The organism is Flavobacterium sp. UBA7680, assembly GCF_002482975.1.
Taxonomy (GTDB): Bacteria; Bacteroidota; Bacteroidia; order Flavobacteriales; family Flavobacteriaceae; genus Flavobacterium.
In genome coordinates this window covers 57,672-115,342 of the sequence record NZ_DLHA01000054.1, presented here as the reverse complement: position 1 = coordinate 115,342, position 57,671 = coordinate 57,672, and the positions used below count along the sequence as shown (strand labels likewise).

35 protein-coding genes and 1 pseudogene (2 of these 36 cut by a window edge) are annotated in these 57,671 nt (G+C 34.2%); 12 read left to right on the top strand and 24 right to left on the bottom strand.

Annotated features, from left to right (window positions below):
• From B3C18_RS22440 to B3C18_RS22400, 9 genes are all read left to right on the top strand, one after another.
• Positions 1–1,206: the 3' portion of a hypothetical protein gene (locus B3C18_RS22440; protein WP_291152123.1), read on the top strand. Its footprint begins 3 nt before the window's first position; the window shows 1,206 of its 1,209 coding nt (coding positions 4–1,209); its start codon lies beyond the left edge, outside the window; it ends in the stop codon at positions 1,204–1,206.
• A 7-nt stretch (positions 1,207–1,213) separates the two neighbouring features.
• Complete coding sequence (locus tag B3C18_RS22435; RefSeq protein ID WP_291152120.1) at positions 1,214–1,699, top strand: hypothetical protein; 486 nt, start codon at positions 1,214–1,216, stop codon at positions 1,697–1,699.
• A complete protein-coding gene (locus B3C18_RS22430; protein ID WP_291152117.1) occupies positions 1,696–2,979 on the top strand; it encodes a hypothetical protein in 1,284 nt (427 codons plus the stop codon). Before B3C18_RS22435 ends, B3C18_RS22430 begins: the two co-directional genes overlap by 4 nt.
• The gene (locus B3C18_RS22425) at positions 2,967–3,311 is read left to right on the top strand and encodes a hypothetical protein (protein ID WP_291152113.1); all 345 of its coding nucleotides are present in this window, start codon (positions 2,967–2,969) and stop codon (positions 3,309–3,311) included. The genes B3C18_RS22430 and B3C18_RS22425 overlap by 13 nt, the downstream gene beginning before the upstream one ends.
• Positions 3,293–3,769 carry a PulJ/GspJ family protein gene (locus B3C18_RS22420; RefSeq protein WP_291152111.1) on the top strand — a complete coding sequence of 159 codons (477 nt, stop codon included), beginning with the start codon at positions 3,293–3,295 and terminating at the stop codon, positions 3,767–3,769. Before B3C18_RS22425 ends, B3C18_RS22420 begins: the two co-directional genes overlap by 19 nt.
• Positions 3,759–4,895, top strand: a complete 1,137-nt coding sequence (locus B3C18_RS22415) for a type II secretion system F family protein (RefSeq protein WP_291152108.1) — start codon at positions 3,759–3,761, stop codon at positions 4,893–4,895. The genes B3C18_RS22420 and B3C18_RS22415 overlap by 11 nt, the downstream gene beginning before the upstream one ends.
• A 201-nt stretch (positions 4,896–5,096) precedes the next feature.
• Positions 5,097–8,516 (top strand): RHS repeat domain-containing protein, encoded by a 3,420-nt coding sequence (locus tag B3C18_RS22410; RefSeq protein WP_291152105.1) that lies wholly within the window; start codon positions 5,097–5,099, stop codon positions 8,514–8,516.
• A 4-nt stretch (positions 8,517–8,520) separates the two neighbouring features.
• Positions 8,521–12,798: a DUF6443 domain-containing protein gene (locus B3C18_RS22405; protein WP_291152102.1), complete on the top strand. Its 4,278-nt coding sequence runs from the start codon at positions 8,521–8,523 to the stop codon at positions 12,796–12,798.
• Positions 12,799–12,802: 4 nt separating this feature from the next.
• A complete protein-coding gene (locus B3C18_RS22400; protein WP_291152099.1) occupies positions 12,803–13,207 on the top strand; it encodes a hypothetical protein in 405 nt (134 codons plus the stop codon).
• A 65-nt stretch (positions 13,208–13,272) separates the two neighbouring features.
• Here B3C18_RS22400 and B3C18_RS22395 read toward each other — a convergent pair.
• The 17 genes and pseudogenes from B3C18_RS22395 to B3C18_RS22315 all read right to left on the bottom strand — a co-directional run bounded on the left by B3C18_RS22395 (position 13,273) and on the right by B3C18_RS22315 (position 42,565).
• A pseudogene (locus B3C18_RS22395) lies at positions 13,273–13,681 on the bottom strand (helix-turn-helix domain-containing protein).
• Between the two features lie 173 nt (positions 13,682–13,854).
• On the bottom strand, positions 13,855–14,826 hold the full coding sequence (locus B3C18_RS22390) for a M20/M25/M40 family metallo-hydrolase (RefSeq protein WP_291152096.1): 972 nt from the start codon (positions 14,824–14,826) through the stop codon (positions 13,855–13,857).
• Between the two features lie 157 nt (positions 14,827–14,983).
• The gene (locus B3C18_RS22385; RefSeq protein ID WP_291152093.1) at positions 14,984–15,316 is read right to left on the bottom strand and encodes an L-rhamnose mutarotase; all 333 of its coding nucleotides are present in this window, start codon (positions 15,314–15,316) and stop codon (positions 14,984–14,986) included.
• Between the two features lie 17 nt (positions 15,317–15,333).
• Positions 15,334–16,383 (bottom strand): sialidase family protein, encoded by a 1,050-nt coding sequence (locus tag B3C18_RS22380; protein ID WP_291152090.1) that lies wholly within the window; start codon positions 16,381–16,383, stop codon positions 15,334–15,336.
• 90 nt (positions 16,384–16,473) lie between these two features.
• A complete protein-coding gene (locus B3C18_RS22375) occupies positions 16,474–18,060 on the bottom strand; it encodes a SusD/RagB family nutrient-binding outer membrane lipoprotein (protein ID WP_291152087.1) in 1,587 nt (528 codons plus the stop codon).
• Between the two features lie 19 nt (positions 18,061–18,079).
• The gene (locus B3C18_RS22370; protein WP_291152084.1) at positions 18,080–21,166 is read right to left on the bottom strand and encodes a SusC/RagA family TonB-linked outer membrane protein; all 3,087 of its coding nucleotides are present in this window, start codon (positions 21,164–21,166) and stop codon (positions 18,080–18,082) included.
• A gap of 262 nt (positions 21,167–21,428) precedes the next feature.
• The gene (locus B3C18_RS22365; protein WP_291152081.1) at positions 21,429–24,089 is read right to left on the bottom strand and encodes a glycoside hydrolase family 3 N-terminal domain-containing protein; all 2,661 of its coding nucleotides are present in this window, start codon (positions 24,087–24,089) and stop codon (positions 21,429–21,431) included.
• 12 nt (positions 24,090–24,101) lie between these two features.
• Positions 24,102–26,351, bottom strand: coding sequence for a GH92 family glycosyl hydrolase (locus tag B3C18_RS22360; RefSeq protein ID WP_256637214.1), 2,250 nt, complete (start codon positions 26,349–26,351; stop codon positions 24,102–24,104).
• 4 nt (positions 26,352–26,355) lie between these two features.
• Positions 26,356–27,840: an alpha-L-fucosidase gene (locus tag B3C18_RS22355; RefSeq protein ID WP_291152076.1), complete on the bottom strand. Its 1,485-nt coding sequence runs from the start codon at positions 27,838–27,840 to the stop codon at positions 26,356–26,358.
• A 297-nt stretch (positions 27,841–28,137) separates the two neighbouring features.
• A complete protein-coding gene (locus tag B3C18_RS22350) occupies positions 28,138–30,459 on the bottom strand; it encodes a family 20 glycosylhydrolase (RefSeq protein WP_291152073.1) in 2,322 nt (773 codons plus the stop codon).
• 5 nt (positions 30,460–30,464) lie between these two features.
• On the bottom strand, positions 30,465–33,602 hold the full coding sequence (locus B3C18_RS22345; protein ID WP_291152070.1) for a glycoside hydrolase family 2 TIM barrel-domain containing protein: 3,138 nt from the start codon (positions 33,600–33,602) through the stop codon (positions 30,465–30,467).
• Between the two features lie 145 nt (positions 33,603–33,747).
• Positions 33,748–34,773, bottom strand: a complete 1,026-nt coding sequence (locus B3C18_RS22340; protein ID WP_088636425.1) for an isoaspartyl peptidase/L-asparaginase family protein — start codon at positions 34,771–34,773, stop codon at positions 33,748–33,750.
• A gap of 170 nt (positions 34,774–34,943) precedes the next feature.
• Positions 34,944–36,023: a putative glycoside hydrolase gene (locus tag B3C18_RS22335; protein WP_291152064.1), complete on the bottom strand. Its 1,080-nt coding sequence runs from the start codon at positions 36,021–36,023 to the stop codon at positions 34,944–34,946.
• 14 nt (positions 36,024–36,037) lie between these two features.
• A complete protein-coding gene (locus B3C18_RS22330; protein WP_291152061.1) occupies positions 36,038–37,108 on the bottom strand; it encodes a carbohydrate-binding family 9-like protein in 1,071 nt (356 codons plus the stop codon).
• A 7-nt stretch (positions 37,109–37,115) separates the two neighbouring features.
• On the bottom strand, positions 37,116–38,081 hold the full coding sequence (locus tag B3C18_RS22325) for a glycoside hydrolase family 130 protein (RefSeq protein WP_291152057.1): 966 nt from the start codon (positions 38,079–38,081) through the stop codon (positions 37,116–37,118).
• A 325-nt stretch (positions 38,082–38,406) separates the two neighbouring features.
• Complete coding sequence (locus tag B3C18_RS22320; protein WP_291152055.1) at positions 38,407–40,284, bottom strand: sodium:solute symporter family protein; 1,878 nt, start codon at positions 40,282–40,284, stop codon at positions 38,407–38,409.
• A 37-nt stretch (positions 40,285–40,321) separates the two neighbouring features.
• Positions 40,322–42,565: a GH92 family glycosyl hydrolase gene (locus B3C18_RS22315; protein WP_291152052.1), complete on the bottom strand. Its 2,244-nt coding sequence runs from the start codon at positions 42,563–42,565 to the stop codon at positions 40,322–40,324.
• A gap of 121 nt (positions 42,566–42,686) precedes the next feature.
• On the opposite strand from B3C18_RS22315, the gene B3C18_RS22310 reads away from it, so the two are divergent.
• Entirely contained in the window at positions 42,687–43,745 is a 1,059-nt protein-coding gene (locus tag B3C18_RS22310; protein WP_291152049.1) for a sensor histidine kinase, read from the top strand.
• Between the two features lie 69 nt (positions 43,746–43,814).
• Positions 43,815–44,528 (top strand): LytR/AlgR family response regulator transcription factor, encoded by a 714-nt coding sequence (locus tag B3C18_RS22305; RefSeq protein WP_073486976.1) that lies wholly within the window; start codon positions 43,815–43,817, stop codon positions 44,526–44,528.
• A 539-nt stretch (positions 44,529–45,067) separates the two neighbouring features.
• Here B3C18_RS22305 and nagB read toward each other — a convergent pair.
• Both nagB and B3C18_RS22295 read right to left on the bottom strand, forming a co-directional pair.
• Positions 45,068–46,981, bottom strand: coding sequence for a glucosamine-6-phosphate deaminase (nagB, locus tag B3C18_RS22300; RefSeq protein WP_291152044.1), 1,914 nt, complete (start codon positions 46,979–46,981; stop codon positions 45,068–45,070).
• Between the two features lie 140 nt (positions 46,982–47,121).
• Positions 47,122–49,221 carry an alpha-L-fucosidase gene (locus B3C18_RS22295; protein ID WP_291152041.1) on the bottom strand — a complete coding sequence of 700 codons (2,100 nt, stop codon included), beginning with the start codon at positions 49,219–49,221 and terminating at the stop codon, positions 47,122–47,124.
• Between the two features lie 840 nt (positions 49,222–50,061).
• Here B3C18_RS22295 and hmpA point away from each other — a divergent pair.
• Positions 50,062–51,273 carry an NO-inducible flavohemoprotein gene (gene hmpA, locus B3C18_RS22290; RefSeq protein WP_291152038.1) on the top strand — a complete coding sequence of 404 codons (1,212 nt, stop codon included), beginning with the start codon at positions 50,062–50,064 and terminating at the stop codon, positions 51,271–51,273.
• Between the two features lie 359 nt (positions 51,274–51,632).
• Here hmpA and B3C18_RS22285 read toward each other — a convergent pair whose 3' ends face one another.
• From B3C18_RS22285 to B3C18_RS22265, 5 genes are all read right to left on the bottom strand, one after another.
• Positions 51,633–52,622 (bottom strand): glycoside hydrolase family 43 protein, encoded by a 990-nt coding sequence (locus tag B3C18_RS22285; RefSeq protein WP_291152035.1) that lies wholly within the window; start codon positions 52,620–52,622, stop codon positions 51,633–51,635.
• A gap of 265 nt (positions 52,623–52,887) precedes the next feature.
• Positions 52,888–54,063, bottom strand: a complete 1,176-nt coding sequence (locus B3C18_RS22280) for an aldose epimerase family protein (protein WP_291152032.1) — start codon at positions 54,061–54,063, stop codon at positions 52,888–52,890.
• 55 nt (positions 54,064–54,118) lie between these two features.
• Entirely contained in the window at positions 54,119–55,141 is a 1,023-nt protein-coding gene (locus tag B3C18_RS22275) for a glycoside hydrolase family 43 protein (protein ID WP_291152029.1), read from the bottom strand.
• 250 nt (positions 55,142–55,391) lie between these two features.
• Positions 55,392–57,203, bottom strand: a complete 1,812-nt coding sequence (locus B3C18_RS22270; protein WP_291152027.1) for a glycoside hydrolase family 2 protein — start codon at positions 57,201–57,203, stop codon at positions 55,392–55,394.
• Between the two features lie 271 nt (positions 57,204–57,474).
• On the bottom strand, positions 57,475–57,671 hold the 3' end of the coding sequence (locus B3C18_RS22265) for a glycoside hydrolase family 43 protein (RefSeq protein WP_291152024.1). The gene runs 844 nt beyond the window's last position; the window shows 197 of its 1,041 coding nt (coding positions 845–1,041); its start codon lies beyond the right edge, outside the window; its stop codon occupies positions 57,475–57,477.

Here is a 57,671-nt window from a genome sequence, read left to right as displayed (position 1 = left end):
AAGAACTATAAACTAATTGCTTTATTATTTATTTCACATATAATCTTTTCGCAAAATACAATGCCCGTTTCTGGTGGTGAAGTATATTTCGATACTAATTTAAAAATTGGCAGTCAAGTTGCTCCATCTTCTACACCAGGTGAAATTATACGTCTTTCACTTCGTCCGTATGGTCATACGGGTGGACCTTGGAATTTTAAAGCAAGAGATAATTCATCATTTGCTTTTTTAGACATCGATTATGGAACTACAGGTTCTGCTATAACTTTCTCAAGTGATAAAAAAGTTGGTATTAATTCACTAACTCCATTAAATACATTTGAGGTAAAAGTTCCAACAAGCTCTGGTATATCTAGTTCAGATGGTATTTCTATACATGATGGAGCCGCTTATAGATTAGGTCTTAATATTGGGGTGAATACAGCAGATGAATATTCTTACTTACAAGCTGTAAAGGGTGGTGTTGGCCAGAAAAACATTGCCATTAATCCTATTGGTGGAAATGTAGGCATAGGAATTGTTGTTCCTGTAAGCAAATTGTCAGTAGGAGGGTCTTTTACTCTAAATGGAGGTCTAAGTAATACCATGCAAAGACCATCAATAAATGCCGGAACATTAATATATGGTGAAATTCGAGGTTTTAGTAATTCAACAAATTTAGCATTAGGAGATGATGGTTTCTTAAGGATTTCTGCTGGTGGCGGTACAAACTCTAATACAAAATCTTTTATTGATTTATCAGGATATTCAACAATTCCAGATATGAATAGAAATATTGTAATTGGCACTTTAGGATTAGAACGTATGCGAATTGATATCAATGGGAATGTAGGCATTGGTACAACAAATCCATTAAATAAACTAGATGTTAACGGTACAATTCATTCAAAAGAAGTAAAGGTTGATTTACTAGGCTGGTCAGATTTTGTATTTAAAAAAGAATACAATTTACCAGCATTAGAACAGGTTGAAAAACACATAAATGAAAAAGGCCATTTAGAAAATATCCCAAGTGAAGAAGAGGTCTTAAAAAACGGAATTAATCTAGGAGAAATGAATTCTAAGTTACTTCAAAAAATTGAAGAATTAACTCTTTATTCTATTCAGCAAAATAAAAAAATTGAAGAACAGGCAAAAGAAATTGAAGCATTAAAAACTTTAGCTTTGAGAATAGAAAAAATCGAAAAAGAGTTAAGTCAAAAATAAATCATTAATGAAAAACAAAAAAAACATATACGTTCTTTTACCACTCGTTTTATTTGTTTGGGGTGCTGTTTTGTTTCAGGTATTTTCATTTACAAATTCAAATGAAATAATCCCTGAGAACAATTCTGAATTTAATTTTAAACCTTTAAAAGTTAATAAAAGAGAATCATTTTCTATTAATGTAAACTATAGAGATCCTTTTTTAGGAAAAATTTACAATCCTGAAACCGTTTCCTCTATAAAAACAAATAAAACTAAAACTACAAAAGTTATTAAACAACCCGAACCTTTGGTTTGGCCAAATATTGTTTACAAAGGTTTAATTACTGATACAAAGGGGAAAAGTAAAATTTTCATGCTTATTATTGATGGTAAAAATTACTTTATGAAAATTGGTGATACAGAAAATGAAATTTTTCTAAAAGACGGAAGCAAAGAATCTGTATATGTAAAATACAAAGGAAATCTTAATCTTATAATGCTTCAGGATTGAAATTAAAAATTAAATCTGGTGCTTTACAGTTTACGGTTTTTATTGCTGTATTAATTGCTTTGCTTCTGGCTGGCCTTGTTTTATATGCGTATACATTTATATATATGAAAGAGCAGTCAAAAGGAGCAATTGAGAATATCCAGATTGCTGATATAGGAATGCAGTCACTTTTAGAGCAAAAGGAATTAAATACTGATACAATCACAATTGATTTCATAAAAAAAGAAAATCAAACTATAAAAACCCATTTATCACAATGGGGTGTATTTCAAAAAGGAATTACAATAACACAATTCCGAAAGAAGAAATTTACTAAAACTGCCATAATAGGGTCGCTTATTATAGCAGATAAATCCCCTACTCTGTTTTTACAAGAGATACATAATGCGCTAACTGTAGTGGGAAGTACTAAAATTACTGGTATCGCTTATTTACCAAAACAAGGTGTCAATTCAGGTTATATTGCGGGAAACAGTTACTATGGAACTCAATTAATTTACGGACGTATTGAAAAAAGTACTTCTGAACTGCCAAAACCTGAAAAAGCTTTTCTTGATGCTCTAAATTTTTATCTAAAAGAATATAAAATAGACCATCAGGAAGATTATATCAATCTAAATTCGGCTTTGAAAATTACAAATTCTTTTAAAGAAAAAACAAAAGGATTTTATTCTCAGAATGCCATAACACTAGAAAACAAAATTATATCTGGAAATATTATAATTAAATCAGAAACGGTTATTAAAGTTAGAAAAACTGCTTTACTAAATGACTTAATTTTAATTGCACCAATTATTGAAATTGAAGATGAAACGATTGGGAATTTTCAGGCTATTGCTTCTAAAAAAATTACATTGGGTAAAAAATGTAATTTAAGCTATCCATCAGTATTGCTTCTATTTCAGGACAATAAAAATAGTGTCACTGATAACTCTAACTATAATACTTTATCAGAAAATCAAATTTTTATAGGAGAAGGAAGTGTTTTAAAAGGATGTGTAACTTATATCCAAACAAAAGAAACATCCGATTTTCAGACCCAAGTCGTTTTAGAAAAAGGTTCAAAAATAAAAGGACAAGTATACTGCAATGGCAATTTTGAAATAAAAGGAACAGTTTCCGGATCGATTTATACAAAGCAATTTGTAGCAAATCAGGCTGGGTCTATTTTTATGAATCATGTTTATAATGCCACTATTGAAAACGAAACTGTACCGGCAATTTATGGAGGCATAATTTTAGAGCAACAACCTAAAACTGTTTTAAAATGGTTATACTAAAAAAAATAAAATCGGCTACATTGGTCGAAGCTATTGTAGCTACAGTTTTAGTAGTCATTATTTTCATTGTGGCAAGTTTAATATTAAACAATCTAGTCTTTAATACCTTCTCTAAAAACACGCATGGTATTGAAACCCGAATTAATGAACTTGAATATGAAATTCAAAATAATAGCATCAAATTACCCTATCAAGAAGAATATAAAAATTGGAATATCAACATTGAATTAGAAGCTGTATCTACAAAAAAGATGATTTCGATTTCAGCAGTAAATAACATTTCTAAAAAAGAAATTACAAAACAACAAGTAATATGGCTGCAGGAAAATTAAAATCGTTTACATTGTCAGAAATGATAGTAGTTATGATTATTACAGCTATCGTAGTTGGTATGGCATTTAGTGTTTTGCGGATTGTTCAAAAACAAATTCATACTATTCAAAACAATTTTGAAAAAACGAGTACCCTGGCACTTTTTGAACAAAAACTTTGGCAGGATTTTAATGAACCGCATAATATAATGTATGATAGCGATAAACAGTTATTAATAATGATTTCAGAAATTGATACAGTAACTTATTCCTTTCAGGACAAATTTAGTATGCGAAATCGGGATACAATTAAATTGAAAATTGCACCAAAGAAAGCTTTTTTTAAAGGAAAAGAAATAAGCAATGGACAAATAGATGCATTATCAATATTTGCTGAAACAGAACTACCCGATTATCAAATTTTTGTTTCGAAAAAAAATGATTTAACCTTTTTTATGAATCAGGAAGATGGCCTTTAAAATAGAAAATGCACCCAATAGAAAAGCTGTTCAATCTAAAAATGAGAATAGTATCGAAAGTCTGTTAAAAAAAGAGATCACTCTTTTTGGTGACAGTTTCAATAATAAAAAGAAACAGGCCTTTTATCTTGAACTTGCTGTTTTACTAAAAGCTGGAGTTAGTTTTAAAGAAGGATTGTCCCTAATTATCGAATCATTAAAGAAAAAAGCGGATAAGGATTTAATCCAGACAATTCTAAATGATGTAGTAAACGGAAAACCTTTTTCAGATGCTTTAATGACTTCAAAATCATTTACAGAATACGAATATTATTCTATTCAAATTGGAGAAGAAACAGGAACTACAGCTCAGGTTTGTGAAGAACTTGGTCGTTTTTTTGAACGCAAAAATGAACAAAAAAGAATTATCATAGCCGCACTCACCTACCCTTCTATTGTATTAAGTACAGCAGTTCTGGTTGTTATTTTTATGTTGAGTTATGTGGTTCCAATGTTTCAGGATATCTTCAAACAAAACAATATGGAACTTCCTTTTTTGACACAGATGATTGTAAAATTATCGATCTGGACAAAAACATATGGACTTTACTTTTTCTTAGCAATAATTATTTTTATTTTTTCAACTCAGTTTTTTAAAGACAATCATAAGTACAAAAAAGCATTGCATTACTTTCTTATAAAAATTCCAGTTTTAGGACCTTTTATGACAAAAGTGTATCTCGCTCAATTTACCCAGGCAGTAACGCTACTTACAACTGCTAAAGTTCCTTTATTGAACAGTATTCAAATGGTCAAGAAAATGATTCGTTTTGTACCGCTTCAGGAAGCATTGGAACAAGTAGAAAATAGCATTTTAAAAGGAAATAGTTTAAGCGCCAGCTTAAAAAACACTCCTCTTTTCGACAATCGAATTATATCTCTGGTAAAAGTAGCCGAAGAAACTAATCAGACTGAATATGTTTTCAAGCAGTTAAGCGAACAGTACAATCAGGAAGTGGTGCAGCAATCTAAAGTTATGACTACTGTTCTTGAACCTTTTATTATTCTTTTTGTTGGTGTTTTAGTCGCTGTTTTATTGGTTGCTATGTATTTACCAATGTTTCAACTGAGTAGTGCGATTGAGTAAATATTTAGCATAGATTAGTACTAAAAATAATAAAGAAAAACAATAACATTTTAAATTTTAGTTTATGTATTTTTCAAGACAATTATAAAAATTTGTTAACAAAATCATAAAATAAATACCTTATATAGCATCTTATCTTGTTAATTTCACAAACAAATTAATTTCATAAATACACTCCAATCAAATATAAAAAATTATTAAATGAAAAAGTACTTATTGCTTCTGCCCTTACTAGTTTATAATCTATGTATTGCACAAAGTCCTGGGTTATCTAAGATTATTGCCCCATCACCAAATGCCTCTGCATTAGCTCAATACGCAGACATTCCTGTAAGCAATTATACAGGTATTCCCAATATTTCAGTACCCTTAATTAATATTAAATCAGGAAAAATAGAGTTACCTATAACCGCAAGTTATCATGCTTCTGGTGTAAAAGTAGCTGAAGAAGCAAGCTGGATTGGATTAGGCTGGGCTCTAAATGCCGGCGGAATGATTACCCGCCAAACTAGAGGCCTTGATGATTTTGCTTCTCAAGGCGGATATATCCGAAATCAATTACCTCCTGCTACATCACAAAATCTACCTGATTGGACAGATCCTACAAAACCTTTACCTAATAGCGCAAACTTCGATAAATATTATAATGATTACTATAGTCCTATAGGAAACGATTTTTTGGATCCAGAACCAGATATTTTTTTCTACAATTTTCTCCAATATTCAGGAAAACTTATCTTTGAAAAACAGACAGGAGACGTTTTTAAAGCTATCTCTATAGATCAAAATAATTTAATTTTTTCATATGATACAATATCTAAAGTATGGACAGTAATTGATGGAAATGGATGGAAATACTATTTTGGTTCTTCTAGTTTAAATGCTATTGAAACCACAGCAAATCATAGCACATCCAGTTTAAACCCTATAGAACCAACTAATGATAGAATTTCTGAATATGATCCAGATATTCTTGACAGTGCTTGGTACTTAACAAAAGTTATTACTCCTGAAGGCGATAATATAAGTTTCCAATATGAAAGTACCGGCAAAACAATAAGTCAAATAAGCAGATTTGAACAATTAAAGGATTATCTAAGAACCGTCTCTGAGTCAGGTGGACAATATGCATATCGTTTTGAATCTGAAAATGCAAAAACTAAGTTGTATTCTGCGAGTATGCAGGTAATAAACCCTGTTTATCTTAAAAAGATATCATTCCCAAATGGATATGTAGATTTTTTAACAGAAGACAGGAATGATATAAGAACATTCACTGCAACAGATCCTAAACCTAAAAGACTAAAAACCACAAAATTATTTAATATAGATGGAAAATTAATTAAACAGTTTGACTTTAATTACAGTTATTTTGGAAGCTCAAGTTTTGGAAGTGACATAACAATTGTGGATAATGAAGAAAGAAAATCCAGATTAAAATTGGAATCTATTCAGGAATCTACAACAAATACCAGTAATCAAATTATAAAAAACCCACCTTATGTTTTTTCATACAATCCAACATCTTTACCCGAAAAAACTTCATATTCAATTGATTATTGGGGATATTATAATGGTCAAATTAATAATTCAATGGTTGATTATCAGTTTTTAAATCTTAATATGCAGGATCGTATTCTATTAACAGAGCGTGGATCAACGATATCTACAAAAGCTTTGGCTCCTTTTTATGAAAGTACTACAGGAGGTAATATTTTCTTATCTGGGGCTAATAGAGAAGTAAAAAGTGGGCCTTTAAAAGCGGCAATCCTACAAAGTATTAAATATCCAACTGGAGGAATAGTAAACTTTGAATATGAGCCAAATGATTATTACGATGAAAATCAAACCTTGTTTGAAGATAATTATGTTACAGAATCGTCATTAGTTAATGGACATACCAGTAATAATACTGAAAAGTCTTTTACGCTTGAGAAACTTACAAAAGTTCAATTATACTTTAACATATATAATTTAATGTCACAAAACATAACAGATCAAATGACTGTGGCTTTAGAAGATGTAAATGGTAATAAATTAATATCTCTTGCTCCTTGGTTAAAACCCAACTCAACTCCTGGTTCATTCTTCTCCTATATTACTGTTTTTTTACCTGCTGGAACTTATAAGTTAAGAACCAGAAATAACACTACTGAAACAGTAATAATGGAGGCAAGAGCTACATACATAAAAAAAACTCCAACCAACAAAAAACTAGGAGCTGGACTTAGAATTAAATCTATGGTGACTTATGACCAAAGTAAGTTTTTGAAGCAAAAAAATTTCAACTACTCTAACAATAATATTTCAACTGGTCGTATGATAAGTCCTTATCAATACTTTTATACAGCCAGATTGTTAACTCTAGGTTTTGCCGCATCATACCTTGATATAAAACTCATTTTTCAACAAACAAATGATTATTTGGTTAGAACTTCAGATAGTTCAATTCCATTAGGAAATTCTGCTCAGGGAAGTGTTATAGGTTATAATGAGGTTAATGTTTCCGATGTTGACTTATCAAATAATAACATAGGAACTTCAAAGTATTTTTATAGAAATATTAAAGAGATTCCTTCCGAACTTTTTATGCCGGGAGTTCCAAATGTTGTTAATTTAAGTAATGGACAACTATTAAAAGAGGAGCACTATAATAGAAACAATATAAAAGTAAAAGAAATTGCTACAGAATATTTCAAAGAAAATACCACAAAAAATCTAAAAGGAGTTAAAATATATAGTATGCCACAAAGCATGAGTTCAAGTGTTGAGATACGTTTTTATGATATATTATCAGAATGGTGGCATCCAAAAAGTACTACTGAAACAATTTATGACCTAAATGGTCAAAACCCAGTTACTACTACATCATTGTTTAAATACGATAATCCTCTGCACAAAAATTTAACAGAGACCCAGATAATAAATAGCGTTGGACAAACTTTGAAAACAATCAACAAATATCCTTCAGATTTAACTTCCGGAGTAGATGAAACAAATACTGCTACAATTTCAAGTATGATAAATAACAATGTACTAAATCCTATAGTTAAATCTGAGACTAAGATTAATGACATTACTGTACAATCACGTATTAACAATTACATGATTAAAACTCATAGTGATACAAACTCATCAAATAATATGTACCTCCCAAAAAACATAAAAATGTTAAAAAAAGGTACAACTGCAGATTACGATGAACTAATACAATATAACACCTACGATAATAATGGTAATATCCTGCAAGAACAAAAAACTAACGGAATGCCTATTTCTTATATATGGGGATATAAAAATGAATATCCTATCGCAAAAATAGAAAATGCAGCTTACAACTCTATTCCGGCAAATTTAATTAGTGCTGTTCAAACAGCATCTAATTCTGGAAACGAAGCTTCATTAAAAAATGCACTAAACGCTATTAGAAATGCACCTGAACTTGTAAATGCAATGGTAAGTACTTACACTTATGTTCCTATTATAGGTATTAGTAGTATAACTGATCCTAAAGGACAGATTACTACTTATAGTTATGATTCCTTTGGAAGATTAGAATTTGTAAAAGATTCAAATGGAAACATCCTTTCTCAAAATCAATACCATTATAAAACCAATTAATAAAATGAAGAATAAATTACACCTTATTTTACTATTGCAATTCTTCTTTTTTTTAGGATTTGCCCAAAATAAAACCATATCAAATACAGGTACGGCTGTATCTACTCAAAAAATTGAACCTACCGACCCATGTGAGGATTGTCCTCAAGGATATCAATGGAATTTAGATTCTGATGGTGATGGATACGGTGATCCAAATGTTTATGTTTATGCTGCAACAAAACCTAATCATTATGTAGCCAATCAGTCAGATTGTGATGATAGTAATCCCAATATAACAACTGCTAATAATATCATTTGGTATCGTGATGTTGACGGTGATGGACATGGGGCAATAAATGGGGCAACAACAACAAGCTGTCTTCAACCAACAGGCTATGCAGGAAATAATGATGATATTAATGATGGAAATTTTAATATTACTAACATAATCCCACAAACATTTTATTATGATAATGATGGTGATGGGTTTGGAAATCCAAACATTAGCATTTATTATAGCGTTAAACCTACTAATTATGTAACAAATAATTCTGATTATGATGATGATAAAGCTCTTATTACAAACATACCTCCACAAATGTACTATTATGATTTTGATGGAGATGGTTTCGGAGATCCGAATGTTAGTGTCTATCAAAGTAATCCACCTATTAAGTATGTAAATAACAATACTGATTGTAATATTACTAATCCATCAGTCAACCCTAATACAAAATGGTATGCAGATTTTGATCAAGATGGATTAGGAGATCCTTCTGTCTTTATCCAGCAATGTATTAATACGGGATCAAATTATGTTTTGGATAGTTCTGATAATTGCCCCACAGTATATGGTACAAATGCAGATTGTTCTGCTGTACCGGCATATGACCTTAATTATATTATCATTAGTAAATATAAAAAGCCTACTACTACCACTTTTGTAAACCCGGCAGCTGATAAGGCACAAACTAATATTACTTATTTCGATGGTATAGGAAGGCCTGTACAGCAAATCGCCAATCAATACTCAGCAACTGGAAAAGATATTATTACACATATAGCTTATGACGATTTTGGCAGACAGGTTAAAGAATATCTACCTTATGCATCAAGCCAAACCAATCTAAATTATATGGTACCATATTTTTTGGAATCTGAATTAACTAACCAGTATAAAACAAATTACGGTGTTACCAATAGTAATCCTTTTAGTGAAAAACAGCTGGAATCTTCTCCTTTAAATAGAGTTTTAAAGCAAGCTTCACCCGGTAATGACTGGAAATTAGGTTCGGGGCATGAAATCAAAATGGATTACCAGACTAATAGTGCCGATGAAGTTATTTACTATTACGCTGTTACTACTTGGGATTCTAGCCTTGGAGTAGCCAATATTGATTTAAATACCGGTACTTATACCGCTAACCAGCTTTTTAAAATAGTTACATATGATGAAAACACATCAGCTTCACCTACTGAAACAGCTGGGTCAGTTGTTGAATTTAAAAATAAAGAAGGGCAAGTAGTTTTAAAAAGAACATATGGAACTGTAGGTACAGGAACTTCAAATGAAAAATATGATACTTACTATGTATATGATGTTTATGGAAATCTGACCTATGTAATTCCTCCCAAAGCTGCAGACCTTATTGCGGGATCAGCATCGCTTCAAGCTAATTTAACTTCAACTTCAGAAGTTACTTCTGGGAATTCCTTGAACTTAAAAGCAACAAATTCAATTACATTATTACCCGGTTTTCGTGCTTATAGCGGAAGTACTTTTAGCGCTTCTATAGCAAGTTCTAGTGATAAACAAACAGTATTAAACAATTTATCTTATCAATACAAATATGATCAGCGCAATAGACTAGTAGAGAAAAAGCTGCCAGGGAAGCAATGGGAATTTATTGTTTATGATAAACTAGATAGAATAGTAGCAACTGGGCCTGTAAATTCTCCATTTGTAGATGTAACTGCTACTGGGTGGTTAATCACAAAATATGATACTTTTGATCGCCCTGTATATACTGGATGGATGAACTCAACCCCTGCTACTTCTGCTGGAAGGGCAACATTACAAAACAATCAAAATAGTGCTGCTTTAATACAGTTAAATGAAAGTAAACAAACAACCGGTAATATTGATGGTTTTGATGTTTACTATACTAATCTTATATCTCCAACTACTTTTAAACTTCTAACAGTAAATTACTACGACAATTACACATTTCCAAGTAATCCTGTAATTACAATACCTACATCCGTTGAAACGCAGACGACTTTAACTACTGCTCAGGTAAAAGGTTTAGCAACTGCTTCCTGGACAAGGGTATTAAGTGATTACAATATTAATTTAGGAGAAACAAAAGCTACATTTTATGATATCAAAGGTAGACCGGTTCGCACTTATGCACAAAACTTTTTAGGCGGTTACACTTGTACTGACAGCAAATTAGATGAATTTTCAGGGCAATTAAAATACAGCATTACAAAACATAAAAGAGATGCAAACAGTACTGAACTAGTTACGAAAGATATTTTTGATTATTCTGCACAAGATAGATTGCTTACACAAACTCACCAGATAAATGGTGCAGAACCTGCAGAAGTTATTCTTACTAATACCTATAATGAATTAGGACAATTAATATCTAAAAAAATAGGTGGAAATACTCAAAATATAAATTATAGTTATAATATTCGTGGATGGCTAACAGACATTAATGACATCACATCATTAACTAAAGTAAATGATCCAAAAGATTTATTTGCTTTTAAGATTAACTATAACAACCCTGCAACAGGAATTGCAAATGTAAAACCATTATATAATGGTAATATTTCTGAAACCCAGTGGGCTACCAATTCAGATAATGGTGTTTTAAGATCTTATGGCTACAAATACGACAACTTAAACCGATTAAAAGAAGGGGTTTATAAAAAAGGATCTCAATTAGATGCCTATAATGAAACTTTATGGTATGATAAAAATGGAAATATTACCGGTTTAACCAGAAACGGAAATAATGATACCACTGTACAACAAATTGATAATTTAGCCTATACTTATAATAACAGTAATAATAGCAACCAGCTCGTAAAAGTTGTTGATAGTGCCCCCATAAATTACAAAGCAAATGGGTTTATTGATAGTGCGGCTAACACTGTCGATGATTACAGTTATGATGCCTATGGTAACATGACCAAAGACAACAACAAAAATATTACTGATATAAAATATAACCATTTAAACCTTCCTGTTAAAATAACGTTTGCTACGACGGGGAATATTGTTTATATTTACGATGCAGACGGAAAGAAAGTGCAGAAAATTGTAAATGAGGTTTCAAAACCAAAAGTAACAACAGAATATATTGATGCTTATCAATATGAGAATGGTCTATTGAAGTTTTTTGTTACTACTGAAGGCTATGTAGAAAACATATCAGGAACTTATAAGTATATGTACGTGTACAAAGATCACTTAAATAATACTAGGTTGAGTTATGACAAAAATTTAGCTATAAAAGAAGAAAATAATTATTATCCATTTGGATTAAAACAAGAAGGATATAATTATATTAAAAGCGGTATTGATAAATATAAATACAATGGGAAAGAATTTCAAGATGAATTACAATTTAATGTGTATGATTATGGTGCAAGAAATTATGATCCTGCAATTGCACGTTGGATGAGTATGGACACATTAAGCGAAAAATATATACATATAAGTCCATATGCTTATGTAGCAAACAATCCAACGATTTTTATTGATCCTGATGGGAAACAAATTATTTTCGCAAAAAATGCAACTGAAAAATTTAAAAAGAATTTTGCTCAGGCTATAGCATATTTAAAGGCTAATAAAATGGATGGCTTATTTGCAAAATTACAAGCATCTGATGTTGTTTATACAATTGAACAAGGAAGTAATTTAAGTTTTTTTGATCCATCAAATAATACTATAACTTGGGATGATGAAAATGGAATTATAACATCTGAAAACGAAATTTTATCTCCCACTACACTTCTAAATCACGAAGCCGATCATGCCTTAGAAGAGGAGAAACATCCAATTAAAAAAATGTTTGCAAGATATTTTCCTTCAAGATATGAAAATAGAGAAGAAAAAAGAGTTATTACTGGAACTGAATTAAGAACTGCAAGAGCTTTAGGTGAAATCAAGAAGAAAAATGGAATTACTAGAACAGATCATAAAGGTTTTAGATTACGAACCAAAAGTTCTACATCAAATATTCCTGTAAAAGCACCAACGCATATGCCTGCAAAAACATAAAGAAATGAATAAGTTATTTACATTAATAATATTAGTTTTCAGCGCTTTTGCTTGTAACAAAACGAAAGAAACAAAAGAAACAAGCATAAATAAAATAGTGATACACTCAGTAAATCTAGATATTGATACGGGTTCTGACGTTAGTTGTCAAGATTTCAACTTAACTTTTGGCAGTCATGTAAAAGATAAATCAATAGAAGATAAATCAATTTTGACAGAGCTTGAAAATCTCTTAAAAGAGACAAAAAAAATTAAAAAAAATAAGTCTGTAGATGTAAGAAGAAAAATCGTTATCTATTATAAAGATAAAACAGTAGACACCTTATGTGCTGGCAGATTTAATATTTTAGTTAATAATCAATTATTAGAAGAGAATACAGATCTATTAAATTTTGTACTTGATTTGTAGAACATATTTTATATTGACAAAAAAAGAGACCAAAGGTCTCTTTTTTTACTTATATTTTTTAGAAATTATTTCCCATTCAATAACTTCTCTAAATAAGCATTTTTCTCTTTCTCAGCTTCTAAAACGCTCATAAAGTTTTTTATTTTCCTCAAAAGCTTCTACCAATTTATCAAGAGGATTAAAAGTACAATGGTTTCCAAAATTTACCTGACTATTCTTTGTATCACTAAAACTATTAAAATAGTTAATAGCAGCTTCGTCCGAAAAATTTTTAATTGCTTCCACAGTTACGCCAAGAGCTTTTGCCACTTCTGCAAGTTTATCATCGTCGATAGTTTCACTATTTTCCATCGCAGAAACTGCTTGTTGGTTTGTTCCTAAAGCCTGTGCCAAAGCCTCCTGCTTCATGTCTCTTAATTCACGAATACGGCTTATTTTTCGCCCTATATGATTTGATTTCGTTAATGTGCTCATAATTCAAAGGTAATAATTAGGAATAAAAAATAATGCAATCTGTAAAAAACATATTTATTTCAGTGCGATACAAATTAAAATGAATTCTTGATACTGCATTTACATTTCGAACAAAAATACAATTTTTCGGACAAGTTGAAACTAAAATAAAATTATCAAACGCTATAATTTTCCTAATCCTGCCTTATAAAAACCAATTCCTCATCATAATTCGCAATACTTACCAAAGCATTATAAATATACTTACTCACCAAAGCACCACCTTCAAAATTAATTAAATCAAAATCATCTTCGGGAGTGTGATATTGCGGATGTCCGCCTGTGTGGAAACCTACCGCAGAAATCGAAGCTTTGTAAAAAGAAACATGATCAGATCCGCCCACATCACCAGCGAAAACAACCGGATTTAGTCCGCTGTTTTGTCCTAGTTTTTTCATTAGGTCGACTCCGTTTGGAAAAGTTCCTGCTCCGCCCATATAGATTTGTTTTTCGGCATTTAATCTTCCTACCATATCCATATTCAACATTACTTTTACAGTTTCTTTTTTGATTGGTAAATGATTTATGAAATATTTCGAACCTAATAATCCTTCTTCTTCTCCGCTGAAAGAAATAAAAATAATACTCCTTTTAGGTTTGATTTTCAATTTAGAAACTTCTTGTAAAATACACAACAAAGCCGAAACTCCAGAAGCGTTATCATCTGCTCCGTTATGAATCGCAACTGTATCTTTCTTTTTGCTTCCGGAACCGCTTCCGCCCCAGCCCCAATGATCGTAATGTGCGCCAATAACTATAAAATCATTTTTGAGTTTTTCGTCAGATCCTTCAATATATCCTAAAACATTTTGGGTTGAAACACTGTCGGATTTTGCTTTGTTGATTCCTTCTTTTACAAATACTTTAAAAGGCTGATAATAGTTGTTATTAAATTCCTTTAATCCATACTTTTTAAAATATTTTTTGATGTAAGATGCTGCGTCGTTATTACCTTTTGTTCCAACGAAACGACCTTCTAATTTATCTGAAGAAAGATATTTATCGTGTTTGTAAAATGTCTGCGCTAATTTGCTTTTTTGAGCATTTACAATAAGGCTTAAAAGCAGCAAACCACAAGCAAAGTTTATCTTTTGCAAAAATTTCATAATTAATTTAGTTGTATAAAATGGTACGCGGATGACACAGATTCGCTTCGCGAAAACGCGGATGGACACAGATTTATTTTTAAAATCTATAAATTAAAAATCCGTTTTAATCAGCGTTTTCGCGAAGCGAATCCGTGTCATCCGTGTGCCAATAAATTTATTTAAGCTCAAAAATTTTATTCATTAAAATCCATTTTTCTCCTGATTTGGCTTGTGGTAATGCTTTTTGGAATTTCCACATTAGCCTTTCCCATTCCTGCACTTTTGGATTTTCGGCATCTTGTTTTGCTTTTTCTGTAAATGAGAAATCGTCATTGGCTTCAATAATCATAAACAAGCGATCGCCGACATTGTAAATCTCTAAATTGATAATTCCAGAATCTTTGATGCTTTTCTGAATTTCAGGCCAAACGTTTTTATGGTAATCAATATATTCTGCAATTAAATCTGGGTGGTTATTTAAGTCTAAGGCAAGACAGTGTTTTTGCATAATTCTGTTTTTAAAATTTATTTCAAATCGAATGTTGTGTGTTTGATAAACTTTCGATTATAAGTATACAAAATATGAATCTTTTTATCTGAAGTCTGAATAATCGCTGGATAACTAAATTCGCCTTCAGGCTGGTTTTCTAAATCAAATATTTTTTTCCAATTTACACCATCTTTAGAATATTCTACATCCAAAACATTTCTTCCGTTAAACCAATCTTTCCCCATCTTAAGCGGATTATTCACCAATAAAAAAGATTTATTGGATAAAGTTACGGCATCAACTCCAGAATTTGAATTTACAACATTAATGCTGTCTGTTTTCTGCCATGTTTTTCCATTATCTTCAGACCAAGATGAAATCAGTTTATTATGTCGGCTTCGGGATAAAATCTGGATTTCTTTATCAGAATGAACTAAAAACGTTGGCTGAATAATATCAAAATTCTTCTTGTCGTTAATATCTGTAATTGTCCAAGTGTCTGTCGCTTCTGTGTAGGTTTCTATAAAAACTCTCCATTTATTATCGTCGACACTTTCTGTGCTGCTTCCGCATAAAATAATTCCAGAAGTAGTTTCGATGGGTTTATTCCGAATTGGTCCTAAAATTCCTTTCGGAAGATATTTTGGATTACTCCAACTCTTCCCATCATCTTTTGAAACAATCATAGCACCAAACCATTCTCTAGGATTTTTTCCAACTTTATAAAACAAATACAAATTTTGGCTTTTGCTTTTAAACAAAACCGGATTCCAGCACGGCAGTGTATCGCCGTCTTTAATTAAAGGTTCAATAAGTTTTTTTGGTGCCGACCATTTTTGTTCTTTATAAGATGAAATATAAATACTGACATCTTTTGCTCCTTCGTATTTTCCGCCAAACCAAGCTGCCAGAAGTGTATTATTTTCTAACTCCACCAATGTTGAAGCATGACTGACCGCCGTAACCGGATTTTCTGCAATATAATTTTGAGTAATGTTAACTGCTTTAGGTTCGGTTTTAATTGATTTACAAGCAAGAAAAACAGAAACTAATAAAACAATTGACACATATTTTTTTAAATTCATAATCTAACTTTTATATAAAACAAAAGGAGAGTTTCCTCTCCTTTTGTCATTTTAAGTAAAGATTGTGTGGATCTTTACTCAACCAAATAATTATTTTGTATCCCACCAAAGTTTAGTTCCTCCAGAATCAGGACCTCCAAGTTTAGAGATTCCATCTGTAACAGCATCTTTGTTTGAAGAATATTCGTTTGTAACATAAATGATACGTTTCATTAAGCTTTTTCCAACTCCCGGATCATTATTGTCTGTATTCAACGGCGGATAAATAACTTTCGCATCACTTCTACGTAAATCTGACCAGGCTTCCCAAGATTCTGGGAAAATCGCTAAATACTTTTGAACTGCAATTTGTGTACGCTGATTTGCTTCTGTTGAAGACCAAGCCACAGGTAATTTTACCGGAATATCTTGTAAGTCTAAAGTTGGATAAACAGTAAGTACGTTTGGTAAAGTTGGCAAAGTTGATCCTGCAATGTAAGCATTAATTGCTGTATTATCAACAATTCCCCATTGCTGTAAAGACAATCTAATACCAGTTTCGTATAAACTTTGAGCAGTTCCACCCATGTTCCATCCATTTAAAGCTCCTTCTGCTCTGCTTAAATAATTTTCAGAAGCCATGAAGATTTCAATATTTTTAGATTCACTAAGATTTCCTGCAGCTCCGTTACCCATAACATCATTATTGAAAGCTGAGAATTTAGTCGTTCCAAATTGATCTTGTAAACCTCCAATAGGCTGCCCTCTGTAAACTCCTGTATCGATTGGAGCAAACCATTTTGCTAAACGCGGGTCATTATATCCAACCAAAATACTTTCCATAGAAGAAGTCATTACATAACCCCAACTGTTTACAATCATATTTAAATTGTTTGGAGTAATGTTGCTTGCTTTGAAATAAGCACTTTGATCGTTTGTCTGCATTACACCTGCAGCTACAGCAGCTTCTGCTTCTGTTTTTGCTTGTGCAGGTTCTTTATCAGAAATTCTTAACGCTAAACGAAGTCTTAAACTGTTTCCAAAAACTCTCCATTTTGCCACACTTCCTGCATACACTCTGTCATTTGGCTGAAATGAAGCCACAGTTGTTACAGAAGTAGCATTTAATGTCGCATTTGCTTCGTTTAATAATTTAAAAAAGTCTGTGTAGATAAATTCTACACTATCATAAGCAACTTTCTCTTTTCCGTTTCCTGCTTCAGTGTAAGGAATTGGTCCATAAGCATCAACCATTTGATTGTACATAAAAACTTTCCAGATTTTAAGAACTGCCAAAGCTTCAGCGTTTCCTTCAGATGCTTTAATAGCATTGTTTAAAGCCGGAACTGCAACGGTGTAAAATCTTGTCCATCCACGGCCTTCGTAGCCGTTTACGAATGCATTTCTCTCAGTACCATATCTACAATCTAAATATTGAACAAAAGTAGAAGATAAAATACCTGTAGCAATACCCCAAGTTCCCTGATCATCAACACCTGGCGATGAGTAAGACCCATTGTGAATACCCGCATAAAGTGCTGATGCAAATGATGGTCCTGCTAATGTAGCATCTAACTGATCTTCAGTCAATGAATTAGGATCTTTGTTTATTTCGTCAAAGTCACCAGTGCAGCTTGACAAAATAGAAACTGCCATTAATGCAACTCCTAACGTTTTTATTTTAAAACTATATTTCATGATATCTCTCTTTATTTAATTAAAATCCAAATTTCACATTAACTCCATAATCTCTCGTTGAAGGAATGTTGAAAGATTCTATACCTTGCAGGTTTCCTGTTCCTGCTCCTGCCTCTGGATCAAAATATTTAGCTTTGTTCACGAAGAAGAATAAGTTTCTTCCCACTAATGAAAAATCAATATTTGTAAATCCTGAATTACCTAATATACGTTTTGGTAAAGAATAACCAAAAACAAGCTCTCTTAATCTGATGTTTGTTGCATCATAGATAAAAGGTTCTGCAATAGGAGTTCTTTGTCCAATAGCTGTCCAATATTGCTCTGCCGTAATACTTGTAGTATTTGGAGAATAAGTACCGTTTCCGTTAGAAACAACACCATTAACAACAATTCCGCCTTCTCTTCCTGCTAAAGTAACATCACTAACTCCTAAACCAGCTTGTCTCGCCTGAGTATATGAAATAACTTCACCGCCAATTCTAAAATCAACTAAGAAACTTAAAGAGAAATCTTTGTATTTAAAGTTATTTTTAAAACCTCCAGTCCAGTCTGGGTTAAAGTTTCCGGCACGAACATCAAAACCATTTGTTGCTAATGGAATACCTGCACTGTTTACAATAACATTTCCGTTTGGATCTCTTTGGAAACCTTTAATATATAAATCTCCGTATTCTCCGCCTTGAACAACTTTACTTCTTACCAAACGTCCTTCTCCAAGAACTAATTCATCTCTACCATCATAAATCGATTTTACTTTTGATTTATAAGAAGCGTAGTTTGCTGTAATATCCCAGCTAAAATTTTCTGTTTGAATAGGAGTTGCTGTAAGCGTAAGCTCGATTCCTTTATTTTCAATATCACCACCATTTACAATCGCTCTTGAGAAAGATGAAGATTCTGGAGTATTGATATAGAAAATTTGGTTATCCGTTAAGGTATTAAAGTAGGTAAAATCTAATCCTAAACGATTATTAAAGAATCTCACATCGGCACCAAACTCTGTAGAAGATGAAATCTCTGGTTTCAAGTTTGGATTAGCTTTTGTACTTTGTCCGTATAACATACCACCGTTTCCACCAATATATGAAAATCTTTGTTGAGTTTGATAAGGATCAGTATCGTTACCAACTTGCGCATAAGAAGCTCTTAATTTTGCAAAACTGATTACTTCTGGCAATTTAACCATGTCTGAAATAACAGCTGAAAGACCTACAGAAGGATAGAAATAGTCTGTTGGTAAAGTCGAAGACCAGTCATTTCTTGCCGTTAAATCTAAGAATAAATAGTTTCTGAAACCAATTTGACCAAATCCGTAAACAGAATTAATTCTTTTTTCTGAAGCTGTAGAAGTTGATTGAATTGTTTGTACGTTAGACAATGCAAAATAGTTTCTTTTACTTAAAACTCCTCCTGAATTTAAAGCTGAATTACTTTGCTGTAATGAACTCGCACCAGCATTAAGTCCAACAGAAAAATCTCCAAATTTTTCATTGTAAGAAAGTAAAGCATCAATATTCAATTCACTTACGGTTTCATAAGATTCGCTGTATGAACCTAAGTTATTATTGAATGCTACAGTTGCATATCTGTTTCTTACGTTTTTGTTTGTCATTTGGTCTAAACCAGCTCTACCTTGTAAACTTAACGTTTTTGTAAATTCATATTTAAGGGAAGCTAAACCAATGAATCTGTTTCTTTTATCTGAACGGGCATCGTCTCTTAAAGCTGACCAGAATGGGTTTCCACCCGGAGATCCTGTTTCGTCGATAAAGTAGTTCATTTGTCTTTGTCCAGCAGCATCAAAATATTCGAAGTTTTTATAATCGTTATAAGCGATACTACGAGGTAATAAATAAGCTGATGTTCCAATAGATTCTTCACCAGTTCTTAATAAGTTATCAATGTCCTGAACGATGTAGTTTGTTTTTACATCTAATGATAATTTATCAGAGATTTTACTAGTCAATCTTAAGTTAAGATTGTGCCTGTCTAATTGGTTTCCGCCAACAATACCTTCAGCGCGCGTGTTAGTGTAAGAGAAATAACCCTGCGCTTTTTCGTTACCCGCTGTTACTGTTAAAGTATTAGCTAAATTGTAACCTGTTTTGTAAAAATCAATTACGTTGTTTGGTTGTGGAGAATAACTTTGTGTAGCCGGCCCAGCATAATTTGGGTTACGAACTAACTGCCAGTTTGAAACCTGACTTCCGTCTAATTTTCCTCCCCAGCTTGAACTAGAAGTTGGATTGTAAACTCCGTTTGCTCCCTGTCCATACTCATTTTGTAAATTCATCAAGTTGTATGCAGATGAAGCCATAAAATTAGAAGATACCGAAACCGATGTTTTTCCTGATTTTCCTGATTTTGTTGTAATTACGATAACACCATTACTCGCTCTTGATCCGTAAAGAGCTGCTGCAGAAGGTCCTTTTAAAACAGTCATCGAAGCAATATCCTCCGGATTGATGTTTGAAATACCATCTGGCTGTGTAGTTCCTCCTGTATCAATATCAGGATTTGTTGTTGTTGTACCGTTACTAATAGGCACACCATCTACTACATATAATGGTTGGTTATTTCCGTTAAGAGATCTGTTACCTCTTAATGTAATTCTTGAAGAAGAACCAACACCATTTGAAGTTGTAGAGTAGTTAAGACCAGCAACTTTACCAGATAGTGAGTTAGCAACGTTTAAAGACCTTGCTTCTGATAATTCGTCTACTCCAATGTTTTGAGCTGAATACGTAATTGCTTTTTTCTCTCTCTTGATACCAAGAGCAGTTACTACTACTTCTCCTAATTGTTGTGCCGAAGCTCCTAAAGCAGCATTAATGGTAGTTTGAGTTCCCACGGCCACTTCTTTTGAAGCTGAACCAACATAAGAGAAAACCAAAACTGCTGATTGATTTGGAACCGTAATAGAGTACTTACCATCAAAATCTGATGATGTACTTGTTTTTGTTCCCTTAACAACAACATTTGCCCCTGGGATCGGAATTCCGCTTTGGGCATCTGTTATCGTTCCTTTTACTGTTGTTTGTGCTTCCAGATTTTGAAATCCAAATAAGCATATCACAAACAGTAATTTTAGTACGTTCTTGATCATATTTAGTTGTTTTTTGAGTTAATAACATGTTAAACTTAAGAATACATTTTGTTAACAGGATATAATTTCGACAAATGACAAGTTTGAAAAGGTGTTGGGAATACATTTATCATTTTAGGGTACGAAAACGTTTTAAATTGTAATCTTTATCCTCTTTATTTCCAACACCTTGTTCGCATTAATCGAGGTGTTTCACTCTTTTTTTAACAACATTCTTTTTTAATTGACTTAAACGTTAAATATATTGTTCAATTTGCGCGAATTAGTTCAAAACTTTGAAATTTGTTTTGATCAAATCTGTAGAATTTCCTCCAACCATAACTTCAAAATCTCCAGGCTCTACAACGCGTTTCATTTCTCTGTTCCAAATAGATAACTCATCTGATGTAAGTATAAACTCAACCGTTTTGGTTTCACCTTTCTTAACATTTAATCTTTTGAATCCTTTTAATGTTTTTTCAGGAGTTGTAGTACTGCTGTAAACATCTTTAATATATAATTGTGCAACTTCGTCTCCGTCTCTACTTCCAACGTTTTTAACATCAACCGAAACTTTTAGCTCTCCGTCAGCTTTAATTTCTTTTGCACTGATCTTTAAATTTGAATATTCAAACTTCGTATAACTCAATCCGTAACCAAATGTATATAAAGGATGTTCACTCTCTGCTACATATCTATGAATCGCAGATCTTTTTTGGTTATAATATATAGGTAGCTGTCCAACAGATTTTGGAACTGTAATTGGCAATCTCCCACCCGGATTATAATCTCCAAATAAAACATCAGCCACAGCTCTTCCTCCTAATTCTCCCGGAAACCAGCCTTCAACAACTGCCGGAATATTTTCTGCAATCCAGTTTGTCGAAAGCGGACGTCCGTTTAACAATACACAAACCACAGGAGTTCCTGTTTTTTGAATTTCTTCGATCAATTCCTGCTGCATTCCGAATAAGTCTAAAGAAGCAACATCTCTGTTTTCCTCCACCAATTCGTTTGATTCTCCTAAAACTACAATGGCAACATCAGCTTTTTTAGCAGCGTCGATTGCAGGCTGTAAGTTTACTTTTTCTAAGTTCCAGCGTAAGTGCGCTCTGGCTCCCCAGCCGCCTTCCCACATTTCAATGCGGACTTTGTATTTTTTTCCTGCTTCAATATTTTTTGGCGTTGTAACCATGCTTGTCGCACCTTTTGTCCAGTTGTCAATTACCAATTGATCATCAATCCACATTCTGATTCCGTCATCAGAACTTAAACCTATCCAGCCGTCAAATGCTTTATCTGATTTTATGTAACCAGTCCAGCGAATAGAGAAATCATCATCTGTAACTCCGTCACCAGGCGACCAAGGCCAGTCAAACTCTAATTGATTGTCAATACGTGTCAACGCCGGAGTTCCTTCTACATTTCTGTTATTGAAATATTCTCCTTTTAATCCGTTTTGAGCTTCATCTGGAGTAAATAAATATTTAGATGGAATAATTTGTCCTTTTACAATTAATGGAACGCCTTCTTCATAAACTACATTGGCCGTTTTTCCAACTAATTGCTGAATACCTTCGTAAACTGTCTTTCCAACGCTGTTTTTTGGAGCATATCCTCCAAGTCTTGAAGCATTTGCATTTGGTCCAATAACCGCAACATTTTTTATCTCTTTGCTTAAAGGCAGAATGTTGTTGTCATTTTTCAACAAAACCATAGATTTCTGAGCCGCTTCCAGAGCTACATTTTGATTTTCTTTAGTATGAAAACGTTCTTTAATTAAGTTTTTATCTGTGTATGGATTTTCGAATAATCCTAATAAAAATTTCAAACGTAAAACTCCTCCGGCAGCACGGTCAATCTGCGCCATTGTTAGTTTCTTTTCGTTTACCAATTCTATAATGCTTGTTTGCCAAAATTCATTTGTAAAATCATAAAACTGCATATCAACTCCCGCTGCAATCGCTTCTCTGATACTTTCTTTTGGAGAACTGGTAACAAAATGCGTTACCTGAAGATATTTTATAGCTCCTAAATCTGAAACTACAATTCCTTTAAAACCCCATTCGTTTCTCAAAACATCAGTCAATAACCAATGATTGGCTGCACAAGGAATTCCGTCTAATTCAGAATACGCACACATCGTTCCCAATGCGCCGCCTTTTCTGAATGCTTTTTCAAATGAAGGCAAATGATCTTCTCTCGCCGAACGTTCTCCGACTAAAATTGGAGAAGAATTTCCTCCCGCCTGCGGAATACCGTGAACAGCGAAGTGCTTAGGTTCTGCAATAATCGAACGATCTGATTTTAAATCATCGCCTTGCATTCCTTTAATCATCGCTAAACCAATTTCGCTGTTTAAATACGCATCTTCACCAAAAGTTTCGGCAACACGTCCCCAGCGAGGTTCACGACCTAAATCTAAATTTGGACCTAAACCAAAATGAACACCATGCGATCTTGCTTCCATCGCAATTACTTTTCCCACTTTGTCCATTACGCCTGTATCCCAAGTTGCTCCAAGACCAATGTTCATCGGGAAAGCTGTACTTCCTTCATCTAAATAACCGTGAAGCATCTCGCACATAATCAATGCAGGAATTCCCCATTTATTTTTTTTAATTATCTCACTTTGAAGGTCATTAATCATTTTAGCCGAACGTGGATAAATATCATGAATCGCCCCAATTCCCAGATTTCCAATTTTAGCATCTGATTTTACTTTAGAGAAATCTTCTTTTTCTTTAAAAAATTCGCCTTTGTACATATCCATCTGGCGCACTTTTTCTTCAAGCGACATGCGGCTTAACAAGTCTTTTACCCTATCTTCTGTCGGTAGTTTTGCATCTTGATACGGGTATTTTTTCTGCGCATAGGTTTGGTTAAAAAAACCTACAGCCATTACAAAAATAATGGCTGTTTTTTTGATTTTGAGTTGTAACATAGTTGTGAGAGTTTAATTTTGAATCACTTTGAGCGTTCCTCCATTCACAAAATCATCGTGTGAAATAAAATAACTGTTCAGTGGTTTTCCGTTTAATTCTATTGTTTTGATTTTTCCATCGGTATTGATTTCTTTTTCAATAACAATATTTTCTTTTTTATAATATCTTGAATCTAATTTGATTGTTACTTTATCAAACATTGGTGTTGTGATCGTATAAATTGGGTCGCCGGGAGATATTGGATAAAATCCCATCATAGAATATACTAACCAAGCCGACATTGTTCCGGTATCATCATTTCCTGGCAATCCTTTTGGTTTGTTTTGGAAATATTCCTGTACCAGTTTTTTAACCAGTTCCTGACTCCTCCATTCTTCGCCTTTTACATAATTGAATAAGTAGGGATAAGCAATATCCGGCTCGTTTGCCATATCAAATTTTTTGGTATCAAAAACTTTTTGTAATTGATCTGTGAAAGGTTTATCACCGCCCATTAATTTCATCAATCCTTTGATATCATGCGGAACCATAAAAGCATATTGCCACGCATTTCCTTCGATAAAACCAACATTTGCTTCAAAATTAGATCCTGCTTCCGGGTCAAAAGGTTCGTACCAATTTCCGTTAGCAATTCTTGGACGGAGTAATTTTAAATTTTTGTCAAATAATTTTTGGTACGATAATGAACGTTTAGCAAAACGTTTATAATCTTCTTTTTCACCCAAAGCTTTTGCTAAAAGTGAAATCGCATAATCTGAAGTATTGTATTCCAGCGTTGTAGAAACAGGTCCGGGATAATTAGTCGATAAATATCCTTTTTCTATATATTCTTTAAGCCCCGGACGCAGCGGATTATTTTCAATTTGGTCTGCACCTTTAAGCATGGCATAATAGGCTTTGTAAACATCAAAATCCTGAATTCCTTTTAGGCAGGCATCAACAATAACGATACTTGCCGGATCTCCTACCATTGTAAATGTTTCTGTAGAATTTAATTCCCATTTTGGCAGCCAGCCGTTTTCATCGTACATTTTCAACATGCTTTTTATCATATCCGATTGTTGCTTAGGATAAACTAAAGAGGTTAACGGATGCATGTTTCGATACGTGTCCCATAATGAAAATACGGTATAACGCGTGCCATCGGTTTTACCAATCTTGGTTCTTTTAATCTGCGGATATTCTCCGTTTACATCATTTAAAGTATTCGGGTGAATTAACGTATGATATAAAGCTGTGTAGAAAATTGTTTTATCATCTTCTGAACCGCCTTCGACTAAAATCTTCGAAAGTTCGTCGTTCCATTCTTTGTAAGTGTCTTTATAAACGGCATCAAACGATTTATCTCCGGTTTCTTTTTCTAAATTTTCTCTGGCATTTTCGATGCTTACATACGAAATTCCAATTTTAACTTCAACCGTTTCTTGTTTGTCGAATTTGTAGCTGAAATAACTTCCAATACTATCGCCAACTACTGTTTTGATTGTATTTTTCATTATTCTTGCCTTGCCATTATATCCTGACATCCATTGTGCTTCAACACCGTTGTATTTAGAAGGTTTTTTCCAAACGCCGAATTTTTCAGCAGGTTTAGAAAACTTGGCTACAAAATAAACCGGATAAGCATCTTCCGGACTATTGTAACAAAACGAACCAACGGAACGCATTCCTTCAATTTCTGTCGAAGAAACAACTTTAATCATCGAACCTTCTTCATTCGTTAATCCTAAACCAAGATTTATCAAAATGTTCGACTGCCCTTTCGGGAAAGAGAATCTGCTTACTCCAACTCGTTTTGAAGCCGTAAATTCTCCTTTAACTTTATATTTCTTGAGGTCAACGCTGTAATATCCGGCTTTTGCGACTTCATTAGAATACGTCGATCCATATTTTAAATGATCGATTTCCAGATTTCCGGTTGTTGGCATCAATAAAATAACACCTAATTCAGGACAACCTACACCGCTTAAATTAACCTGACTAAATCCGGTTAAAAAGGTATTTTCGTTTACATATGGATTCGAAAGCCACTGACTGTCTTTCTCCATTGGAGTATTTTTTACTCCGGCAACATTAAACGGACTTATACTTGCCATTCCGCGTGGCGCGATTGGTCCCGGAAAAGCAGCTCCAAAATTGGAAGTCCCAATAAACGGATTCACATAATCTGCCGGTTGTTGTGCAAAACTTGTGATGCTAAAAAACAGCATGCAAAAGCTGCATGCTGTTTTTAAAATTAATTTTTTTGATATTGAAAACATATTCTTATCTGTTAATAGCTTCTATTTTTAAAGTCCATGCTTCTTTTGCAGGTAAATTATTTCTAAGGCTTTCCGGAATTACAACTTTAAATCCATTTCCTTCTTTTGTCCATTTTAAAGAAGTTTTAGAACCTAACATTGTAATTTTTGTTCCTTTTTTAGGGCTGATCGATTTCACTGTAACGCTTGCAGGAATTTTATCTTCTCCCTCTTTTGCTAAATAAAAAGCAAATACATTTCCGGCTTTATTTTGTGTAAAGCAGATATTATCTTCTTTAAAAGGCTCGATTGGTTTAGTATCATAAATCGCAACACTGTTTACTTTCATCCAGTCTGCGTAAGCTTGTAACAAATCATAAGCACCTTGCTGCCATTCTCCTTCCGGACTTGGTGCAACGTTTAATAATAGATTTCCGCCTTTTGCAACAATATCAACCAACATATGAATTCCTTGTCTTCCCGTCATGTATTTTGCATCTGGAGTATACGACCATCCGCCGCCAGAAGTAATACAAGATTCCCAAGGATAAGGTAATGTTTTTGCCGGAACACGACCTTCTGGAGTTAAATAATTTTGGTTTTTTCCGTGAACCGCTCTGTCAACCACAATTAATCCTGGTTGTTTTTGGCGTGCTTTCACTACCAATTCGTCCATTTTTGGATCCTGATCTACAACTCTGTGTTTGATGAATCCATTTTTAGATTCGTTTTCAGCAAATTTCTCGTCGTAGTTTTCTTTTAAGTTTTGCTGATCTCTTTTTCTAACCCATCCTCCGTCAAGCCATAAAATATCTACTTTACCGTAATTGGTAAGGATTTCTAAAATTTGGTTGTGCGTGAAATCAACATATTTCTGCCATTTTTCCGGATATAACGACGGATCGTAATTTACGTTTCTGTCGAAAGGTGGAAAATATGGATCCCAGTAATTTTCGTTATGCCAGTCTGGTTTAGAGAAATAGGCGCCAGTTGAAATATTCTCAGCTCTAAAAGCATTGAAAACTTCTTTCACAACATCGGCTTTTGGATTTGTGCTGAAAGGACAATCTTTGTCTGTTACTTTATAATCAGAATATTTAGTATCGTACATATTAAATCCATCATGGTGTTTGGTGGTAAAAACCATGTATTTCATTCCCGCTGCTTTTGCCGCTTTTGCCCATTTTGTGGGATCAAATTTGGTTGGGTTGAAAGTCTTTTTCAAACCTTCATAATCTTTTACATATTGATTATAATTGGCAGGATTGCTTCCTTTTTTACGTTCGCACCATCCATAATCTTCAGGGCATATTGACCATGATTCTACAATTCCCCATTGGCTGTATGTTCCCCAGTGCATTAATAATCCAAACTTTTTGCCTTGCCATGCTTCTAAATTTTTCAACACCAACGGATCCGTTTCCGGTACATAACGCTCATCTTCATAAATGGCCTGCGAAAACATTTGAACGGAAAATAATAACGCGATTATGAATATTCCTCTTTTCATCTTTATTCTATTTATAGTTTTTTGTTTTTGTTCTTTGTTTAATTGTATAAATCACATTTAAGATATTGCGACAAAGTGTCCTTGCTTCACAACTTTGTCAAAGTTTTAAACTTTGACAAAGCTTATGCGTATTTTTTGTCATTTCGACGAAAGGAGAAATCGCACTAGGAATTCCTCAAAGCAAATCGACAATCTTTGTCGATAAACTAGTGCGATTCCTCGTTCCTCGGAATGACAGACTTAACCTGAACTTTGTCAAAGTTTAAAACTTTGACAAAGTTCGAAACGTGCTAAGTTTTAATTCACTAAAATCTCATCCACAAACAACCAAGAACTTTCCCCTTTCGGGCTTTTCTTAAGGTTATAAGCGATTACTTTTACAAATCGTGTATTAACTTTTCCAAAATTGATTTTGAAATCCTTCAATTCCGAAGTCACATTTGGAGCATACGGACGTGATACTTTACCAACTTCCTGGTATTTGATTCCATCATTAGAAACCAAAACTTTCACTTTTACAGGAAAATTAACTCCGGCTCCCTGACTTTCTAAAGCTCCTACGATTACCTGCTCAACGCTTTCCTGTTTTTCAAAATCGATTACCAATTCCATATCATTAACAAGCCACGCCTGCCATTGTCCGTCGTGAAAGTTTTTGCTTCCTCGAATTGTGTTGACCATTGTATTAGCATCACCTTTATAATTATCATTATAAGGCGTTAAATATTTTACTTTTTGTGCAAAAGCTTTATGGAAAATAATCGTATCAGTAAATACTTTACCTATTGGTTTATCGTCCTGAAACAGCGAAGCTTTTAAGATTGTTGTTTGCTTAAAATCAAGCGGAATCATATATTTTGAAGCATGATGATCAATATTTCCATCGCCTAAAACATATCGAATATCCGGATTTGGGAATTCATTTTGCAAAGACACACTCACTTGTTTATTAGCCAAATTTGCTGTTGAAGAAGAAGTTACCAAATAAGCACTTTTTGCATAATTGATTCCCAAATAATCGTAACGATTTAACATCGGTTTCAGTCTGGTTGTAAAATCAATCCAGTTTCGGCTTTCTTTTGAACTCCATAAAACCTCAGCCATAGCCGCCAGTCTTGGAAAAATCATATATTCAGAATCCTTTGGTCCCGAAAGATATTCTGCCCATAAATTAGCCTGTCCGCCCAAAACATGATTTGCTTCTGCAGGTGACATTGTAGGCACAATCGGCTCAAATTCGTATACTTTATTTAAAGGATTATAAGCATCAAAAGCCAATGGTTCTTCATTTTGAGGGCCTTGATAAAAATTAAAATAACAAGGAGATTCCGGAGTCATAATTACATCGTGACCTTGATCTGCCGCTTCAATACCGCCTTTTGTTCCTCTCCAGCTCATTACAGTTGCTTCTGGAGCTAAACCGCCTTCTACAATTTCATCCCAGCCTATAACTTTTTTACCTTTAGAATTGATGTATTTTTCAATACGTTTTACAAAATAACTTTGCAGTTCCGTTGAATTTTTCAACCCTAAATCTTTCATTCTTTTTTGGCAGTTTGGACATTTATCCCAATTGGTTTTTGTCGCTTCGTCGCCTCCAATATGAATGTATTTTGATGGAAAAATCGTCATTACTTCGTCTAATACATTCTGTAAAAATTCAAATGTAGATTCTTTTCCTGCGCAATAAATATCTGTAATAGGCCAAACTCCGCCAGACGGAACGCCGATACGCTGATCAAAACAAGCCAATTCCGGATAAGCTGCAATGGCAGAACTTACGTGTGCCGGCATTTCGATTTCAGGAATTACCTCGATGTTTTTAGAAGCTGCATATTTTACGATTTCTTTTAATTCTTCTTGTGTAAAAAATCCTCCGTAAGTTCCTTTTTCATCAGGATTTGTAGCTAATCTGGCATTCCATGCAACATTTTCCTGATTCACTCTCCATGCTCCAACTTCTGTAAGTTTAGGATATTTCTTAATTTCAATTCTCCATCCCTGATCGTCTACTAAATGCAAATGCAAAACGTTCATTTTGTGCATTGCCAAACGATCGATGGTTGCCAGAATATAATTTTTATCGAAGAAATGACGCGATAAATCCAGCATTAAACCTCTCCATTGAAAACGCGGTTCGTCTGTAATCACAACATTCGGAATCTGCCATTTTGCAGATGAAATTGCATAAGTGCTTTCAATAGCCGTAGGAAGTAATTGTCTAATCGTTTCTAATCCGTAGATAAAACCGGCATTTCCTTTAGCAGTAATTGTGATTATATTATTGTTTACCTCAACTTTATAAGCTTCTTTATGCAGATTTGGATCTGTTTTAAACTGAACAAAATTGTTTTGCGGTGCTTTTACGCCCAAAATTGGTCGCCAGCCTGCTGCAGTTTCAAATTTGTTGATTAAAGCGTTTGAAATATCTTTTTGAAAATCAGTATTGGCAACAAAAACGGTATTTTTAGAAAACTCAAAACTTCCAGATTGAATCAAAACTTGATTTGGTTTCGGAATAATTTGAATGTCTTTTGCAGTAAAAACTTTTTTCTGACTGTAACCCAAACTTAAAACAGTTAAGAAGATTAAGACGAATAAGGGTTTTAATGATCTCATAATTATTATTTTAAAGATGGTGTTATTTTAAATTGATATTGATAATTTTTTCCTCTCAAAAGATATTTTTCCATAGGCCAAGCCTGCCAACTGTCGATTCCGCCAACTCCCATTTGTTTAGAATCGATTTTTAAACTCGTTAAATCTCTTTCTTTCAATTCGGCAGCGTGTCTTTGGTCTTTTTGCAATCCGTCGTCTAAATCTTCATTTAAAAAATGTAAAGCGGTTACGGCCAATAATTCGTCAGATGTTACGGTTAATTTCAATTTATCTCCCGATAATTCTAAGAAACGTACATCTGTTTTATTTCCTGTTTCCTGCGGGCGGATGTATGGATAATATTGTTCTGAAACGGTTTGTGTATACAATCCCACTTTTGAACTATAATTTCTGTCGATATAATTTTCGTGCGGACCTCTTCCGTAATAGGTCATATTGCTAAAATCTCTCGGAACAATTACTTCCATTCCAAATCTTGGTAAAATAGGCTGTTCTTTATTTTTATCAATATTTAAAACTTCTTTTACGACTAATTCTCCGTTTCCGTTTAATTCATAATTCAATTCTAAAGTCGAAGAAACCTGCGGCAAACTATACGTTGCTTTTACCAGAATTTTATTGTCTTTTGCTGGAGTAAATGTCCAGTTTACCAAAGTTGGATTTTCTGTTGCCTCTTTCCAAGCTTTTAAGTTTATCTGAAAATTAGCGCCAAAATCATTATCGTTTGGTGCTCTCCAAAGATTTGGGCGCAATTGATATCCATCTTTTATAATAGGCTGATTATTGAAGGAATAACCGCTGATAAATCCTGTTTTTTTGTCGAAAGAAATCTCTGCTTTATCACTTTTGAAAACCGTTGCATTAGCTTTTTTCTCCACCGTAATTTTTGAAGCGCTTTCGATTTTAATATCATTTTTCCAAGTTCCTTTATATGCCAGTTGTTCTGTCGCAATTTCGAAACCTTTTGGTAAAAATGGTTCTTCTTGTTTTAACTGATAGCTTATGTTTATAAAAGCTTCCTGAAATTTTTTATCGCCTAATTTAATAGGCAATGTATAGGTTTTTGATTGTGTTGGATCGATTGCTAAATAATCGATAACGCCTGTCGTTTCTTTCACTCCGTCTAAAATTAAGGTCCAATGCAAAGTTACGTTGCTTAAATCTTTAAACGTAAATTCATTGTAAACTTTTATTGTAGCCGTTTCCTGATTTTCCCAGGAAGTCAGGATATTTTGATACACATTTCGCACTTCAAGAGCATGCGGATTTGGTTTTCTGTCTACAGTAAATACACCGTTGTTCACAAAGTTGTTATCGCTTTTTACATCTTTTGGGCCAAAATCTCCTCCGTAAGCTAAAATCGTAGTTCCGTTATCCAGTTTTTTATAAACCGATTGATCGATCATATCCCAAATGAAACCGCCCTGAAAGTTTGGATATTTACGAATGACATCCCAATAATCTTTAAAATTCCCCATCGAATTCCCCATTGCGTGTGCATATTCGCACTGAATATAAGGTCTTGACGGATTTGGGTTTGCCAAAATATATTCTTCCATTTTGTTTGGAGAACTGTACATTGGATCGATAATATCAGAATCCCATTCGAATTTTAAATCTTTTCCGTCCCACGCTCCCGCAGTTGCTCTTTCGTATTGAATTGGTCTTGATTTATCACGGTTTTTAATCCACAAATATCCTCTGTAAAAGTTGTAACCGTTTCCGGCTTCGTTCCCCATACTCCAGATAATGATTGAAGTATGATTTTTATCTCTTTCGATCATTCGCTGCATACGCTGAATGTGTGCTAATTCCCAGTCTGGTTTATTACCTAAAGTTTTGGTAATATCATAACCCATTCCGTGTGATTCTATGTTAGCTTCATCGACCACATAAATTCCGTATTTATCGCATAATTCGTAGAAATATTCATCGTTTGGATAATGCGACATTCTCACCGCATTGATATTAAATTCTTTCATCAATTTAATATCCTGCTCCATTCTTTCTCTTGAAATGGTTTGTCCTGTAATTGGGTCAACTTCATGACGGTTTACACCTTTTATGTAAATCGCTTTTCCATTTACTAAAAGCTGTCCGCCTTTAATTTCTACTTTTCTAAAACCAACATTTTGATTGATAACTTCAATTACAGTTCCTTTCTTATCTTTTAAAATAAAACGTACCTGATATAAATTCGGAATTTCTGCGCTCCATTTCTTCGGATTTTCTACGGCGAAATCAAATGTTTGTTTTTCGCTTAAAGCGGAAATAACTTTTGAGGTTATAATCTTGTCACCATCTTTTAACTGAACGTCTAAAGTATAGGTGTCTTTTTTATCTAAATCAGAGAATTGAGTTGTGATTTTTAAACTTCCGTTTATGTAATTAGCATCTAAATCAGGAATAATTTCGAAGTCATTTAAATGGGCTTTATTTCTCGCAACTAAATAAGAATCACGCGTAATTCCGCTCATTCTCCACATGTCCTGACATTCTAAATACGAACCGTCATTCCATTTCATCACTTGTAAAACGATGGTGTTTTTTCCAGTTTTTACATATTTATTTAATTTGAATTCAGATGGTAATTTTCCGTCTTCACCATAACCTACATAAACACCATTTACCCAAACGGTTAAATTTGATTTTGCTGTTCCGATATGCAGAAAAATATCTTTTCCTTCCCAAGATTTATCGATTGTAATTTCTCTTCTGTAAACTCCTGTCGGGTTATATTTTGTTGGCACAAAAGGCGGATTCGGCGCCATTAAATAATCAAAATCGTAAGTTGTATTTACGTAAACCGGATATCCATAACCGTTTACATCCCAGCTTGCCGGAATTTTAAAATTATCCCAGGCATTATCGTTAAAATTAGTTTTCTCAAAATCTTTTGGAAGTGCTGCCGGATTATCCACATATTTAAATTTCCAGGCTCCGTTAATATCTAAGTAATTTTTAGATTGTCTCCATTCGTTTTTAGCAGCTAATGCTTCATTTTCAAAAACATAATAGGCGGCGTGCATGGGCTCTCTATTATCTTCATTGATTTTTTCATTCTGCCAAAACGGAACTTTTTCCTGAGCGTTAACAGATAATACTGAAAGTAATAAGGTTAATATGGATATTGTTGTTTTCATTCTTTGTTGTTGTTTGAACACATAGCCCCGATTAGTATCGGGATAGATTGTGAGAGAAGAATCTATGTATCTATGTGTTTAAAATTTATTCGCGATTCAACTTTGTCAAAGTTTAAAACTTTGACAAAGTTCCCGCATAGTATTTTTATTTATCCCACGACATTTTAAATTTCGCATCTTCCATTCTGTGTCCTTTTTCATCATCAGAAACGGCATAATTAAATCCAGATCTAAGGCTGTAACCTGCATGTTCTCCGTTTTTATTTAAAGCAATAAAACCAACCTGCAGATATTCCATGTCTTTGTGGTTTTTGTGTTTGTTGTAAATACGCTCTGTAATTTCTTTACACGCATCATAAGGAGATTTCCCCTGACGCATTAATTCAACAACCATCGCACTTCCTGCGGTTCTAATTACAGCTTCGCCCAAACCTGTTGCCGCTGCAGCGCCAACTTCGTTATCCAGAAAAAGACCCGCGCCGATTATTGGGGAGTCACCGACGCGTCCGTGCATTTTCCAGGCCGCACCACTAGTAGTACAGCCACCAGAAAGGTTTCCATCCTGGTCTAACATTAGCATGCTTATAGTATCGTGATTTTCTATATTAATAACTGGTTTGTATTTTGAATCTTCCAGCCATTTTTTCCAGTCTTTTTCAGATTCCGGAGTTAGTAAATTTTCTTCTTTAAATCCTTCTGATAATGCAAATTGCAATGCACCTTGTCCGGCAAGCATTACGTGTGGTGTATTTTGCAATACTCTTTTTGCTACAGAAATTGGGTGCATAATTCCCTGTAAAAAACAAACTGAACCGCAATTGCTGTTGTGATCCATAATACAGGCATCAAGGGTTACTTTTCCTTCGCGATCCGGATATCCGCCGTAACCTACACTTCGCACATTTGGATCTGCTTCTGGAATTTTCATTCCGGCTTCAATGGCATCCAGAGCTGGTTTTCCGGCTTTTAATTGTTCCCAGGTTTCTTTATTAGCAGGTAAACCGTGATTCCAGGTTGAAATAACAACTGGCTTTTTTACTTTTTTTGAAGGAAATTCTAATGCGCCTTCTTTTTCATTTTCTTTCTCTTTTGCAAATCCGCTAAAGCCTACAGAACTTACGGCTGCTGCGCCTAAAGCTGCTTTTTTGATAAAGTCTCTTCTATTTGACATGCTTTTTTACTTTTAGTTTTATTTAAACACATAGGAACATAGCTTTTAGAACCGAATAAAAGGCGTTTCACTTGCATCAACGAACATAGCTTTATCGCCTGAACTTTGTCAAAGTTTAAAACTTTGACAAAGTTGAATTATCAATATATGTTTCTATGTGTTTAAAAATATTACTTTAAACTTGCTTTTGTTTCTTTGATTGTCTTTAAATTACTTTCAGACAATGCATTTCCGTCAAAAAATGAAACTCCTACGGCTCCATTTTCTTTTGCTTCTAAAATAGCTTGTTTTAGCTCTTTATCATTTTTCAATCCCGGAATATAAATTCCTGTATTGATTTTCGTTTTCTTATCTTCTAAATCGGCAACACCTTGTTTTGTGGCATAACCAACCCAGTCAATTTCTTCATTGTAAAAACTATGGTAAATCATTGGATATACTTCGTCGATATTCCATTTGTCCCAACGCTGACGTACCATGTGGTCTGCCATTTCAGGATAAGGAAATACGGCTGCCGTTAATTGCTTGTTGTGTTTGTGTGCAATTTTATAGGCATCATCAACAACGGCTTTTATCGCGTTTAAACGGAAGTTTTTCCACTCCATATCGATAGAAGTGTTGTGGCTTTCTTTTGGATTTTTATGATGGATTTTTTCGAATGCTTTTACACATTCGTCACAATAACAAAAGTCAAATTGAGGTAATTCTACATCCTGAACCAAGTTGTATTTTGGCAATAAGCTGATTGGTAAAAAGATGTCCGGAAAACGAATATAATCTAAGTGAACACTTTCAATTCCGTCAACTTTTGCTAATTCTTCAACTAAATGTAAAACGTGTTCTCTTGATTGTTTTCTGGTTGGACATAACCATTGGTAATAATCCACATACGGACGATTATCAAAACAAGATTTTCCTTCTTTACTTACCTGATACCATTCAGGATGTTGTAACGCAACTGAATCATTTGGTCTGTTCATGGCCATAATCCAGGCGTGAACTTTTAGGCCTTCTTTTGTGGCAAGAGGCACTAATCTTTTTAAAAGTTTCGGATCTGTAGTCGTATTGATTAATACTTCGTCGATTCCGCCGTCTTTGTATTTTTTGAATTCTTTGGTATAATCTGCGTCTGATTTTTTGGCATCTGCGGTTGTCCAGACTGCAAATTTAAATGAGGTAGTTTCTTCTTTTTTGGCACACGAAAAAATGCTGAATGCCAGTAAAAAAAGTAATAGTTTTGGTAGTTTCATAGTGGTTTTGTGGTTTATTTTGCTATTATTTTCCCGTCCTCTTTTATCACAAATGTTTGATTCGAAAAAGGGCTTTTTACTGAAATATTATATCCGCTGGAATGATTTTCTAAGATAGGTTTTAAAACTTTATTATCAATACTGATGTTTTTTTTTGTTAGATTCGCCAGTGATTTTGCCCAAACTTTATTCTTTTGAAAATATTCTTTTTGGGCTCTGTACAAATTGTAAAGTTCCCATTTTACTTTTTCGTCCTGCGGAATTGTAAAGGTATCTTTTCCTTCTTTTGAAGAAAAATAAACATAGCCCCATTTTTCAGGTTCGTGCATATTAATGACACCCATTGGCGACCAAACCCAGTTGTATTCCGGCAGAAATTTTCCGTCAGCGTCTTTTTTGCGTTCGTATTTGCCGTCAACAAGGGAATGCTGCCAGTTTACTCTTGAGAAATTAACTCTCCAAAATTTATCTACAGGTACATTTTGATCAAAATAAGAGGTTTTATAAGATGCCCACGGAATCGCCATTTCTAAAGTCCAGCCTTGGTCAATATCATTTGGATTATTAAGCGTTCCCTGAACTTTAACTGCCGATTTTAAACCCGGAATATTCCAGTCGTTTAAAACTACGAGATCATTTTCTCTATAAGGTTTTGATAAAAATAGATCCCAAGCAGTGTTCAAGGCGTTTATTTCTAATTCGTAATAGTTAAAAGTGTCGCTGTCGGGATCTATAAAAACTTCGAAATCATTGTTGTAAAAAATAATGGTGTCACGCTGTTTTAAATTTGCCCAAACGTGCGGTTCCTCCATCTTTGCTAAAATATAAAAATTGGTTTCGTCCCAAAGCATTTTAACCTTTGTTGCATATTTGGGTTTAATGCCGTTTTCTATATCTTCAAAAAGATCAGTCCAGTCTGCTTTACTCCATGCACCATCAGATTCATCTCCGTCAATTGTAATTGAATTTGTTGTTTTTGACGCAACGTATGTTTTAGGAATAATGGTATTTTTCTTCGATTGAGAAAATCCCGCAACCGAAAAAGAAACTAAAACAACTGTTAACCATTGAATTTTTAAACGCATGCTTTTTCTATAAACTGTTATCTTTTGTAAACTGAATTACTTCACTTAATTTACCAAATGCAATGGCTACGGCAGTATCTGCTGCACCATAATAAACGGCTAATTTATCTTCTTCTGCATCGTGTAAAGCGGCACATGGAAAAACAACATTTGGCACATCTCCTACCATTTCATAAATTTCTGCCGGGCCTAATAAATATGGTTGTGTTCTGTATTTTACTTTGTCTGGCGAATCAACATCTAAAAGTGCTGAACCCATTGCATAACGGAAACCGTTGCAGGTATTGATAACTCCGTGGTAGATCATCAGCCAGCCTTCGTTTGTTAAAATAGGAATTGGCCCTGCTCCCACTTTTGTACATTGCCATGCGCTGTCTTCAAATGGAGTTGGTTTCATTACCAATCTATGTTCTCCCCAATATTTCATATCAGGACTGTAGCTGATCCAGATATCTCCAAATGGCGTATGTCCGTTATCACTTGGACGGCTTAACATTGCGTATTTTCCGTTTATTTTTTGAGGGAATAAAACTCCGTTTCTGTTGAATGGTAAAAACGCATTTTCGCATTGAAAAAACTCTTTAAAGTCAAAAGTATATCCAATACCAATAGTTGGTCCATTGTAACCATTACACCACGTAATCCAGTAACGGTCTTCGATGAAAACCACACGCGGATCGTATTTATAAGCAGATTCGATCATATCTGTATTACCAGACTGCATTACGATTGGTTCGTGGTTAATGTCCCAATCGATTCCGTTTTTACTAAAGCCGGCAAAAATATTCATTTGAACCGCTTTGTTATCACATCTGAAAACTCCCGCATAACCATCTCCAAAAGGAACTACAGCACTATTAAAAATACTGTTTGATGATGGTATTGCATATCTGTCGATAATTGGATTTTCAGAATATCTCCACATTACATCGTTACTGTTTTCGGGTCTGTCTTGCCAAGGAATACTGCTCATTTTTTTTGTTTTTTATTGTTTGTTTTATTCTCTCACTTTTGTCATTTGTTTAAACACATAAGAACATAGTTTTTGAAAACCGCTTAAAGGCGTTTCACTTGTATTAACTTATCCCGATAGCTATCGGGACTATGTGTTAGAAACTAGTTTCTTTTTGTATTCTTTTATATACATTTAAAACCTATGTTTCTATGTGTTTAATTTTTCTCAATCTTGTCATTTCGAGGAACGAGAAATCGCACTAGGAATTCCTCAATCTAAATCGTCAATCTTTGTCGATTTACGAGTGCGATTTCTCCTTTCAGTCGAAATGACAAACGTTATCTTAGTCTTCGATTTTTCTAACCTTATCTAACCATGTGAATTTTAATATCGTAGTTGCTACTAAAAACACAATCAAAGCCGTAATTGCTTTTGGATAATCTCTGATAATAAAGAATATCGGAAGCAAAATCATGCTCGACTGCCACACAATTCCTATCGCGCAATTCATCATATCTCTCCAGAAATCATTGTTTTTTTCGAAAGTAAAATCTTCTGACTTTAATACTTTATAAACCGGACCCCAGAATCCCCAAGGTCTTACGTTTGCGTAGAATGATTTTAAAACTTCCATATCTGTTGGCTTGCTTAAGAATGTTCCTAAAACGCATCCTAAAATAGAGAAACCAAATATTATTGGGAACAAGTAAATCGCTTGTACTTGTGCTAAATCGTATAAAAATGATCCTTCGGTTAAACTTCCTTTGGCCTGACCTAAAGCAAATTGTAAAGAAGCAACAATTAATCCGGCGAACATTCCCCAGAAATAACCCCATCCGTTAAAACGCCACCAAATCCATTTTAGGAAATTTGCGGCAACGTAACCTCCGTATAAAGCACTTGTAATCCAAAGTGTTAGAGAGTTGATAGAATCAGCGAAGAATCCCATGAAAACACCTAAACCAACTACAAGGAAAGATGAAATCTGACTTACTTTAATATAATGTGCATTTGTAGCAACTGGTTTAAAGTATTTTTTATAAATATCGTTTACAATATATGCCGGTCCTGCATTTACGAAAGCTGAGAATCCCGACATAAATGCGGCTAATAAACCTGCTAAAAGAATTCCTTTTATTCCAACCGGAATATATAAATTGACCACTTTTGGCATTAATAATTCTAAATCAGCTCCGGTTAAACCTGTGTTGGCATTTAATTCTGGTGCTAAGTTTACCAATGCAATTACTACGATTCCTGTGATTAATAAGTATCTTGGAATGAATAAAATTAAGTTGGTGAAACCGCTCATATAAGCTGCTTCTTTTACAGATTTAGTTGAAAGAACTCTTTGTAAATCGTAACTTGGTGTTGGCCCTGCGACACTTGCAAAAAATCCTTTAAACAAAGTCATTCCGATGAAAGCTCCAAACATTTTGTAACCTTCAGAATCAATTAAATTATTGAAGGTTTGGAATTTATCACTCCATTGGGTTTCAAACTGCCATCCGAAGAAAACATTTTTCCACTCCTCGGTAATAACCGAATTTATCTGAATATCAGTATAATTAACAAAAGCATATCCGGCAATTAAAACTCCGGCTACAATCATGATTAAATATTGTACAACTTCTGTCGCAACTACAGAAAACATTCCGCCTTTTACAGTGTAAATCGTAGTTAAAAAGATGATGATTAACGCATAAGAACGCTCTGAAGTTAATAAAATCATATCGCCATAATGAAGCGCTAAATCCCACGGAAGAATAATGGTTACAAATTTTCCGATTCCTTCAAAGAAATAAGCGATAAAACCAATTGTGGAAATAATGGCAAAAATAGCCACGATAATATGTGATGCTTTTCCGGCTCTGTCGCTTCCAAAGCGGGTTAAAATCCACTCAGAACCTGTCATTACTTTTGATCTTCTAATCCAGACTGCGAGGAACATCATTACGAAAATCTGGTTCCAAATTGGCCAAAGCCACATGAACATGAAACTTTTTACTCCGTACAGAAAAAGTACCCCAATCATCCAGGAAGTTCCGGAAACATCAAACATTCCAGATCCGTTGCTTAGACCTAAAAAATACCATTTGATTGTTTTTCCGCCAAGAAAATAATCATCCAATCCTTGTTTTGCTTTTCTTGAAATCCAGATTCCGATACTCACTGAGAGCAGAATGTAAGCTACGATTATCGATACGTCAATAATATCCATTAAATATATTTGTTAGTAGGTTAGTTACGTTTTTGTTTTATTTTTTTGTTCCCCAGTTTTTATTTGGCTGAGGTCCCATTACAAAATGTAAAACCCCGCCTTTTAAAATCTGTTGATGTGTGATTGCTGTTTGATTGAATTCGACTCCGTTTAAAGTTGCCGACTGAATGTAAAAGTTTTTGTCTGAAACATTTTGTGCTTCAATTACAAACGTTTTTCCGCCTTCAAGATTAATGGTTGCTTTCTCGAAAATCGGACTTCCAATTTCATATTCTCCCGAAGCCGGATTCATTGGGTATAATCCCATTGAACTGAAAACATACCAAGCCGACATTTGTCCGCAGTCTTCGTTTCCGCTTAATCCGTTTGGTGTTGTATTGTATTGCGTATCTAAAATATGTCGTACCCAATATTGCGTTCTCCAAGGCTGTCCTGCATGGTTGAACATGTATGCGATGTGATGACTTGGTTCGTTTCCGTGTGCATATTGCCCAATTAGTCCCGAAATATCTGCCGAAACATTGTTTCCTGTAATTTCTGAACTTTCGGTAAATAGTTGCTCTAAACGTTTTGTAAAAGTTTCATTTCCACCGTGAATCGAAATTAAATTATCAACATTTTGCGGTACAAACCAACTGTGCTGCCAGGCATTTCCTTCGGTATAATCAGTGTGTTCTCTGTGGTTAGAATGTTTTGGGTCGAAAGGCTCGTTCCATGATTTTCCATCATCTGATTTTCCTCTCATGAATCCTGTTTTCGGATCAAATAAATATTGGTATGCCTGAGAACGTTTTAAGAAAAATTCGTAATCAGCATTTTTTCCTAAAGCTTTTGCCATTTGCGCTACACACCAATCGTCGTAAGCATATTCCAAAGTAATTGTAACTGATTCGTCTAATAAATTATAAGGTATATAACCGTATTTTTTGTAGAAATTTAAACCGCGTTCGTCCTGCATCATGGTGGCTTTCATGGCTTCGAAAGCTTTTTCGGCATCAAAACCTTTTATACCTTTTAAGTATGCATCGACAATTACAGGAATCGAGTGATATCCAGTCATTGTGTTGGTTTCATTCGCATATAAAGTCCAAACCGGTAATATTTTTTTCGTATCGTAATACGCTAACATAGAGTTTACGATGTCTGAAGTTTTGTCTGGCGCCAATAAAGTCAATAAAGGATTTTCGGCTCTAAAAGTATCCCATAGTGATAAGGTCGAATAAGCGGTATAATCTTTTGCTGTAACAATTTGATCATCCTCTTTTCTAAATTGACCGTTTTTATCACTATAGGTTACAGGGGCAACTTGTGCGTGATACATCGCAGTATAAAAAATCGTTTTTAACGAATCTACTGGTGTTTCAACTTTAATTTTGCTTAATGCGTTATTCCAAATCGAAGCGGCTTCTGATTTTGTATTGTCGAAATTTGCTTTTTCTCCGTCCAGATTATCTTTGGCATTAGCCACACTTACAGATGATAAAGCAACTTTTATAAATAGTTCCTCTGAGTTTTTCGTGTCAAAAAATAATTGTGCCGATGTATTTTCTGCATCTGCTTTCTTGCCAGTAACAATTTGTTTATCTGCAGATAAAACTGATTCTGCAATAGGTTTTGAAAACTTGGCTACAAAAAACACTTTTTGATTTGCTGCCCAGCCTTTGCTATATCTGTAACCGCTTATAGTATATTCGTCTTCAATTGTAATTCCGGTTTTTAAGGCTTTGTCCCAATTTATGGCAAATCCTAAATCGACAATTACAGATTGTTTATCATTTTTGGTAAACGTATATTTATGATACGCTGTTCTTTGTGAAGAAGTTAATTCTACATTGATTTTAGGATCCTTAAGAAAAACTTGGTAAGAGCCCGGTGCTGCTTTTTCGTTAACATGACTGTAAAATGATTTATAAGGTAATTGATCGCGTGAAGTTGTTTTTAATGTCAAATCGACTTTTTTGTTGGTCGGCATAAATAAAATGTCCGCCAAATCGCCAATTCCTGTTCCGCTTAAATGTAAATGACTGAAACCAGAAACGATAGAATCTGAATAATGATAGCCTGAACACCAGTCCCAGCTTGAGATTCCGTTATCCGGACTTACTTGCAACATCCCAAAAGGAACTGTCGCTCCAGGGTACGTATGGCCGTGTCCACCTGTTCCTATAAAAGGATCAACATGGTTAACAAAAATATTTTCCTGTTTATTATTTTTGTTTACATTTATTTTACAACTTGTAGCCAAAATTGCAAATAAAGCAGGCACGAGAATTTTCTTCATATAAAACAACCTTAATTTAACTTTAAATTTAAACAAACCGACTTTTTATTAAAACTTATTTAGACGGACAACACATAAACTTAGATAAACATCAAAAAAAGTCACAAAACATACTCATATTATGAATTTCAATTCTAACAAATTATACCGCGTACCTTTGTATTATCATGTGGTTTTTTGGCTGACTTATTTCTTATTTAATACTTTTCGATGGGGAAGTTATTTTAATGACTATTTGTATTCGCTAAAAACCAATTTGCTGGGTTTCCCTATTCACATGACGTTGTGTTATTTGAATATTCTGATTTTCATGCCGTTTCTCGTTTACCGAAAAAAATATGTGCTTTATGTTCTTGCCGTTTTGTCTGCCATTTTCATTATGGTATTGGTAAAATTTAATCTTACTTATCTGTTAATCACACACAATGTTTGGCCGGAAGGTCCGCAGACAATTGATAAGCTGACACTTAATTATACCATTGATATGATGATGGGAGAATTGTACGTAATCACTTTTGTTACAGCAATCAAAATCACTTTGGACTTTTTAAAAGAGCAAAAAAGGGTGACCGATTTAGAGAAATCGCAACTGGAAACAGAACTGCTTTTCCTGAAATCACAGATCTCTCCGCATTTTTTCTTCAATACTTTAAATAATATCTATTCATTATCTGTAGAAAAATCGAATAAAACGCCAAAGATTGTTTTAAAACTTTCAGAATTAATGCGTTATATGCTTTATGACACAAGTGGCAAAAAGCAAAGTTTAGAAAACGAAATTTTATGTATTCAGAATTATCTGGATTTAGAAAGAATCAGAAATGATGAACGCCTGGAAGTGAACATGGAAGTTTCGGGAGATATTCACGATAAGGAGATTTCTCCGGTGATTTTATTGACTTTTGTTGAAAATGCCTTTAAACACGGTGTAAACAAAAACACTGGAAAAGTGAGGATTAATATTGATTTTAAAGTAAAAGGAGATTTTCTGCATTTTACGATTTCAAACCCAACGCCAGAAATTACGCAGCATCAGGATAATTTTAACAAGTCAAGTGGCATAGGTATCGAAAATGTCAAAAAAAGACTGGAATTAGGATATAATAAAAATGACTATAAGCTTTCATTTAAAAATAAAAAGAATATTTTTGTCGTGAAGCTTGTGATTAAAGTAACCTAAATGCAGCTTTTCCTCGTATATAAGTTTACCTGCTAGATTATTTCGCTCAAATAACATAAGATTATAGAAATGAAGATAAAATGTTTGATTATTGACGATGAGCCATTGGCAATCAATGTTATAAAAAACTATTTAGAGCCAATTGAGAATTTTGAGGTAATAGATACTTTCAGCAATCCAATTGAGGGCTTAAATTTTCTGAAAAATAATAGAGTTGACGTTATTTTTCTTGACATAAATATGCCTGTTCTTGACGGAATTAATTTTATAAAAAGTCTTGAAAACCCACCATTATTAGTTATTACAAGCGCTTACAGTCAGTTTGCGATTGAAACTTACGAACTCGACGTTTTAGATTATCTGGTAAAACCAATCGAATTTCCGAGATTAATGAAAACGCTGAATAAAATCAGCAAAAGGCTCGAAAATAAAACCAATTCTCCACAAGAAAATACCACAGACAGCCCTTTTATTTTCGTAAAAATCGACAAAAAAAGAATGAAGAAGATTTTCTTCAATGAAATTCTGGTTATCGAAAGCCTAAAAGATTACTTAAAAATAAACACCTTAACGGGAAAATACATCATTCACAGCACTTTATCTGATTTTACAGATTTATTACCCGAAAAAAACTTCCTGAGAATTCACCGTTCCTACACGATCGCAATCGACAAAATCGACGCCGTTGAAGGAAACAGTATTGAAATTGAAGGACTTAGATACGTTATTGGAAGATCGTATATTGATCATGTGAAACAGAGAATTTTGAATTCTTCTATATAGTATTTAACCGCAAAGAGCGCTAAGGTTTACGCAAAGTTCGCAAAGTTTATTCACAAAGCTTTGCGAACTTTTTTTATAACGAGACCTTTGTCAAAGTTTGAAACTTTGACAAAGGTTTTTTCTTTTAGTTGAGGTTTGTCATTTCGAGGAACGAGAAATCGCACTAGAAACTCGATAACGATAATCGTCAATCTTTATCGAGCTACTTGCGGAGATTTCTCGTTCCTCGAAATGACAAGATTGTGTTGAATATTTATTGAGGATATACTTTGTGGAGCAACTTTACGCCCTTCGACTTCGCTCAGGGTGACAAAAAATGACGAACAGCTTTGTGTCCTTCAGCTTCTTTTAATGATAAAGCTAAAAAAAAACTTTGCGAACTTTGCGTAAACCTTAGCGCTCTTTGCGGTAAAAAAACTTAGCGGTTAAATCTCAAAAACAAGCATAAAAAAAATGCAGCCAACCACGGCTGCATTTCAAAACTTGGTAACTAACCAAATAAACCACATGAAATAGTCTATTTTATTTTAAATATTTTCTTAGAAGAAATATCTCTTAAAGGCTTCAATTGCAGAATAATCTGCTAAACCTAAAGCGTGATATTTTTCTGCAGTTAATCTGTTTCTGTCTTCTGCTCTAATCCAGAATTCACGGCTGTCATCACCCTGGAACATTACACCATCTTTTTGAGATTGGTGATAGAAAATCGCGTGACGTTTTTTCAGCACCTGATCCGGACTCATTGGAACCGCCATTTCGATTTGGTACGTTTCCCATTCGTGCCAAGCACCTCGGTACAACCAAACCCAACAGTCATCCATAAAACTTTTATGTTTCAAACGTTTCAAAGCTTCAAATAAACTATCCAGACAAACTTTGTGCGTTCCGTGCGGATCTGCTAAATCTCCTGCTGCGTAGATTTGATGAGGTTTTATCCTTTCAATGATATCACACATAATTTCGATATCCGCTTCACCAAGATTATTTTTCTTTACCGTTCCCGTTTCATAAAAAGGAAGATCAAGGAAGTTTACATTAGAATCCGGCAAACCTAAATATCTTGTTGCCGCAAGAGACTCACTTCTTCTAATCAAACCTTTTAATTTTCTAACTTCTAATGAATCAATATCATTACTTTTTTTGTTTTTCAAAAAGTCAATAATCTTTTCAGCTTCAGCAGAATCTGTATTTAATGCTTTTGTAATTTCAGCAAATTTTAAAGCTTCCTGATTCGAAACTGCAATATTTCCAGAAGTCTGGTATGCAATATGAACATCGTGTCCTTGTTCTACCAATCGGTCAAAAGTTCCTCCCATTGAGATAACATCATCATCTGGATGCGGACTAAAAATGATAATTCTTTTTCTTTCCGGAGTAGCTCGTTCAGGTCTGTACGTATCATCCGCATTTGGTTTTCCGCCTGGCCAGCCCGTAATAGTCTGCTGCATTTTATTGAACATTTTAATATTCAAATTGTATGCAGTTCCTTCTTCGCTTAAAACGCTTGACATTCCATTATCATTATAATCTTTGTCAGTCAACTTTAAGAAAGGTTTTTTAGTTAATTCACTTAACCAAGCCACCGCTTTCAATTTCAATTCATCTGTCCAGATTACAGATTTTACTAACCAAGGTGTTTTTACTCTCGTTAATTCTGATGAAGCTTCGGTATCTAAAACAAAAGTTGTGTTGTTGTGCTGTTGTAAATACGTCGCTGGAACCCGAGATGAAATTTCACCTTCGATTGTTTTCTTTATAATTTCTGCTTTGCTGATTCCCCATCCAAGAAGTACAATTCTTTTGGCATTTTTTACCGTACCAATTCCCATTGTAATCGCTTTTTTAGGCACATTATCAATTCCTAAAAATGATGAAGCCGCATCAACACGCGTTAAGTGATCCAATGTAATGCTTCTCGTTCCTGAATTAACGTGAGATCCCGGCTCGTTGAACCCGATATGTCCCGTTCTTCCAATTCCTAAAAGCTGAAAATCCAATCCGCCATAAGCTTTAATTTTCATTTCATAATCAATACAATATTGCTGAAGGTCTTCATTGCTGATACTTCCATCAGGAATATTAATATTTTGAGGCAGAATATTAACATGATTAAAAAGATGCTCGTGCATGAAATACCAGTAACTCTGAATATCTTTTTTATCCATTGGATAATATTCATCTAAGTTGAAAGTCACTACGTTTTCAAAACTTAAACCTTCTTCTTTATGAAGACGAACTAATTCTTCGTATACTTTTATAGGTGAAGATCCTGTTGCCAAACCTAAAACGCAAGGTTCATTTAGTTCTTCTTTTCTTTGAATTATATTGGCGATTTCCTGAGCAACTAAAATCGAAGCTTCTTTAGACGAATCGAAAATTACATTGTGTATTTTTTCAAAACGCGTTTCTTCGAACTTTCCAGCCTCTTTGAAATTTATACTTTCTTTAATCATTTGCCTGTTGTTGTAATTATTTAGTATAAAATTAAATATTACATAATGTAAATAATCAAAAATTCGACTAATAACCTGTAAGCTTCGCTAAAAAACAAAATTGGAAACTTTAAGCAAAAAGATTACAAATTAAAATGCAATTATAATGCTTCGATCAGGTTTATTTCTGCAATAGAAACTGTTGAACCCTTCCCTACCGCTGACTTGGCAACAAAACGAACATATCTGGCTTTAGCTTTTTTGAAAGTCTTAACCTGTTCGATAGGATTATGTTTAATATTCGAGAATTCACCCTCAGACTGCAATGTCCAGTTTACATTATCGACACTTGTGTAGAACTCGTAATTGGAGATTAAATTGAGATTATTACCCACTTGCTGCGGTACATAAGTAAAGCCGTTTAGATTTAAAAGACTTCCCATATCAATAGTTATTTCCTGCGGAAGTTTATTGGCATCACCTCCAAAACTCCAATCTGTATTTGGATTTCCGTCAATAATTCGGTCAGCTGATTTTAAGTCTCCACTTGAAGCCGAAACTATTTTCCAGTTTTCTTTTGATGCACCGTATTTTGCCGTTTTCACAGCACTGCTGATATTTTCTGCAGTATCAATAGCAACGGCTTTTATAGTAACCGCTTTATTAACCCGAAATACTCCTTTATATAAAGTACTTTTTTTCGTTGGATTTTTTCCGTCAAGCGAATAATAAACTGGATTTCCATCTTCTGATTTTAGGGTTACATCGCCATTTTTATCACGCTGAATTTCCGGCATACGCACAAAAGTCGGCGCGTTGTAAGCCTGAATATTTGAAATAACAATATTTGCTTTTGAATCCGTGATATTAATTCTTAATGCCGAAGCTTTTACTCTGTCGATTCTTAAAATTCTTTTATAACCAATCGTTGTTTCATTTGCCACGGCTTTCCAGTTTCCATCAACTTTTGCTTCAACATTAAAAGCTTTTACGCGTTGTCCAAGCGCAATATATTCCTGAAGTAAAACTCGGTTTATATCTGTAGGTTTTTCAAACTCAAAAGTTATTGAAGCTGTTTTTACATTATCGTCTGTTGCCCAATAGGAATTTTTATTTTCGTCAGAAACATTTTTTGCAGAAAATTCTAAACTATTCCCTCTAACATTATCCGCAGCAATTTTTGTTTTGGATAATAATTCCGTTTTAAAATCGGCTTTTATGGTTGCAACTAATTCCTTTAATCTGGCTTCATCATTTTGGTGAACCAAACCTTTTTTATCAACCGGAAGATTTAATAATAAAGTTGCATTTCGCCCAACCGATTCGTAATAAATATCAACCATTTCATCCAGCGGACGCACTTTATCATCTTCAACTGAATGGTAAAACCATCCCGGTCTTATTGAAACATCAGCTTCGCCCGGAACCCATTTTTCGCCGTCTTCATGACCCGACATAAATTCTGTATAATGCACTTTTCCTGCCAATTCATCTTTCTGACGTAAAAGCGACCAATTTGTTTTTCCGGCACGTCCATCTTCATTTCCAATCCATCGCGCTTCTGAAGGGCCAACTCCCCAAACCAAAGTTTTAGGTGCCGTCTTGTAAATCAATTTATAGGTTTCATCCCAATTGTAATATTCAAGCGTATTGATTTTTCGGGTTTCATTGGCTCCGCCATAATAACCGTCTCCGCCGTTTGCACCGTCAAACCACATTTCGAAAACATCGCCGTAATTGGTCAATAATTCTTTTAGCTGATTTCTGAAATAGGTTACATATTCTGGTTTGCCATAATCGGCGCGGTTTCTATCCCAAGGCGAAAGGTATAATCCTAATTTTAAATTGTATTCTTTACAGGCTGCTGCCAATTCTTTAACCAAATCACCTTTTCCATCTTTCCAAGGAGAATTTTTAACCGAACGTTCCGTATACGCCGACGGCCATAAACAGAATCCATCGTGATGTTTTGCAACCAAAATTATTCCTTTCATTCCAGCCGCTTTCACAATGCGCGCCCATTGGCGAACATCAAGATTTGTTGGGTTAAATAATTTCGGAGATTCATCGCCGTAACCCCATTCTTTATTCGTAAATGTATTTAATGAAAAATGCACAAAAGCATAAAATTCCATTTCCTGCCAGTCGATTTGTTTTTGCGTAGGAAGCGGTCCAAAAGGTTTTGGAGCATTCGCCAATTCCTGACTTAAACCACTGGAAATTAAACCAAAAAAACATATGGAAAGAAAAATATTTTTCATTGCTGATTTACTTAAAATAATGTGTAAACATAAATGTACTATAAATTGAAATTTCGTAATGCAGAATTTCGACCAACAACGGATTTGAATTGTTGATTGTTGATTATTAATTATAAAACAAAAAATAAAAATCAACACAAAGCATATCGTAGAGACGCACAGCAGTGCGTCTTGCGCGCAAAGTGATATTCGTTGGGGTTACGTTGCGTAGACGCACTGCTGTGCGTCTCTACAGAATAAAATGTGAATATTTAATTCTCTAAAAAAATGAAAATCAACACAAAGCATATTGTAGAGACGCACAGCAGTGCGTCTTGCGCAACGTAACCACAATGTTTGATATTCGAGACGTAGACGCACTGCTGTGCGTCTCTACGGAATAAAATGAGAATATTCAATTCTTTACAAAGATGAATTGCCTCCAGCTTTAGCTGGAGGTTTAAAATATGAAAACATGAAAGGCTTTAGCCCAATATTAAAGTTTTGGCTAAAGCCCTTTTCTAATAACTTTTTTACCTCCAGCTAAAGCTGGAGGCAATTCAAAAAAAATAAAAATCAACACAACGTATATCGTAGAGACGCACAGCAGTGCGTCTTATGCGTAAAGTGATATTCGTTGTGTAGACGCACTGCTGTGCGTCTCTACGGAATAAAATGAGAATATATATTGTGTTAAAAAATAATTTTGTCTCAACTTGAAACTTGAAACAAAAAAACTTCTTCCATTATGATTTGAATCATAAAATGGAGCAATACTGTGGGATTAAATTTGCGAATATAAGTTCTAAGGCCTTTTATTTCTTATAATTTCAATTTTAAATCCTAATCAAATTATTCAAAATGAATCCACAACAAAAAGAGCTTATTAAAGCTACGGTTCCAATTTTACGAGCGAGCGGCGAAGACCTTACCAATTATTTTTATGCCAGAATGTTTAAGCATCATCCTGAATTGCGAAATATGTTTAATATGGGAAATCAGGCAAACGGAAGACAAAAATCGGCGCTGGCAAATGCCGTTTTGGCTTACGCGGAAAATATAGAAGATCCGTCAGTTTTAATTGGCGTATTAAAAGGAATTGGAACCAAACACCGAAGCCTAAATATTCAGCCGGAACAATATAAAATCGTAGGAACACACCTTATCGCTTCTATTGGAGAAGTTGTTGGGGAAGCCGCGACACTACCAATTCTTGAAGCGTGGACGGTTGCTTTTTATGAACTCGCCGATATTATGATTAATCTTGAAAAAGGTTTATACGAAGAAAATATCGCAAAACCAGGAAGTTGGAAAGGCTGGAGAAAATTCGTTATTAAAAAAATTGTTGAAGAATCGGCTGAAATTAAATCCTTCTATCTTTATCCAGAAGACGGAAAAGAAATTGCCGATTTCCATCCCGGACAGTTTATCAGCGTTCAGGTTTTTGTTCCTGAATTGAATCTTTTACAGCCAAGACAATATAGTTTATCAAGCACTTTTAATCCGGAATATTACAGGATTTCGGTAAAAAAAGAAAGCGGAATTGCGCCAAATCCAAACGGATGGGTTTCGAATACCATGCATTCAAAATCTGAAGGTGATGTTATTTCTATTTCTTCTCCTGCAGGATTGTTTCATTTAGAAAAAGATTCTGAAAATCCGTTAGTATTAATAAGTGGCGGGGTTGGGCTTACACCGATGTTGAGCATGCTGGAAACGAATTTAAATTCGATTCAGAATAAAAAAACAATCTGGATTCACGGCTGCAGAAATGAATCTGTTCACGCTTTTAAAGATCAGATTTCGGCTTTAAAAGAAGAAGCAAATCATTTGGAAACCTTTACTTTTTATGATGCTGTAACACCTGAAAATGTGATTTCAAATGAAGTAATTCAGGGTCGTGTTGATCTTCATAAATGCAAAGATTCTATTTTATTAGAAGAAGCCCGATATTATATCTGCGGGCCAGAAATGTTTATCAAAACCCAATATGAAGCGCTTATTAATTTAAACGTGAATCAGGAAAATATTTTCTACGAAGAATTTGGACCTCAGCTAATTAATTTGAATTAAAATGAGAATTGTCCGGTTTTATAATAGGAAATTATTAATTCAAGTTCTTCAAAATCTGACAACAACGTTTTTTATAACTTTAACTCTCGCCAGTATTAACTGCTCTAATAAATCGATTTTTTTATTTTTTTGGATGCGTTCCTGGATGGTTGCTGCTTTGATTTCGAACTTGTTTTCATTTTTTATATTTTCAAATAAAAAAGATTCCTAAAATAGGTTTCAACTCCTGCAAGGTTTCCAAAACCTTGTAGGTTTAAATTTTACTGAAATATACTGCCTTAGAATACCTACAAGGTTTTAGAAACCTTACAGGAAACGCAAAAACTAAAAAAGCCTTCAGAAATCTGAAGGCTTTTGAATTAATAATTAACTTTTAGAAACTGAAAACTTGCAGGATCAGCCACTATTTTTCCATCTTTAAATTCAATAGAAATAATTCCAGCTTTTCTTGGCGAAACAGCACTTTCACTATAATGAGTGTGTAAAACATAATGCATTTTATTGTCTTTATCCCAAAATACATCGCCGTGGCCAATTCCGTTTTGTTTGGTGTTTTTTCTGCTGATGATTGGGCTGTCCACCGCTTTTTCCCAAGGCCCAAGCGGACTTTTACTTGTTGCATAACCTACAGCATAATCAATATTTCTGAAATCATTTGCCGAATAAATCATATAATACAAACCGTTGTGTTTTAAAACTGTCGGGCCTTCTGTAACCGGCCAGCTTACATTTTGGGTGTTTTCCCAAAGCATAGTTCCCGAAATACATTCTGTTAAAGTTTCTGGTTTTATGCTTTTAAAATCATCGTTTATTTCTGCTGCAAAAATTCTATTTCCGTTTGTTAATCGAACATGATACAAATATTTTTTTCCATCTTCATCAATAAAAATAAACGGATCGATTTGATTTCCGGTTTTAATAATAGGTTCTTTTGATTCGCTTTTAAATGGCCCAAGCGGACTGTCGCTTGTTGCAACTGCTATATTTTCATTCGCAGTATAAATCATGTAAAATTTGTTTTGATACGAAAGAATCTGCGGTGCCCAAAATCCTTTGTCGCCAAAAGCGTCTCCTTTTTTAAAAGCCAAACCATTCTGTGCTCCAACCGAGCCTTTCCAGTCTTTTAAATCTGACGAAGTATAAACCTGAAATCCTTCTCCATTTGGAATATCTCCAGATGTTGTTCCGTACAAATAGTAGGTTCCGTTGTTGTAAAAAATGGTTGGATCGGCTAGTAAAATTGCTGGTACTGGTTTTACTTCTATTGGCTTTGATTGGTTGGTATCTTTTTCCTGCGAGCAGGCTGCGAAGACACAGAGTGATGTTATTAGGGATAGTATTTTTTTCATTTTTTATTGGTTTTAGATTTTTACTGCGAAGGTTTTTTACCGCAAAGAGCGCTAAGGTTTCGCAAAGGACACAAAGTTTTTTTTCTCATTTTATGTCACCCTGAGCGAAGTCGAAGGGCGCAAAGTTTATCGCCATTTTTTGTCATTTCGAGGAACGAGAAATCGCACTAGTGATTCGACAAAGATTGACGATTCTCTGTGTGGAGTTTCTTGTGCGATTTCTCGTTCCTCGAAATGACAAATCTTTGAACTCATAATTCATAACTTATTTCGTCGAAAACTGATAATAAGAAACCGTATGATATTTTTCTCCTACTTTCAAAACAATCGGTGCAAATTTTGGCTGATTTGGAGCATCTGGAAAATGCTGAGTTTCTAGAGCAAAAGCTGTTCTGAAATCATCTTTTGAACCAGATTTAAAGGTGTTTTTTGACTGCATGAAATTACCGCTGTAAAACTGTAATCCTGGTTCTTCTGTAAAAACATCCATTGTAATTCCAGATTTATCTCCAGAAATTGTTGCAGCATGATTCAGTCCGTTTTTCTTTGTTCCATTTAAAACATAATTATGATCGTATCCTTTTCCGAATTTCAACTGCTCATCTTTCGCTTCAATTCTTTCACCAATGGTGTGTTTTGAAGTAAAATCAAAAACGGTATTTTTTACGGGTTTTAATTCTCCACTCGGAATCAAACCTTCATCAACCGGAGTAAATTCATTTGCATAAATTTGTAATTCGTGATTTAAGATTGTGCCGCTTCCTTCTCCGTTTAAATTAAAAAAGGCGTGGTTTGTTAAATTGACAATTGTGGTTTTGTCCGTTGTCGCTTCATATTCCATTTTTATTGAATTATCATCAGTAATAGTATATGTTACTTTTACAGTTAAATTCCCTGGAAAGCCTTGTTCTCCATCTGGCGAAACATATGTAAAAACTAATGTGTTTTCGTTTGTTTTTTCAGCATTCCAAACTACATCCTGAAAACCTTTTATACCGCCGTGCAAAGCATTTTTTCCATTATTTAACGGAACTTGGTATTGTTTTCCTTCTAAAGTAAATTTCCCTTTTCCAATTCGGTTTCCAACTCTTCCAATTGTCGCTCCAAAATAAGGTTCGGTAGAAGTTTTAAACCCTTTTGCACTGTTCATTCCAACAACAACATCGGTTGGTTTTCCGTTTTTGTCCTTAACCCAAAGTCCTATTAATCTTCCGCCGTAATTGGTAAAAGCGGCTTTGATTCCTTTATTTTCTATCCAATATAAATTGACTTTTTTACCTTCGATTATGGTATCGAAATTTTTAGTTTCTAAAACCGTATTTACTGAATCTGATTTTATTTCGGCAGTTTCTTTTGAAGTTGTATTTTCTTTTTTATTGTCTTTGCAATTGAATTGAAAAAGTGCCAGTAAAACAACCGCAGCGATTTGAATATTTTTCATTTTTATGTCATTGCGAGGAAAAAGTAATATTATCCTCTGGTTAGTTTTTATAGTTTTATTTTGATGGAATTGCCAGTTTGGTTTCTTCACTAACAGGTTCTCCTAAAACCGGAAATCCGTTTGCATCCCAATCTATTTTCTGCATTCTAGGTGATCTTTTGTTTCCGCAGCCTTCACCCGGATTGGAGTTGGCGTGATACAAAATCCAGTCTTCTTTTCCATCAGGAGATTTAAAGAATGAATTATGTCCCGGTGCGTAAACTTTATTTTTATCGGATTGTTTAAAGATTGGTTCTGGAGATTTTTTCCATGCATTTGCATCTAATAAATTATCTCCGCCATTAAAAGTTAATAATCCTAAAGAATAGAAATCTGTCCAGCAACCGCTTGCCGAAAATACTATGAAAATTTTACCATTTCTTTCTAAAAACTGGGGCCCTTCGTTTACATTTACCTGCGCCGGATTCACGTCATCATGCAATGCGCCATGCGTTTCCCAGTCGTTTGTTGGCGATGAAATCATTACGCGATCGCCGTCAATTTCAAGCGGACTTTTCATTTTAGCGATGTAGATGTTTTGCTGTCCGTTGGTGTCGCCTTCCCATCCGGCCCAAATCATGTAGAGTTGTTTTTTATGTTCGAAAATATTTCCGTCAATTGCCCATTTGTCTGTTTTGGCGGCAATTTTTCCTTTAAATTCAAAATTCCCTTTAAACGGATCTGATGATTTATTTTCTAAAACATACATTCTGTGATTGTTGTTGTCGCCATTGTCTGCTGCAAAATAACAATACCATTTTCCGTTTATAATATGAAATTCCGGCGCCCAGATTTCTGCCGAATAATTGGTGTTTTTTGGGGGTGTCCAGATTACTTTGCTTTCAGCATTTTTGATGTCTGATAAATCTTTTGTTTTCCACAAAACCAGTTTATTTCCAAGTGTGTTGGTGTAGTAATAATATCCTTTGTAATACGTGCTGTAAGGGTCTGCGCCTGCTGGCAAAATGGGATTTGTGAATGTTTTTTGCTGAGCAAAACTCATTGTTGTGAGCAGAAAAAGAATTAGGTATTTTTTCATTTTAGTTTTTTTATTATTGGGCGTGGTTTTTTAAACACATAGGGACATAGTTTTGCTTTGTCTGTAAAAAGGCGTTTCACTTGTTTGAACAAACATAGCTGTTGTCTAGAACTTTGTCAAAGTTTGAAACTTTGACAAAGTTGCAGCGCGAAGAAAAACACAAAGCTATGTGTGGAAACTAGTTTCTTTTACTCCCTTATATAAACACTAAAAAAACCTATGTTTCTATGTGTTTAAAAAAAATCACTATTTAATGATTCAAAGCATCAATAACCTCTGTATTGATTTTATTTATTGCTTTGAAATCCATTTTATCTACTTTTCTATCGTAGGTCATAAAACCGTTTACTTCGCCTTCAACATCGGTTGTCTGCGTGTAAACTGCTGCCGAAAATCCTGTTTTTACTAAGCTTTTAAGGATTTGAGCGTACTTTACATATTCGGCAGTAACTTCTGCTTCGTCTTTAAATTTCACATAACCCCAATTGTCATTTGCTCTCCATAAATGTCCTTCTAACGGAAGACCAATTCCGCCATATTCACCTAAAACAGTAACTCTTCTGGCATCATACAAATACAATTCTGGAGCTGGATATTTGTGTAAATCTAAAATATCACCTGTTTGAAAATGATTTCCTCCGCTTGAAGAATTTATTAAACGACTTGGATCATGATTTTTAGTCCATTCTGTAATTTCTACGGTTTTGAATTGTCCCCAGGCTTCATTAAAAGGAACCCAAACTACAATACTTGGATACGAATACAAATGATCCATTATCTCCTTCCATTCTTTTTTATAGATTTCTTGTGATTTTGGAGTACGCTGTAATTCTGTTCCTTCAAAATACTTTTTATCTTGCCAAATCGGTTGTTCATCACCGCTTGGCATATCTTGCCAAACTAAAATTCCTAACTGATCGCAATGCGTGTACCAGCGTTCTGGTTCTACTTTCACATGTTTACGAATCATATTAAAACCTAATTCTTTCGTTTTAATAATATCGTATTTTAAAGCTTCGTCAGTTGGTGCAGTATACAATCCTTCTGGCCACCAACCTTGATCTAAAGGCCCAAATTGAAAATAATCTTTGTTGTTTAACTGCATTCTCATAATTCCGTTTTCATCTCTTTTTGATGAAATTTTTCGCATCGCAAAATAACTTTTCACTTCATCGACGACTTTATTCTTACTGATTAAACGGATTTTTGTCTGATACAAAAACGGATTTTCCGGCGACCATAATTTTGGAGCATTTAAAACAATATCATTGCTTTCGCCAACTACGGCTTTTTCTTTTGCGATTTCTTTTCCGCCGTCAAAAACAGAAATTTCTATTAAATCACCTTTTTCTGCTCCATTTACATCGGCTTTAATACTGATTGTATTTTGATCGATGTTTGGCGTTGTTTTTAATTCTGAAATGTTTTTAGCATTTACAGGTTCAATCCAAACCGTCTGCCAGATTCCGGTAACGGGCGTGTACCAAATTCCTTCTGGATTTTTAACTTGTTTTCCTCTTGGCTGTGGGCCGTCGTTTGATGGATCCCAAACTTTTACAACCAGTTTTTGATTTTTCCCTTTTTGGATAAAAGGTGTAATATCAAACGAAAATGGTGTGTAACCGCCAGTATGTGAACCCACTTTTATATCGTTAATAAAAACTTCTGTTTTCCAGTCTACAGCTCCAAAATGCAGCAGAATATTTTTTCCGCTCCAGTTTGATTCAATTGAAAAATTGGTTTCGTACCAAAGTTCATTTTTTGCTCCAACTTCTTTCATTACGCCAGATAAGCTCGATTCAGCCGCAAACGGAACCAAAATTTGCCCATCATATTTTGAAGGCGCTGTTTTGCCAAATTCCTGAATGGCATAATTCCATAATCCATTCAGATTTTTCCATTGGGCGCGCTCCATAATCGGACGGGGATATTCTGGTAAAGTTTTGTTCGGATCAACCTGCGCTGCCCATTTTGTTTTGATTTTATCGCCTTGCGGTTTCCATTGTGCATGAACCAGACAGCTTAAAAAAAGCGCCACCAGAACTGTAGTTTTCTTATTCATTTTATATCGTTTTACGCAATAATTTCCTCGATTATTACTGTTTCTTCTTTACTAAATAAATTACCAGACCATATCCACATAGTCTGGTAATTTTCAAACACTAACTTTACTAACCAAACCTTTTTTAATTGTGAATTATTAATTATGAATTATGAGTTGGTTTAATTGTGATTATAATTTATTTCCGATAAAATAATCTCTGTTTCGTATTAACTCAAAAAACACTAACAAACGCCTAATTCCAAACTCATAATTCATAACTTATAACTCATTATTTATTTTTAGTGATTCCAAATTTCTTCACTAAACTATCGTATTCATTTTTAGAGATTGTAATCATGCAGCCGTGGCGTACTTTTTCAGGGAAGCTGTATTTATCCCAATCTGAGAAAAAAGTATAACCTGAAGCTTGAAACCAAGGTCCGTTTAAATTATCAGCAATTGATAATCCGTAGGAAACGCCCGGAT

What these genes read in the sequence shown, in the direction of transcription:
- B3C18_RS22375 (WP_291152087.1), bottom strand. Translation starts at nt 18,060, where the DNA reads ATGAAATATAGTTTTAAAATAAAAACGTTAGGAGTTGCATTAATGGCA.
- B3C18_RS22325 (WP_291152057.1), bottom strand. Translation starts at nt 38,081, where the DNA reads ATGAGCAGTATTCCTTGGCAAGACAGACCCGAAAACAGTAACGATGTA.
- hmpA (WP_291152038.1), top strand. Translation starts at nt 50,062, where the DNA reads ATGAATCCACAACAAAAAGAGCTTATTAAAGCTACGGTTCCAATTTTA.
- B3C18_RS22435 (WP_291152120.1), top strand. Translation starts at nt 1,214, where the DNA reads ATGAAAAACAAAAAAAACATATACGTTCTTTTACCACTCGTTTTATTT.
- B3C18_RS22425 (WP_291152113.1), top strand. Translation starts at nt 2,967, where the DNA reads ATGGTTATACTAAAAAAAATAAAATCGGCTACATTGGTCGAAGCTATT.
- B3C18_RS22305 (WP_073486976.1), top strand. Translation starts at nt 43,815, where the DNA reads ATGAAGATAAAATGTTTGATTATTGACGATGAGCCATTGGCAATCAAT.
- B3C18_RS22270 (WP_291152027.1), bottom strand. Translation starts at nt 57,203, where the DNA reads ATGAATAAGAAAACTACAGTTCTGGTGGCGCTTTTTTTAAGCTGTCTG.
- B3C18_RS22345 (WP_291152070.1), bottom strand. Translation starts at nt 33,602, where the DNA reads ATGAAAACAACAATATCCATATTAACCTTATTACTTTCAGTATTATCT.
- B3C18_RS22280 (WP_291152032.1), bottom strand. Translation starts at nt 54,063, where the DNA reads ATGAAAAATATTCAAATCGCTGCGGTTGTTTTACTGGCACTTTTTCAA.
- nagB (WP_291152044.1), bottom strand. Translation starts at nt 46,981, where the DNA reads ATGATTAAAGAAAGTATAAATTTCAAAGAGGCTGGAAAGTTCGAAGAA.
- B3C18_RS22420 (WP_291152111.1), top strand. Translation starts at nt 3,293, where the DNA reads ATGGCTGCAGGAAAATTAAAATCGTTTACATTGTCAGAAATGATAGTA.
- B3C18_RS22330 (WP_291152061.1), bottom strand. Translation starts at nt 37,108, where the DNA reads ATGCGTTTAAAAATTCAATGGTTAACAGTTGTTTTAGTTTCTTTTTCG.
- B3C18_RS22360 (WP_256637214.1), bottom strand. Translation starts at nt 26,351, where the DNA reads ATGTTTTCAATATCAAAAAAATTAATTTTAAAAACAGCATGCAGCTTT.
- B3C18_RS22365 (WP_291152081.1), bottom strand. Translation starts at nt 24,089, where the DNA reads ATGTTACAACTCAAAATCAAAAAAACAGCCATTATTTTTGTAATGGCT.
- B3C18_RS22340 (WP_088636425.1), bottom strand. Translation starts at nt 34,773, where the DNA reads ATGTCAAATAGAAGAGACTTTATCAAAAAAGCAGCTTTAGGCGCAGCA.
- B3C18_RS22370 (WP_291152084.1), bottom strand. Translation starts at nt 21,166, where the DNA reads ATGATCAAGAACGTACTAAAATTACTGTTTGTGATATGCTTATTTGGA.
- B3C18_RS22295 (WP_291152041.1), bottom strand. Translation starts at nt 49,221, where the DNA reads ATGAAAAATATTTTTCTTTCCATATGTTTTTTTGGTTTAATTTCCAGT.
- B3C18_RS22350 (WP_291152073.1), bottom strand. Translation starts at nt 30,459, where the DNA reads ATGAGATCATTAAAACCCTTATTCGTCTTAATCTTCTTAACTGTTTTA.
- B3C18_RS22320 (WP_291152055.1), bottom strand. Translation starts at nt 40,284, where the DNA reads ATGGATATTATTGACGTATCGATAATCGTAGCTTACATTCTGCTCTCA.
- B3C18_RS22415 (WP_291152108.1), top strand. Translation starts at nt 3,759, where the DNA reads ATGGCCTTTAAAATAGAAAATGCACCCAATAGAAAAGCTGTTCAATCT.
- B3C18_RS22310 (WP_291152049.1), top strand. Translation starts at nt 42,687, where the DNA reads ATGAATTTCAATTCTAACAAATTATACCGCGTACCTTTGTATTATCAT.
- B3C18_RS22355 (WP_291152076.1), bottom strand. Translation starts at nt 27,840, where the DNA reads ATGAAAAGAGGAATATTCATAATCGCGTTATTATTTTCCGTTCAAATG.
- B3C18_RS22405 (WP_291152102.1), top strand. Translation starts at nt 8,521, where the DNA reads ATGAAGAATAAATTACACCTTATTTTACTATTGCAATTCTTCTTTTTT.
- B3C18_RS22285 (WP_291152035.1), bottom strand. Translation starts at nt 52,622, where the DNA reads ATGAAAAAAATACTATCCCTAATAACATCACTCTGTGTCTTCGCAGCC.
- B3C18_RS22390 (WP_291152096.1), bottom strand. Translation starts at nt 14,826, where the DNA reads ATGAAATTTTTGCAAAAGATAAACTTTGCTTGTGGTTTGCTGCTTTTA.
- B3C18_RS22335 (WP_291152064.1), bottom strand. Translation starts at nt 36,023, where the DNA reads ATGAAACTACCAAAACTATTACTTTTTTTACTGGCATTCAGCATTTTT.
- B3C18_RS22385 (WP_291152093.1), bottom strand. Translation starts at nt 15,316, where the DNA reads ATGCAAAAACACTGTCTTGCCTTAGACTTAAATAACCACCCAGATTTA.
- B3C18_RS22410 (WP_291152105.1), top strand. Translation starts at nt 5,097, where the DNA reads ATGAAAAAGTACTTATTGCTTCTGCCCTTACTAGTTTATAATCTATGT.
- B3C18_RS22315 (WP_291152052.1), bottom strand. Translation starts at nt 42,565, where the DNA reads ATGAAGAAAATTCTCGTGCCTGCTTTATTTGCAATTTTGGCTACAAGT.
- B3C18_RS22380 (WP_291152090.1), bottom strand. Translation starts at nt 16,383, where the DNA reads ATGAATTTAAAAAAATATGTGTCAATTGTTTTATTAGTTTCTGTTTTT.
- B3C18_RS22400 (WP_291152099.1), top strand. Translation starts at nt 12,803, where the DNA reads ATGAATAAGTTATTTACATTAATAATATTAGTTTTCAGCGCTTTTGCT.
- B3C18_RS22275 (WP_291152029.1), bottom strand. Translation starts at nt 55,141, where the DNA reads ATGAAAAAATACCTAATTCTTTTTCTGCTCACAACAATGAGTTTTGCT.